Source organism: Polymorphospora sp. NPDC050346, assembly GCF_040655695.1.
GTDB lineage: Bacteria > Actinomycetota > Actinomycetes > Mycobacteriales > Micromonosporaceae > Polymorphospora > Polymorphospora lycopeni.
In genome coordinates, this window is record NZ_JBFAKM010000030.1 from 1 (window position 1) to 56,567 (window position 56,567).

Sequence of the window (56,567 nt, forward strand, 5' to 3'; positions counted from 1 at the left end):
GGGCGCGATAAACCGCGCCGTGTGTTGCGGTCGATGATGTGCGGGGTGGGTGGAAAACCGCTGGTCAGGTGTGGTTTGAGTCTCGACACCGACCCGAGAAGGAGGTATATTAGTAGTTGTTCGGGAGGGGAAGGCAAGCCCCGACCGACACCAGTCACCACCAACCAAGGGAGAACAGTGATAACCCTGGACCCGAAAATCGTCGACTACGTCGACCAGGCGTGCGACGCACATCAACGCGGGGACCACGACGCCATCCGCACCATCCTCGCCCGCATGCACGACGACGGCCTCGGCCCCGCCGCTCACGCCATCATCGCAGGACTCAACGAGATGTCCATTCTCACGATCCTCGCCGCCGAGGCCGCCGGCGCGCAGCTCGCCGTTTCCCTCGTCACCCTCACCTCCGACAGCGCCCCGTTCAACCTCGACACCGACGAACCCCCCTTCTGACAGGCGACCGGGCCGGGGGTGACACCCCGGCCCGGCCCCCTCACAGCCAGGCCAGGCCAGGCCGGCGGGCACCCCGCCGTGACCACCCCATCGGCCATCCGTCGACCGACCGAGGACTCCACGTTGTTCGCTGAAGACGAAGACAAGGCGATCTTGATCGCGCCCTGCATCCGCTGCGGGATCACGTTCGCCAGCAACCCCCACACCGTCCCATCCTTCTGGGTCAACCAGTCGACCCGATGCCCTCTGCGACCCGACTGGACCCCGATCGAACCCGGCGAGCCCGGCACCGACCGCGAACCACTGTGCAAGACCTGCACGCCGATCATCCGCGCCGCCACCGACAAGTCCGTGCCCCTCACCGACCTGTTCCCCCGCGCCCGCCTCGACAGGTTCGACCCCACCGGCACCTGACACCCACCCGCGCCCGGCCCCGGTATCGCCCACGTGCCCCAAGCAGCGATACCGGGCCGAGGCCCACGGCCACACCCATGCGCACACCACACCCACCCCAGCGCGCCAGCTCCGGTCCCCACCGCAACCCCACACCCCTCACCGGACCGCGCCCGCAGCCAACCCCAACCCACCCGAACGGAAACCACCATGCCCGAAAACGGCCACCCGGAACCCGCCGACCCCACCAATACCGGTCGATGGGTCGAGTACCACGGCAGCGACCGTGCCTGGCACGGCCACGCCCTCCAGATCACCCACCGCGCCCACACCCGAGCCGGCATCCGCTACATGCTCGCCAACCACGCCGGAGAACCCGTCCTATCCGGAGTCCGCCCCGGCTCCGTCAGCCCCATCCGCACCACCCCGACCCCCGTATGGGCCGAAGAGATCAAGGCGATCACCGACCACGCCACCGCCACCGGCATCAACCCCACCCTCATCGAACGCCACCTCACCACCATCCGCCGGCAACTCGACCGATACCGGTACGTCGCCGCCCAACGCCACCTGACCAACATGGCCGCCGCGATCCACCTCATCACCGAGCAAGAGCGGCAAGACCGCCTCGCCGAACTCGACCAGGCCCACGGCCCCGACCCCGCATCCCAACACCGACACCTCAGCACCCACAACCGGCGCCTGCTCGCCGACCTTCTCACCAACCCCTACGTCTTCCCCGAGGACCGACCCGACCCCCACGCCACAATCGACCCCACCCACTACAGCGCCACCGAAACCCGGCGACTGAACACCCCGTAAGCGTCGACCTCGGAAGCCCCGGCACACCGCCGGGGCTTCCGCGTTTCCGTCACCGTGTGTAAACGCCACCGACGGCGGGCCGGCAGCCCGCAGCGCACCAGGACAAGGGCCACCCGCCGCCGCAGCCAGCCCCGCCACCACCGCCCCAACCGGCGCCGTCGAGCCGCCACCCGCTCGGGGTTTCTCGGCGAAGATCTTCAAAGCGCCACCACGACGAGCCAGCACACCCCCGACCACCTGATCGGGCATTTCGGACACTGCCCCGGCGCTTCGCGCCGGAACCGGAATGGCCCCGACAGGGAGCAAGATATGCGGTTACTAAGTAACCCGCTTGGCCTGCGCGCGAGCTGCTGTCATGCTCGGCGCAGAGATCCAGAAGGCCCCGACCGGGCGCGGTCGGGGCAGCAGTTTCACGGGGGTGGCTGCGAAATGACACGCGACCAGAACACGCACGAGGGCATACCGGCCCAGCGCCGGCCGGTCCGCCACCGCCGGCACCGACCGAACTCGCAGGGACGAGCACGCGACGCCGGCGGCAAGACGATCTCGCTCAGTTACGACAGCAAGGAGTTCGCCGCCGTCGAGGCTGCCGCGTTCCAGGCCGGCCTGACACCCACCAGCTTCGTCGCCGCGGCTGCGCTCGCCGTGGCGAGGCAATCCGTGGCCCGCACCGACTCGGCGCTCCGTGACCAGCTCGCCGAACTCAACACCGCCCGAACCCTCGTTGGCCGATTCGGCGTCAACGTCAACCAGGCCGTCGCCGCCCTACACTCCACCGGCGCCGTGCCGGCCGAACTAGTACGGGCGACAGAACTGTGCGCCCGAGCCGTGGAGCGCCTCGACGACATCGTCATCCGACTACGCAGGCGACTGCCGTGATCGGCCGGGTCCTGCCCCGAGGACAGCGGGTCGCCGGCCTCGTCCGCTACCTCTACGGACCGGGCAAGGCCGAGGAACACCACGACCCGCGGATCGTCGCTTCATGGACAGGCGAAACCAGCGAACTCGAGCCCGCAGTCACCGAGGCCGGCCACCGCGACTTCCGCCGTCTCGTGGCGCTGCTCGAAGCACCCGTGGCGGCCGAGGCCGAGGCCGCACGCAGCCCTCAGCCCGTCTACCACCTCGCCGTGCGCGCCGCCGCCGAGGACCGGCTCCTGACCGATAACGAATGGGCCGAGCTGGCCACCGAGATGATGCACCACATCGGCCTGTCCAGCCCCGCCGCCGCCGAGGACGGCGTGCGCTGGATCGCCGTCCGGCACGCCGACGACCACATCCACATCGTCGCCACCCTCGCCCGCCAAGACGGCAGACCGGCCCGCCTGAGCAACGACTTCCATCGCGTCCGAGAGACCTGCCGGCTGTTCGAACAGCGCTACCGGCTCCGGTCGACCGCCCCCGCAGACGTCACCGCCGCCCGCCGCCCGCACCGCGCCGAGATAGAGAAGGCCCGCCGCAGCGGACACCACCTCACCGCCCGGGACAGGCTGCGGCGCGAGGTACGTCTGGCCGCCGCGACCGCCGTTGACGAGCAGGACTTCTTCGCCCGGCTCGAATCCGCCGGGGTGATGGTGAAGCTGCGGCACAGCGACATCAACCTCGAGCAGGTCACCGGGTACGCCGTCAGCCTGCCCGGCGTCCGCGCCGGCGACGGCACGCCGGTCTGGTACGGCGGTGGGAAACTCGCCGCCGACCTGACGCTGCCCCGCCTACGCCAGCGATGGGCACCCCCCGCCGGCCACCGGCGCCCGGACGCGGCCGGCACTTCGCGCGGCCCGCAGTCCACCGAGCACCGCCGCCACACGCTCGACCAGGCGGCCCGCGACGTCGACGACGCCACCAGACGCCTGCGCGGCGTCGACCGTGACGACATCGACGCCGCGGCCGCCACGATGTACGCCGCGGCGGACACCGTCACCGTTGCCGCCCGCGTCCTCGAGGGCCGCCGCGGCGGCCCGCTGACCCGCGTCGCCGACCGATTCGACCACGCCGCCCGCGAACGGTACGGGCGCGTACCGCCCTGGACCGAGCGCGTCGAGCACCTGCGCGCGTCCGCGCGGCTGCTGGCGGCCGTACGCCGGATCCATCCCGACGACGAAGCGTTGCAGGCCGCAGAACTACTCGCCCGACTGGCGGCGCTGGCCGACACTGTGGCGATGGTGCGCCGGCTCCAGCGGCGCACTGCCCAGGCCACCGCCGCGCGGACGGCGGCAGCGGAGCTGCGCGCCCACGTCGCCACGTACACCCGGGCCACACCCGCACCCGCGCCGAAAACCACCCGAGGCTTCACTCCCGCTCCCCCGCCGAGCCGGCGCCCACCGGCGCGCCCGGCGGGCCGGGGCGCCCACCCACGGTACGGAGGACGGACATGACCGAGCCGATCGAGCAGCAGCATCCAGATCCCATTGGCGAAGGTCTGCGCCGGCAACTGAACAACCTGACCGTCGTTGCCTCGTTCGCCGAGGCCGTCGCCCGGTGGCGGTACACACAGGCGCAGCAGCGCGCCGAACGCGATGCGCATGCCGCTGAAGCCGCCGCGCGGGCCGCCCAGCAACAAGCCCGCGATGCCAAGATCATCAAACGGTTCAATGCGGCGCAGCACCGCGCCGCCGCCGCCGTCTACCGCCGGGCGGAGAACACCGACTTCCTGCTGAACGCCGACCTGAAGACGCTGGGTGAGACGTGGGCCGCCGCGGCCGCCTACCACGACACCGACCCGCAGGCCGCGGCGGCGATGGAACGAGTCGAGATCCGGCTGCGGGTCGTGGCTCCCGAAGCAATGGCCTACTACGACCAGATGCGAGCCGACGGCGTCGCGCCCGTCGACGCCATGAGCAAAGCCGTCTGGCACATGGACCCAGGCCCGACCCAGTCCGGCCCCACCGCCCGAGAGGGATACGGCAAGGCCGGCGCGGTCCGGGCCGGGCCGGCCACCGGAGGCGACCTGGTCCCCGTCGGCGGGCCCGGCGACATCCCCCGCCCACCGACGACCACCGAGCGCCTCGAACACCTACGTCACCTGGACACCTACCTGGCCGGCATCGCTCCACACTCGCCCGACCCGGCAGCCGTCGACCGTATCCGCGACCAGATGCGCCAAGACATCACGCACATCGAGGCAGGCCTGCGCGGCGGGCGCGGCGCCGGGCGATGGCACGAAACCCCGGCCCTGGACCAAGCCATGGCCAGATGGGTCAAGACGGCAACCCCCGCCGAGGGGGTCACACCACAGGAAAACGACAGTCAGGCGTTCCGGCTCAACCGGCTCCAGCGCCGCGCGGCCACCACCGACTACAGCCGGGCATTCGAGCCCCAGTGGCTGGACCGGGCCGACACGGTGCAACTTGGGCAGGCATGGGCCGCCGCCGCGGCGTACCCCGGCGACCGGCGTGCCGAGGTGGCGTTGGAACGCATCGACGACCGGCTGCGAGTGGTACAGCCCACCGCGATGCAGCTGTACGACCAGCAGATCGCCGCCGGCGCCAGCCGGCACGAGGCGATGCTGCGCGCGGTACCGCTGATGGAGCGCGAACTGCCCAGCGGCCGACTCGCCGGCACCGAACCACCACCAGGCCGGTTCACCGGCGACGGCGTCAACGTGGTCTCGCCGACCCCGGAGCCGCTGCCCGAGGGACGGGCAGGCCGCGACGAGGTCCTGCGACGGCTGCGTACGCTCGACGGCCACCTGCGAGGCATGGAGGCCACGGCCGGCGGCGGGCCGCAGTGGCGTACCGAGCTCGGCGAGGTGCGCGCCGCGATCGGCGCCGAGATCGGGAAGGTCGACACGGCCCTGCGCGGCGACATCGTTTCGCCACGCAGAGAGCCGTCGGTGTACCGGCTGGCAGGTGACGAGCAACTGGCCGTCCAACGCGCAGGCGATCTGCGGGCCGGCGCAGCGGCGGACCAGGCGACGCGGGACATCCCGGCTACCGTGGTGGACGAGCAACAGGTCGCCGCCGCGGCCGGCCGCGTCAAGGCCGCCGGCGCAGACCGCAACGAGGCCCTGGCCCGCGACACACGTAGCGCGGCCAGCCTGGCCGGCGAAGGCTTCCCCCAAGGAGCCGGCGAAGAGGTCGCGCAGGCGCGCAAGGACCGCGCCGACCGCCGCGCGACGCCAGCCACCGGCCAGACCCGCCCGGCCGCCCGGACCCCGGACCAGCCACGACCCCCACGACCAACACCCGGCAGGTGAACAGATGGCGCTGCAGATCGACCGCCAGGAAGGCCCACAGATCCCCGAAGGGACCGTCACCTGCGACCTGGAGGCGTCCGACGACTGCCACACGATGATGGACCTCGGCCGCCACCCCACGTTCACCGACGAGCAGTTCCACGAGCTGGTGAAGCAGCAGAGTTGGGTGTACGAGCAGCGACACCAGCAGTGGGCGTGCCCCCCGTGTAGTGAGCACGAACTCCAGCGCCGCCGGCCGGTGGCGCTGGCCGGGGAGGGCTTCCCCACCCCGTTCGGCACCGCACCGCGACGTGGCCGCGACGGGACGTCGGCAGGCCCCGGGTGATGCCGCCATGGGGGCACTGACACCGTCACCGCCGCAGGCCGCCGCCTTGACCTGCCGCCCCGGCAACATCGGCCGGGAACGGATCGTCGCCGCGCACCGCTGCGCCGTGGCCCGCTACCGCGCGCACCTGGTGGGCAGTCGAGCCCAGCAGTACCTGCGGCGGCGGCTCGGTAACACCATGCCCAAGGGATGGCCGGTCGGGTACGCGCCCACTCCGGGGACCGTCATGGTGAACCAACTGCGACGGCGAGGCTTCACCGACCAGGAGATCGTTGCCGCCGGGCTGGGGCGGCAACTCAGAGACGGCCGGATCATCGACCGATTCCGTGACCGCGTCATGTTCCCGGTCTTCGACATCGACGGCGATCCGGTCGGGTTCCTGGGCCGGACGTGCCCGGGCGGCCGTGGGCCGAAGTACCTGAACTCGCCGGCCAGTCCCGCCTACGCCAAGGGCTGCCTGCTGTTCGGCCTGTTCGAGCAGTGGCGGTCCTGGGTCGCCGGCGCCCGGCCGGTTCTGGTCGAGGGGCCGGTCGACGTGCTGGCGGTGGCGGCGGCCGATGCCGGCCGGTGCGAGTTCGCGGCCGTAGCGGCGTGTGGCACCGCCCTGACCGGCGACCAGCTCAACCTGCTCGACAGGGTCTGCGACCTGTCGTCGGGAATGGTGTCGGCGCTGGACGCCGACAGCGCGGGACGACGCGCGACCCGGAAGGTGTGGGACCTGCTGCAGCGGTATCCGGGTGCGGCCGGGGCAGCGCTGGCTGCGGGGCTGCCGACCGGAACCGACCCCGCGGACCTGCTCGAGCGGCAGGGCGCCGGAGCACTGCGCCAAGCGGTCACCGACGCGACCGTGCCGCTGGCCGACGTGTTGATCGAGGCGCTGCTGGTCGGCCGCGACGGCGGCGACGTCGCCGCCTCAGACCTGGAGCACCGGTTCGCGGTACTCAGACGCGCGGCGGTGGTGGCAGCCGGCACAGGCTGCGCGGAGCAGATCGTGCGCCTTGTGGTTTCCCTGGCCGCGCGCCTGAATCTGACCTACCCGACGGTGTCCGGGGCGATCGTGGACGCGATCAGCCCGACCACCGGCGTCGAAGAGCCGTGCACCGAGGCTGTGGACGACGGCGTGTTGTCCACAGGATCCCTCACCGATCTTGCTCTGCACGAGAAGAGGCGATGACATGCTCGATGTGGAAGACAACACCTTCGTACGACTGATCAACGACGCGCACAGCCGTCTCGTCGGCGATGTAGACCCCGACGGGCTTCACGCGCAGTGGGCCCTGCTGCTCGTCGAGCGAGCCGCTGCGGTGGCCAGTACCCCGGGCTGCCGGGGCGCCGACGACTGGGATTTCTTCGCGGTCGCGCTCGGGGACGCGGTCGCCGAGCTGCGAGCTGAGCTGCCCGACCCTGCGGCCGTGCCGAGCGAGGTCCGGCCGTCGAGCGACCAGCACCTTCGACCCGCGACACTTGGCCTGGTCAGGAAGCTCGCCCAGATCTACACCGACGGCGCGGCGAGCAATCAGGCGAGCCCGTGGCGGCGGTTGGTATGGATACGTGTCGCGGACCTGCTCGACGGCGCGGCAAGGCAACTGACATGAGCGCCGGAGAGCACCTTGACGCAGCCGCGGCCGGCATCGCCCAGGCGCACGCCCTGATCCGACAGTCAGGACCGGCCAGCGGTGCCGAACAGGCGAGCGCGGCGCTAGCCCGAATCCGACTGTACCGAGAGTTGGAGCGCCAGACGACGCTCCTGACCGGTGCCAGTCTGCCCAGCGACCTGGCCACGGCCACCGCCGCGAGCGACGCGGCGGCCTCGCCCGTCGTTGGGTTGCTGGCCGGGCTGCGCCGAACGAGCGAGTTGACCCAGGCCAAGATGCCGATCCAGTCACTGAGTGTCGAACGCGTCGGGGCGGTGGCGACGACAATGCTCCGGGCGGCGGATCGAATCGGCGCCGCGAACGACTTGATCGCCGGCAATCTCGGGGCCGCCCGGGCCCGGCCGCCCACGCCCGAAGGGCTGGCCTTGGCGCATGGTATCGGCCAGCACGACAACCTGGCACTGACGGGCCGCCTGGTGCGCGGCGTCGTCGACCTGGACGCCGCACTACACCGCGGAAGGTGGCTAACACCAGGTAGCGATGCTGGCGTCTGGCGGCCGCTGCTGATGCTCGCGGCGGCCGACTGCAAGCGGACCATCCACAGCAGTCTGCGCATCCATGCCGTGAACGTCCTGGATGGCCGCAGCGACGCCACGGCTTCGATCCGGGCAGTGAACGGTGTGTCGTCCGACGATCCGTCCGTGTGGGCGGCCATCGACTCGCACCGCGGTGCCGTTGCCGGCGTTGATGCCGCACGCTCCTGGCTCCTGGACAACAGCGACCAGGTGACGGCAGGACAGGTAGCGGCGGCGGCTCGGGCCGCGATGGCCATCACTCGCTATGCGGGGCACGTCCTGCGGGTGACCAATCCGAGTGAACCGGTCACGCTGGCCGCCACGCGGGCTGCGCACTGGTGGCGTGTCACGGCCGCCGAGGTGGGAAACCTACGGAGCCCGGTCATTCCCGCCAGCGACCATAGCGTCCTGACGGCGTCGATGACGGGTGTGGCCCGGTGGCTAGGCGAGCAGTTGCGGCCGGAAGGCCAGTGGGCGCCGAACCGTCAGTGGGCTCAAAGGCCACGGCAGCGAGAGGCTTGGCGCCGCACCAGCGGCGAGTTGATGGTGCGGCTGCCGCACCTGTCACAGCTGCTGTGGGAGGCAGTACGGCGGGTACAGCGGCAGGGCATGCTTCTGGGCCCTGAGACCAGAGGGGCGGCTCCCGGGAGTCCGAAGCCCGTGATGCGCTGGAAGCCTGTTTCCGAGAGGGATTCATGCTTCGCAGAGTTGCAGGTCGCGTTGTACAACGCCCGGCAATGCAGCAGTTGGCTGGCCAGGGTAGCGGGAATGCCTCTGCCACCGCGGATTCCGGCTCCCACCTCGACCCCGACGCACCTGGCTGGTCCGGCTCCCCACAGAGCAGGGCTGTCGCATACACCGGCCCGACCTGTCCGGGGCGTTGGCGCCAGCAGATGACCCGGCTGACGAGCGCAGCGCGATGTTGCCCGCGAGTAGCACTGAGCACGTGGCAGCCCTCCCAGAAGTTCGGCGGCTGCCACGTGCTCAGTGCTACTGCCGTCACGAAGCGCGCTGGACGTTCTCGTCGCGGAGCCGACGGGCAAACGGTCCCGCCAGCTCGGTCCACCGCTGCCGGGTGATGCCGTACAGGTCGGCGATGCTGTCGGCGATGTCGTCCCAGTCGAGCGTGCCGGGCGGTCCGGGCCGCCACCATGCCCCGTGCTGCTCCCAGGCCACCCTCGACCACCTCCTTCGAGGGCTGCCGCCGAGGATGATGTGGATGTCGCTGCGGGCAAGCGACGCGTGAACCTGCGCAAACATCGTCGTGGCAAGGGGGAAGTCCCGCCAGGCGGCGTTGAAGGCCAGCTCGAGTTCCAACGTCTTGGACGTGACCGCGACGATCCCAAGATCGTGGCAGCCGAGGGCGAGGCCGTCGCCGATGAGGGTGTACTGGGTAGCTTTGGACAACTTCTCGGGCATGCCGGCGAGGGTATGGCACCAGGGCGCCCGCAGCGGATCACCTCATTGCGCCACGCCGGTTTCGGGACCGTCGAAGAACTGTGGGAGGTCCCACCAGCCGTCGGGGGCCGGGGTGGTGGGCAGGTCCTTGCCGGGCCGGTGGTGCTCGTTAGTGCAACTGCTGAAGGGGCCGGCGCTGTGCATGAGCTGCGGCAGGTGGTGGTCGAGGTGCTCGCGCAGCCAGGTGTCCATCCCCAACGGTTCGACGCGCAGGATCTCCCACGACCGCCACAGCGCTTGCAACCGGGAGATCGCCTCGGCGTGGTCCCACCATTTCGCGCACCAGCGCCAGCCGCCGCCCGAGCGGACGTAGACCCGCGCGAAGTGGCCCACCACCCACGCCTGTAGCGACGGGTACAGCAGTGTGAGGTCGCCGCCGCGCGTCGTATCCTCGGCCGGGGAAGTGGCCGAGGATACGACGGGTTCCCGGCCGCTGAAGACGATGTCGAGTTCGTCCAGCGCCGTTTCGAGTTGGTGGAACCGGGCGTCGGTGTCGTCGCGCAGTTGCTGTAGTTGCACGACGAGTTCGGGATTGTCGTCGCTCACCGCAGGTCCGTCCGCTCGTGCAGCGCGGCCCGGCCGACCAGGGTCTTCTTCGCCGCCCTTTCGGCGTTGCTGATCGCGTCGGCCTGTGGGCCGGTGAACCACGGCTTCAGATCGATCATCGCCGCGGGGCAGCCAGTGGCCAGCAGCACGGCTGAGCCTTTGCGTAGGGCGCGGATCTTGTCGGGCTCGAGGATGCGTTGGCGGCGCAGCGCGACGGACTCGCTCAGGGCGGGGTCCCGGCCGCCGCGGCTGTAGGAGGCGACGTCGACATCGTGGTTCCCGATCAGCCGGGACAGGTCTTCGGCGAGTTGCGGGTCGTCGATGCCGGAGCTGGCAATTTTGAGGGTGCTGGCGCCCCACAGCGCACGCATTCCGGATCTGCCCCAGACCGTCTCGCCCTGGGCCCAGGATTGCAGGATCGTAATGGGGTAGACCCCTCTCGACCCGAGGTGTGAGTAGAGATTTGGCAGGTCAGCGATGCGGCAGATGTTGGCGGCCTCGTCAAGGACGACCGGCATGGGCGGGTCGAGCCGACCGCCCATGGATTCGCCGCGCCGGGTCGCCTCGCGGATCACCCGGTCGGTCAGCGCGGCGATTAGCGGGCCGGCGGACCCACCGCCGTCCTTGCTGTGCAGGAAGATCGTGTCGCGGGAGCGGACGAACTGACGAGGGTTGAAGCACGGCGACGCGTCGGTCGGAGGTGTCACCCATTCCATGATCTGCGGGTTTCGCAGGCAGCGGGCGGCGGTGCGGGCGGTCAGATAGAGGCCGGCCTTGGTCTCCCACGCGGTTTGCTGGATGCCGCGCAGCCCGTTGGCCTGCGCGGTGAACTGGGGATGGTCGGCGAGGATGTCAGACGGCTCCTGGCTTGCGTCGTCGGTGAGCCATCCGTAGACATGGTGCAGGTCGCCGCCGCTAATGCCGGCAGCGAGCAGGAGTGCGGCCAGCAGTTCGGTGGCGCCGGGACCCCAGATGTCCCGGCGGCCCGGGTCGTCGACGGTGAGGACGAAGTGCCCGGCGAGCCGTTCGGCCTCCTCCACGGTGGTGATGCCGTCCAGTGGGTTCCACCACCAGTCCCGGTCGGCGAACACGATTTGCTGTGGGTCAAAGACCCACACCCGCCGCCCGTCGGTAGTGCGCAGCGCCGCGGTGGCCGCCCACAGGTCGGACTTGTTGCTGGTGGCCAGGGCCGGGCCCGGCGCGGCCAGGACCGTGGGGATCGCCAGTGCGGTGGTCTTGCCCGAGCGCGGCGCCATGAGCGCGATCGCGACGTCCTCCCACGACCCGCGAAGGTCTGGGCCGCGTGGCTGCAACCTGCCCAGCGGCACGCCGGCGTCGTCAGCCGGTATCCGGTCGGCGGGGACACCGTTGAGGGAGGGACGCAATTGCTGAGCGCGGCGCCGGATGGTGGGCAGCGTCAGCGATTCCATGTCGGCCGGGGTCGCCAGGGAGTCCAGCGGGTCAGCCGGTCGCGACCGGAACCGGGAGAGCAGTCGCCATCCCGCGGCCGCGCCGGCTCCGGCGACGGTGAGCAGGACGCCGGTGTAGGTGGCCACCAGCCAGCCGGGAACGGCCGGCCACAGGTGTTGGGTCTGGCTGCGGACCAGGTGGCCGAGGAACTGTGGGCCGTAGTCGGGGCCGGTCGACCACGGCCGGCCGGTGCTGACCGCGGCGAGACGGCCAGCGAGCCAGACGAGGTAGCCGATTCCGTACCCGATCCAGACCAGGCCGAGGATGAGCCACGGGGTGCTGGAACCGATCGGTGTGCCGCGCGGCCGGAGCGCTTTCATGCCGGTTCTTTGAGCGTCGAGAGGCGCACGGCCGTGTCGGTGTCGTAGAGGTGCCGCTCCGCGCCGACGAGTGTCAGCTCGACGGGCATACCGGTCCGCTCTCCCGTCTTGACCATGTACTTGCCGCGTCCGGGATGGCTGATACCCGGCAGCCACGATTCCGGCGCCGCCCACGACTTGATCATGTCGATCTCGGGGGCGGTGAGCGGCGTGACCTCGCTGACCCGCCGCAGCTCTTTGAGCGGCAGCCCGGCCAGGATGGTGACCGCACACCGCTCGAGGAACCCCCTAGCCTTTGCCCTGTCCTCCTCGGTCGGCAGCGCGTCCAGGTCGGCCAGCGAATGCGTGATCATCAGGCTGGCCATCCCGCGTTGCCGGTTGAGGCGGGTCAACGCGTCGGCGTGCTCGACAAGCCCGGACGCGCCACGCAGGGCGCGCCACAGTTCGTCCATCACGGCGAGGTACTGCCGGCGCGGCGCCAGGTCGAGGTCGGCGAGCACGGCGGCGGCGTCGACCATGCCGTAGCCGTAGCTCCAGCAGCACAGCATCGCGGCGGCGACGAGAGTGTCGCCTGCCGCCGCGACCCGGGAGATGTCGACCGACACCGCCGGGGAGTCCAGGTCCAGAGGATGGCTGGTGGGGCCGTCGAACACGCCGGCGAGCGACCCGCTGCACAGCAGTTCGAGGCTGAACACGAGGTCGTCGACGCGGCGCACGTAGTCGGCGGCGTCGGCGCGGGCGGCGGCCTGGAGTTCGTCGGGGCCCTCGTCGATGATGCGTAGCACGTCGGGGACCGTCGGGTCGCGGTCGAGGCGGTCGGCGAGCAGGTCGATGGCCCGGCCGAGGACGACCTCTTCGGCGTTGGACAGTCGGGTGCCGCGGACCAGCGTGCACAGCGCGAGGAGCAGGGACAGCCGCCGGCCCCGGATCTCCAGCCGCAGTCGGGCGGCGTCGGCGCCGTCCATGCGTGCCAGGGCCTGACCCAGCGGCCCGGAGTCGAGCGGGTTGATGCGGTCCATGCCGCGCCCGACGCGGATGACCTGCCCGCCGAGGTGCTGCACCAGTGGGGTGTATTCGGCTTTGGTGTCGCCCAGGATCAGGGCGTGGGTGCCGCAGGCGACCATGCCGGTGATCAGCCGTTTGGAGATCGCGGACTTGCCGACGCCGGGCTGCCCCAGCAGGAACACTCCGGGGTTGGTGACGAGGCCGGCCCGTAGCCAGGCCAGCGGGTCAAGACAGACGACTTCGCCCCACAGCATGTGTCGGCCGATCGGGACGCCGACCGGGGGCGCGCCGGAGCCGGCGACGAACGGGTACAGGCCGCACAGCTGCACCGTCGTTCCCTGGTACTCCACGCCGGCGCCGACGTGAGAGGCGCGTCCGGCGGCCGGGCCCCGCCAGCCCCAGGCGGGCGGGACCGGGCCACGCCGTGCGACGAACGCCTCTGCGGTGTCGGCGGTGGGGATGCCGGCCGGTGGGGTCGTCGGGGCGGGCGGCCACGTGCTGCTGCGGTTGGCCACGGTGGCCTCCTTGCCGTGGTGTCGTCGTTAGTGAGGGAAGCGGCGGGAGAGCAACGGTGGGCAAACCCCGCAGGGCAGGGTCGCGGCGAACCCGGCTGCCTGTGACCGGTACATGGGGCGCAGCCGCAGCTTGGCCGTCTCGGCGCGGGCCTCGATGTCGGCTACCGCCGTGGGCAGGTCGTCGTCGTGCTCGACGGTCACGGTGGCGTACATGCTGACCAGGCAGACTCCAGCGCCCATCGCCTCCTCGCTGGCGGCCCGGCGGGCGCGGTCCTGGTCGGCCAGGTCGCGGGCGGTGGCGTCGCGGCCCTGACGACGGGCGACCTCGGCGCGGAACGCCGCCGCGTTGACCTCGTTCTCGAGCGTGCGCGCCGCCGCAGCGGCAGAGAACGGCCGGTAGATAAGAGTGACCCGCTTGCTGAACAGGCCGGGCGAGACCATGCGGGCGAGCACGTTGGAGTGCACCGCCTGACGCGGGGCCTCGTGCATGGCGAACGTGACGCTGACACCGGAGTCGTGCCGGTACCGGTCCCAGGACTCCTGCACGGCGACCGGGCCGGCGTTACCCCAGTCCAGCATCTGGTCGGTGTCCGCAGTGGCCAGCAGCCGGTCGACCTCGCCACGCACGTCGGGATCGAACGCCGTACGCACGATCCCCGCCAGTTCCGTCGCCGAGGCGCGGCCCAGGACGGTGACCCCACACGATCCCAGCGCGCTGCTCAGGCCGTGCAGGACGCGACCGAACTCGGCCGCCGCCGCGGCGACGCTCTTGGGCCTGCCGGGTGCGGCGGCGGGGTCGAACGTGATGCTGACCCGGGTGTCGACGTCAGCGGCGGCCGCCGGAGAGCGGCGGACGAGTTCGGCCATCAGCTCGCGGGCCGGTGCCGGCGACGTCGGCGAGAGCCGGGACTGGACGTGGTCGGCGAGGGTCGAGCCCGGATCGGGGGCGGTGTCCACGGTGACCGCGACCCATCGGATCGCCGGCAGGTGGCCCAGGCTGGCCAGCCAGGAGCCCCAGTTCGCGACCCAGGTGTCGGCGTCGGAGGTGTTCGCCAGCCACGTTGACGTCGACGCGCAGCGCAGGGTCGCGGTCAGGGTGCCGGTGCGGCGATCCCAGACCAGGCCGTAGGTGTCGCCGTTGCCGTCCTCGGCGCTGACCAGCTCGGTGCTGGCCAGCACGCCGGGCAACTGCCACGCCCGCGGGTGGTCGACGATGATCCCGCCATGCCAGGTGTGGTGGCCGCGCAGGCTGCCTGCCGCCCACCTGACGCGGGCCAGCAGCGCGTGCAGCACCGGTACGCCGCCGACGCGTACGGTGGCGGCTGCCAGCACGAGCGCGACCGGCACCGCGAGGATCAGGGCGGCGGCGAGGTCGAACGCGGCGGCGACGACCAGTGCCAGGACAGCGGCCAGGGCTATGGTCGACGCGACCGGCCCCAGCCCGAACAAGCCCATGCCCCGGGCCACGCGCCAGCCGCCGTAGGTGCGGATCTGGTCGGGTTCGGTCGTCACGTCACCCTCCGTCGGTTGCGTTGGATGCGGTGTTGGCCGCCGACTTGGCTCCGCTGGCAGCCGCCTGGACCCCTTGCGCCGCGGCCGCGACCCCGATACCGATCGGGCCAGCGGCAGCGGCCCCGCCCGCTGCCGCACCTCCCGCGGAGGCGCCACCCATGGTGGACGCGCCGCTGCTGGCTGGGACGGCGCCGCTGGTCGCTCGGGCGGCAGGCGCCGCCGTGTCACCTGCCTTGCCCATCGGGCCCGACCCGACCGGTCCCGGCCTGCCGGCTGTTCCCGCACCGGCGGGTGCCGCGCCGCCCGGCGGGGCCGGACTGGGCTGGGGACCGAGGGTCTGTTGCAGGTACCGGGCGTGGTCGGCGGCGCCGTCCCCGCCGCTGCCGGACCTGCTCCACGAAGCGGCGTGCAAGCCGCCGCCGGCAGCGGCCAGCGCGGCGGGTAGCGCGCCGCCGCCGTCGCCGGCCGCGCCGACGGCCCAGTTGAAGAACTTCAGCATCGCGGGAAGGGCGATGATCGACAGGCCAAGCACCGTGAAGCCCATGAACATCGTCCGAGGCCCGGAACCGTCACCGATCATGATGAAGCCGGTGGCGTACACCAGGGCCGCCGCAGGCTTGTAGAAGACCAGTGCGGCCATCCACGCGAGGATCCGCCGCAGCCAAGGCCGGGTCACCGGGTTGAACTGCCCGGCGGCGGCGAAGACGACCACACCGGTGAGGATGACGATCGCGCCCTCGCGGAACAGCATCATCACCGCCTGGAAGATAGCGGCGATCATCGCCAGGATGCCCAGCACGATGACCAGGCCGGGGCTGCCGATCTGAGTCGTCAGCGCCAGCGTCATCCGCTCACCGAACTGACCATCGGTGGAGGAGTTCAATACCCAGGTGGAGAAGGAGTCCGAGACGGACAGGGCGGTCGCGGTGATCGTGGTACCGGCCGCCGCCCACAGCGCGGTCTGGAACAGGCCCCGTCCGATGTCGATCAGCGGATCGCTCTTGCGGGTCAGTGCCATCCGGATCCCGGCGTAGATAAGCCCGGCGACGGCCACGAGGATCGCCAGCGGAAGCATGTATCCGCGCAGCCGGGACACGACGGTTTCCTCGCCGGCGACATCGATGGCGGGCACCATGACCCACCAGCCGACGGTGGCCTTGATCAACGTGGCGAGCCCGTCACTGATTGCGTCCGACAGAGCCTGCACTCCGGACTGGACCGCCTCCCCGCCGACGACACAGGCCAGCGGGCCGGTGATTACGCACATCTGTCACCTCCGAGGTGGCATTGGGATGTAGCCGTCGGGGGAGGCGACCTGTCCGGTGGCGCTGAGCCACTCCCCGCCAGGCGGCGCCACCAGGCGCCAGTCGTCGTCGACCCACCGCATCTCGACCCGGAAGTCGACGTAGACGGTGCCCTGGGCATTCAGGCCAGGACTGGAGATCAGCAACCGCAGGAACGCCGCCGTGTCGGTGTAGGAGTCGACGCGGTAGCCGGCGACTTGGGCGTGAGTGCGCGGCAGCACGTCGCCGGGGTTGACCCCCGCCGCCGACCTCCGCTGCTCGTAGTCGGACTCGACGGTGCCGAGCATCGCCTCCCGGTCAACGCCGGTCACCTGCGCGGCGATCGTCGGCCGGAACACCCCGGGCCCGACGATCGCGTCGGCACGCACGGTGATATGCGCCGCGGCGAGCACCGCCCCGGCCGCCGTCTGCCCGAAGCCGGTGGCGCGGCCGCCGGTCTGGTCCGCCGGCCCGTACCGGTCCGACACCGGCAGCGTCATGCCCTGCACGTCGGTCCAGGTGACCGGCCCCAGATCTCCAGGGGCGGCGGAAGGCGTTGTGGACGTGGGCTCGACGGGCATGGGCGCGGGGGCGGCCGAAGGCCCGGCAGGTGTCGGGTCTGCCGCCCGGTCATCAGGGTCGCCGCCAGCGAACCACAAGACGGCGACGGCGGCGGCGAGCAGGACGAAGGCCGCGGCGGCGAACAGCAGCCGGCGGCTGCGGCGACGGACCTGGGCCTCGATGTCGTACGTCATCAGGGGCTTCCTTGTTAGCTGGGCAGGACGGCGCCGACGATTCCGCCGGCCAGGGCCACGACCGACAGGCCACCGACGATCCAGGGCAGGCCGCTGGCGCCGTCGGCGGCCAGGCTGGACCGGTTGCGGCGGCCGACGACCATCATGATTCCGGCGATCATGAAGCCGGCGATGCCGGCGATGATGCCGCCCCACTTCATCCAGCCGAGGAACAGGTTCGTCTTCTCCTCCATCCCGGGTGGGGGCTGTGGAACAGGTTCCGGGGCTGCGAGGATCTCGATGGTCGGCCCGGCCGCGAGGTGCTGGGCGATGTCGAGTAATGCGACGGTGAACATGGTCTTCTCCTCCTTCAGGGGGCGTCGGCGGCGGTGAGGATCTGTTGCAGCGGCTGGCGCAGCCGTCGAGGCAGCCGCTGACTCAGCGGGTCGTCGAGGTATCGCCAGCGGGTGACGTATGGCAGCCGCACGATCGCGGGCACTCGGGAACTGAGCAGCCGTAGGCGCAGCGCGACGCCTTGCGGCTGCGGCAACGGTCCCTCCGCGACCACCACCAGCACGGCGGGCACCACCCCGGCCTCGCGCATGTGCGCCAACGCCAACGTCGCCCGCCGCGCCCCGTACAGGGTGCCCCTCGTCACCAGCACCAGCGGGCCGCTGGTCGCCGTGGGCCACAGCGTGCCGGCGTCGCTGGCCGGGGCGAGCAGCGACGCCACCGTGGTGGTGCCGGCGCCGCCGTGACAGCCGGCCACCGTCGGCCGCGCCGCGCCACCGGACGCGGCCGGTGCCACCTGCGGCAGCGGGTACTCCAGGTCAAGGCTGGTCATCTGTTTCCTCCCACCTCACGGTGTGATTCCGACGCCGCGCAGGAACGCGATCGGGTCGACGGCGCCAGCGTTCGACCGGTCGTCATTGAGATGGACCTCGAAGTGCAGGTGGGGACCCGACGAGTTGCCGGTCGACCCGACCTCACCGATGCGCTGACCACTGGCGACCTGCTGACCGGCCCGCACCGACGGCTGGCGGATCATGTGGCAGTAGCGGGTGATGATGCCGCCGGCGTGGCGGATGTCGACGTACCAGCCACAGCCCGAAACGTTGATTCCCCCGTCGGTGTGGCAGCCGATCGAGCTGTTGCAGCGCACGAGGATCACCTGCCCAGCCGCCGCCGCGAGGATCGGCACCTCTTTGCGAGCCATCAGATCCACCCCGGCGTGCAGCCGGCCGCCGCGCGGACCGAAACCGGATCCGACCGCGTACTGGCCGCGAGGCAGCGGGAACGTCCATCCGCCGGCCGCGACGACCGGCACGGCCGCATACCGGGCGACCTTCGAACGAACCTTGGCTGGGTACGCGCGTGCCTGGCCGGATGCCGGTACTCCCCCAGCCGCCTGCACGCACCCGCGTCCGCAGTTGTATGCGGCCAGGGCCACATCGAGCGGGTCACCGGACAGGGAACCGTCGCCCAGACCTGCGCGGGCCCATCGGGTCAGGTCGCACATCAGCGTCCCCATCGCCATGATCGCGTCCTCGGGATCGAACGGTGAGGCGTCGCCGTCACCGTCGAAGTCGCGTCCCCAGCTGTCCCAGGTGCCCTGCTGGAACTGGGCCAGGCCCATCGCGTCCCCGCCACGTTCCGGCGGGTTGTACGCCCGGGCCTGCGGATTCCAACTGCTCTCCGTCTCGATCTGCGCCGCCAGCAGCGCTGGCGTGATGTCCGTACACAAGGCGCCCGCCCGGTTCACCCACGACGCGAAGCCGGCCGGGATCGGGGCGTCCGGTCGCAGGGCGCCGCCGGTCACGCCGCCGGCGTAGTCGTCGACGCCGTCGTTGTTCGCGTCGACCGACACCATCCCGGCGATGATCACCAGGGGCAGCGCGATCAGCAGGGCGCCGGCCAGCGCCGCCGCGCGCAGTCCACCGGCCTGCATCACGCCTCCAGCGGTTCCAGCTCGTAGCCGGCGACCCGCATCGAGCCGTTGTCTTGTGCGGTCAGGTCGCAGTACACCGCGTACCGCAGCATCGGGCCCCGCCAGCCGTCACGGCCGGTCACCGTGACCGTGGCGAGGCTGACAGCTCGTGGCCGGCTGTCCGGCCCGCTCGCGTCCCCGGCGTACGGGCCGATGTCGACCGTGGTGTACGCCTGACGCGCGACCCAGTCCTGCCAGCCCACGTCAGCGCCGCCGACTGACGGTGCGGTCAGCAGTGGAGTGGAGACGTACGGGGCCGTCCGGCGGAACGCGTCGTCGGCAGAAATGTCGGTAGCGGTGTTGTGGGTCAGCAGCGCCACGGCGAACGCGTCGCACAGGCCCTGAGGATCGCTGTAGTCGAGCCGAGGGTCGACGGCTGCGGTCGTGGCAGGTTGGGCCGCCGCCGTCGGCGGTGTTGAGGGCGTTGAGGAGCTGGGTGTCGGAACCAGGCTGCATCCGGTGACGGTCAACGCACTGGCTGCCATCGTGGCCAGAGCGGCCCGGCGTCGGCGCAGCTCTTTGCCCCGGCGATGCGGTCTGTTGACGTACCTCACGATTCCACTCCCCCAGTGGTGTTGCGGCCAGCTTTCGCACTGCGGAGCTGCGGGCGGGACCGGCCGATGGTCGTGCCGCCCGCAGCTCGCCTGCGGGCTACCAGCGGTAGCTGGTGCCCTCGAGGATGTTCACCAACATGCCGGTGTGCGTATAGAAGTTCATGCCGGCGAACAGCAAGAAGAAGATGCCGCTCCCAGTCCACGCCCAGTACAGGACCCTCCAGGCACGGTCACTGGTTATCGCCTTCGGGAACAGCAGCGCACCGACAGCGGCGAGCCCGTACATCACCGCGAAGAAGGTGTTCTCGGCGATCGGGTAGTCGTTGAGCAGGCCGGTGATCGGCTCCTCGGGAGGCGCCGAAGAGACCACGTTGAACCGCAAGATCGCCAGGGTGCAGAAGGTCAGGATGATTCCCAGGCCGGCCACCCCCCATGACGTTGGTCTGAGTACGTGGCGGAGCCGGTCCTCCGTGAGGTCGTCTCCTCGGTTGCGTGCCAGGAACCAACTCGCCGCGAGGAGCAGCAGGCCGAGGTAGAAGGTGGGCTGGCCGAACATGGCGTTGATGTACGGCTTCGCCGTCAGCGGTTCGGTCAGGGTCATCGCGCCGCCGAGGACGGTTAGGCCGAGGCCGGGAACGGCCAGGCCGGCTGCCCAGCCGAAACCGTCTACCGGCCCGTCGCCCACCCATCTCAGCGGCATGGCCTGCTTACGGACGAGTGCCCACAGGCGCGGCACCAGGAGTAGTGCCACGCCGGCGAAAACGCCGATTAGCTTGTTGTACATGATCATGGTCATGGTTGTTCGGATCCCCCGTGTGATGTCGACATGAGACGGGTTGGCGCCCGGCGTCAGGTGTGAGCGCGTCCGGGCGTGGGGCGCACCGTCGACAGGTGCGTCCGCCGGTTGATGAGCTGCGGAGGTGTGCCGGTCTGCGGCCGTTTCCCCTACGGGGCTTCGTCGGCGGCGGGTGGCGGTGGCCACCCGTCACCGAGGGCCTCGTTCAGGGTCGCGGCCAGTCCCCGTACCTGGTTGTGCAGGTCGGTGAGCTGCTGGATGCGTGCCGCGGGCTCAGCGTTGACAGCCCGGCGCAGCGACCTGCCGAGCTGCGTTGCGGCGCGGCCGACCTGTCCGATGGTGGCCACGTACCGATCGCGCGGCATCGGTTCGACAGTGGTGGTGTGTGGCATTGTCACCCTCCCTCCGGACTTCCGTGTCCGTTCTGAGGGCCGGCACGGTTGTGGCCGGCGGGGTGTCGGATCTGGTTTCGCTTGGTGGCGGTGGTGGGACGGCGGGAGGGTGCCGTCCCACCACCGCGGGCCGCGGCATTCCAGGACCCCCCGACTAAAAGTCCTGGCGCGCGGCCGGCCGGCGGCTGCTCAGTCGGCAGGGGTTCTTGTCATCCCCGCCTCCCCCTCTTCGTGGTGGCCCGACAGTGCTGGCAGATCCTCAGGGTGGGTGAGGAGCTGCCGGTCCCCCGTACTGTCACGGCCCCCACGCTGACCAGGCGCCGGAGACCACTGCCGGGGCCCTCGGATGGGTTAGCGGCCGCGAGGGCCCCGGCATCTTCTGGAGCGGATGGTGCAAATTTGTGTCGGCAGTGGCCGTACACCCTGTGTTCACCGAGTGCGGTCGGGTAATCTGCCTTCGTCTCGGTTAGTGAACGATGACAGGGAGCATACGCATGGTCACCTGTCCCTTGTCAACTGACTGAGGCGCGCCGATTCATGCCAACCACGGTTGGTGAACAGGAGTGCTGGGGGTGATCATGGACGGGGCCAGGAGAGAGCCAGGGCTCGACACCTTCCAAGGACGGCTGGACCACCTGTTCCAGACAGTCCGTCCCGTCGGCAAGGACCGCTACACCGTCCGCCAAGTGTCCGAGAGCATCCGGAAAAATCAAGGTGTCGAGATATCGGCTGGCTACATCAGCATGCTGTGTACGGGCGAACGCGACAATCCCGGCCTGCAGCAAGTGGAGGCCCTAGCCAAGTTCTTCGGCGTACCCCCGGCCTTCTTGTCGGGACACGGCGACACGGACGCCGTCGCCCGCGACCTGCGTACGCTGCGAGACGCCATCGAGCTCAAGGAAAAGCTGCAGGCAGCGGACGAGGCGATGAACGATCCTGAGATCCGGACGGTCGCACTCAAGGCCCGCGGCCTGTCCGCCGACAACCTCAAGCTCGTCAATGCCCTTCTTGATCAGGCGCGCAAGCTCGAAGGACTCACCCAAACGGGTGACACCACCGCGCCAAATTAGGTGATTGAATTCACGATCGATCACTATCCGACGGGGCTCGGACGGGGCGATCCCCCTGCCCGCAGCCCCACGGCACTTACCGCTCGGGGGTGCAGGTGGGTGGACAAGAAACGAGTTCGCAACGCTGAGCAGTTGCTGCGCCAACTCCCGTTCACTATCCCGGTGCCGTTCGACGTTGGAAAGTTCGTGGACCTCGTCGCCGAGCACCGAGGTCGGCCGATCCACATCCTCAAACTCGACAGCACCGTCCTGCAGGTACTCAACCTCGACACCGACGAGACCGAGACGCCCTGCGGACTGTGGCTGTCCACCGCCGCTGCGGACTACATAGTCGTCGATGGCACGGCGCCCCCGGTACTGCGCGACCACAGCTTGCTACACGAACTGTCCCACATGCTGTGCGACCACACCGGCCTACTCCAACTCGACGCCAGCACCCTGCGCTTCGACACCCTCGACACAGCGGTCGTGCAACGAGTCCTGGGCCGCACCAGCCGCTACCCCAACGAAGAAGAACGCGACGCCGAGACGCTCGCCAGCGTCATCGGCGAGTTCGCCGCCCGCCGCTCCCCGGTACCTCGCCCCGGCACCACCGACGACGAGACCGCAGCAGTCCTCGATCGGTTCAGCGCCACCCTCGCCGCCGACCGGCGGTGGCTGTGAGCGACATAGCCCACCCCATCGCCGCAGCGATCGCCGCAGGCGCCTTGGTCCTCAAAGCAACGCAACTCTGGCGCGACCCCCGCAACCCCGCCCTACGTGCAGCGTGCGGCGTCCTCGCCGGCCTTGTCATAGGCATGCTCGCAGGATGGGACCCGCTCTACCACGCCTTCAACGCCGCCATCGGCGTACCCAACATCGCCCGCTACGTGCAGCATGCGGGAGCCCTCGTCGCCGCGGCCGCCGTCCAGTCCCTCTACCTGCACCTCGGAGATCCGGAGAAGGCTCCCCGACGAGCCCGATGGCGGTGGGCAATCCTCGCTGCCGTCCTGATCGTAATGGCCATCGCCTTCGAACGCGCCAGCCTGGACGTCGAGCGGGCCGACGACTTCGCGGAGAACTACGCCACCGCTCCACACTTCAGCACCTACATGCTGGTCTACCTGGCCTATCTGGCCCTAGCCATGATCGACATCTTCCGGATGTCAGTTCGATACGGCCGCCGGCTTCCGCCCTCCCTACTACGGCTCGGCATACGCCTGCTCGCCGTAGGCTCCGTCGTCGGCCTGCTCTACGTCGTGCACAAAGGGCTATTCGTCGGACTGACCCGCGCCGGAGTCGAACTTCCGTGGGCTGAGCAGCCGGTCTCTCGAGTGCTCATCGTTGCAGGGATCATCCTCGTTGCCAGCGGGCTGATCACACCATCCATCGGGACCGCCCTGACCAACCTGCGACACTGGTGGCCCCGGTACCGGCTCTATCGCAGGCTGCAACCGCTATGGGAGGCGATCTACCGCGTCAACAAGGAGATCAGCCTCCACCCGCTGCCGGCCCTTCCCACGCCAGGGCAGGTCAACACCGCGTTGTACCGTCGCGTCATCGAGATCCGCGATGGTCTCCGCGATCTCGGCCCCTATCTCGACCCGGCCATCGCCGATGCTGCCAGGCACACCGCTATGGCCCAGGGAATCGAGGAACAGCAAGCCTGCATCATCGCCGACGCGGCGACCATCGCCTCCATGATCGACTATGTCAGCACCACCCCACCCGAATCCCGCACACCAATCGAGAGCCCACACAATGTCGCAGACGCCGCAGGCGAAGACCCCGAATCCGAAGCCGAATGGCTCGCCACCGTCTCCGACGCCATCGCCCGTTCGCCCATCGTCCGCGCCCACCGAACTCGCGCCGGCGCGGACGCCATCGGAGAGAGTGGCTAAGGTTGTTACCGACGTCCTCTCTCCTGCCGTTCTAGTCGCAGGTGTCCTGCTTGCAGTCGCCTGGCACACCTCTCCCAGCCCCATCCAGGCACTCACCTGGGGAGGCATCGCCGCCGGGGCCGCGAGCATCCTCCCCATCACCTACATCATCCGAGGCGTACGGCGCGGCAGGTGGACAGATACCCACGTCTCTGTACGCGCACAACGCACCCTGCCGCTACTGGTCTGTCTGTTCTCAACAGCAGCCGGCACCGTATGCCTCTATCTCGTGGGCGCGCCCCGTCAACTGCTGGTGCTCATCGCCTGCATGGCCGCCGCACTGGCGGTAGCAGCCCCGATCACCTTGCTGGCGAAGTGGAAGATCTCCATCCATGCACTGGTGGCGGCCGGCACCGCAATCGCCCTCACGGTGCTTGTCAGCCCCTACTTCGCGGTTGCCTGGCCACTGGCCGCGCTCGTCGGATGGTCGCGAGTGCGGCTGCGGGACCACACCATCGCCCAAGTGTTCGCGGGGGCTGCGATCGGTGCGGCGGCGACAGGCGCCCTCCTCCCCGCTCTCCTGTGAGCGCTGGCCTCCCGCTTACTGTTCGTGTTGGAAGCGGCCGTCGTCTAGGCACACGTGAGAGCTGGTCGAACAGGCAGGGATGCCTGGCCGCAGGCCTGCACAAGGTCGTTGGTCCGTTGACACGCCGTCAGACACAGGAGGGGCAATACGATGCGATGAGCTGTGGCATGATCCGACCATGCCCCGTTCCCACCGTAGTGGCCCCCGTCCCGGGGTCGTCGGCTATGGGAACGCAGCCTCGTACGACTTAGCGAGCGGCGAGCCATACCGGACCACCCTGACCATCCTGTCCGGACAAGAGGACTGGCTGAGACAACTGGCCAAGGCTCCGCGCCGGCGGGTGCCCAAGGTGCTGATTGCGATCGTTGAAGCGATGCCGGTCGACTCCACCGGCCTGCCCCGATGGGCTTGCGGAATGGAGCCCGAGGAGCGCGTGCGGCTTGCCGTCGAGGCATTCACTCAAGACGCCGGCACGCCTGTCCGACGGACGGTCACCTTTCCTCCTGGCGCTGCCGTTCGCCTGGTGAAGGCCGGCCAGGTTCTGCAGACGTCGGTATCGGAGGTACTCAGAGGCGAAATCCGTCGCCTGCAGGCGGAAAGCTGGTCGCCAACGAAAGCTGTGTCAGAAGCGCCACCAGCCGGCACGTGTGCACCTCGTCGCCCAGTCCGGCCAGCTTCCGGCGCCACAAGCCGTGTACGTCGGCAGAACACGTACGTACACGAAGGACTGCTCTTCTGAAGAAGGTGAGCGACTGACCTAGAAAAGCGAGCGGCCCCGGCCTCTCACCGCCGGGGCACCGCCCAAGTGAATATCCAAACCGCTCCACCTCGACTCGCAGTGGCCGCTAACCGAACGAGTCTGAGGACGAGCCCCGCCATGCCTGGAAGGGCTACTGCTATGACGGTAGCACCTCTCGTGCCGGGCTGCACAGCCATGCCCACGCACTCGCGTGTGAGGCCAGCGACCCGCACCGGACCGTGCCCCCAGTTCGAATACCCGCATCCCAACACTTGCATCCTAGGATGCTCTAGAGGTTGTGAAGGAGTTCATCTCGGAATTCCCTCATGACACCCCCGTCTCGCGATACCGATCGACACCTCTTCGCGACGTTCCGCCGCCTCTCACCTCGTCGCCGCTACCGCACCGACCGAGAACGAACCCACACCTACCGCGACGAGCCCATCCCGACCTCACCTCCCCCACACCCCTGGGCCATCTACGTGGCTGCCAAGGGGCGATACCAGTGGGCCGTGTTCGACCTCGACATCACCGCCGGGCCCGACGTCGTGGCCGAGGACCTACAACGTCTTCGAGAACTGCTCGACGACGCCTCCATCACATACATCGTCAGCCGCTCCGGCCCCAGCGGCGGACACCACGTCTGGGCTCGGTTCCCCGCCGGCGTCGATCCCACAGCCATGCGCAAACTCGCGTACGCCCTGGCCACGCTCCTGCCGTCGCTGGACACAGGAACACTGACCAACCCCAGCCACGGGTGCGCCCGCCCGCCCGGATCTCCCCACCGCCACGGCGGTGCGGCGACACTCGTCGCCCCCGCCGACGTCGAGACGGCCGCGGCCATCCTGTCGGAGGGCAATCCCTCGGAACGGCTGCAGCTGCTCTTCGACGCACTGCCGACATCTGCCCGCGAGTCAGGCGACCGGGCCATCCACGGTCGCCAAACGACGCCTGCCCACCACCAGGTCGCCACACACGGCGATGCCCCACGGCTGACGGGAAAGCGCCGGGCACTCACGGCCGGCAGCGACAAGCTGATCTACGGCCCACCCGGGGCCGACGCCAGCGCCACCCTGTGGGCAATCCTGCTCCGGTGTGCCCACGCACGCTGGACACTGGCCGACGTGCGAGTCCTCGCCGACGATCCCGGCGCCCAGGGCCTGCAACACCTACAGTCCAAACGTGCCCCAGGTGGCCGACAGCCGCGGTCCACCGCCGAACGAGAGGCGCTGTTGGCGCGCCAGTGGGCTCGAGCGGTCGAGTACGCCGCACAGACGCCCCTCCCCCAACGGGAAAAGCGTCACGACGTGCCCGACCCCACCACGACGGCCATCGCGGCGATCGAGGACGCGGCACGAGCGCAGCCATGGCGGTGGGCAACGCCAGCGGGGCCAGCAGACCGCGAAGCCCTACGCGCGCTCTGCCTCATCGCGCTGGCCTGCCGCTCCACCACGGTCAGCCTCGACTGCCGCCGCTGGTCCGCCCTGACCGGGTTCGGCAAATCGACGATGGCCGCCGCCGCCCGCAGGCTCGCCTGCGACCACCCGATCGACGGGCCAGCCTGGATTACCTGCACCAAGGAGGCCGAGGGCCGCATGGCAGCCACGTGGACACTCCTACCACCCGTCCTTGCCGGCGACCCGATGGCTGAGGAATCGGTGACGAGGCCCGCATCAGAAAGTACGCCTGTGGAAGTAGCCCGGACACAAGGGCGTAAGCCCGCCCCCCGACAGACCGTGAGCGACACTCCACCCTCTAGCGGCGTCCTAGGACGCTCTCGCCAGGAGCTGACCGATCTGCTCACGACCGAACTCAAGACCGCGGCTCACGACATCTGGACCCCGCGCGGAGGCCTCGGACACGCCTGCCACCGGACGTACGCCGCCGCACGAGGCGCGGCGGCCGTAACCACGTCGATCCTGTCCGACGAGACCGGCTACAGCCGGGCGACCATACGCAGACATCTCCGTACGTTGTGCGCGCACGGCCTGCTGGCCGCGACGGAGCCAAACTCCTACGGTCCCGGCCCCCTCAGTCTCGACCAGGCGGCAGCCAAGCTGGGAGTCAACGGCACCGGTGCGCGCAGACTCCGCAACTACATCATCGACCGCGAGCTCTACGCGTGGTGGATCGACGAGCAGCAGTGGCGGACGAGCCCGGGTAAGCACGGGCGGCGCTGCCTTCCTCGCCAGCACCCTGGCGGCCAGGGGGCGATCCCGGTACGTCAGAGGCCGCGCGCCACCTACGGTGCGTTTCCCACCCGTCGATCCAGAACCGGCCCCGGGCGGGCCGACTACGCCGAGGCGGCGAGGCGAGTGCGACAGCACTTCCCAGCGCGGCCCGACGATACGGAGGTCCGGGCCGGCCTGCACGTACCTGCTCCCGAACGGGAGTGGGCGCTCGCCGTGCCGCCAACGGCCACGCCGGCGTAACCGTTGGCGGCTCCGCCGGTGGTGTTCTCCACTCCGGGCGACACCGTCACCCTAGAGCCGCCGGTCACGCCCTCGCGGCGGCGGTCAACGGCAAGACGCCGCCAGGCCGGCGGGTCGGCGGCCTGGCGGCGATAACCCTGGTGCCATACGGCGCCGCACAGCAAGGGATGCACGGCGACTCCCACCGCGTGGCGGCGACGCCGGCAGCAGCGGGCCCGTAACGGCCGATGACCGGCACTGTGCTCCCGCCATGACTGAATCGGCAGTTGCCCCGAGCCTCGTGGTGATCCCGGCGGTCTTGGCCAGCCGACGCAGCAGCCGCCACACCGCGCCCCGATCCATCCGGCCTCCGGAGGCGGTGGCGACCAGCGGCCGGCGCGGCCGCACCCTCGGCGTCCGGGTCGGGAGCCGGTCGCCGGCGAGGTCCGGCCGGCCGGCGAGGTAGGCGTCCAGGCGGCGGGTGACTGGGGCCGGCAGCGCCACCAGGTGCGGCTTGTCGCCCTTGATGGTGACGCGCAGGATCCGGTGGCCGCCCGGCCGGTGGGTTAGGCGAGCAGGGCGTCGCGGGCGGCGAGTATCTCGGTGAGCACGATCTCGTAGTGCTCGGCGTAGCCGGTGGCGATCGCGATGGCCTCGATGACGCGGCGGGCGTAGGCGTGCCCGCCCACGGTGACGTTGTCGGCCAGGTCGACCGGCTCACCACAGGCGAGGCTGACCGCCAGGGCCAGCAGCCGCTTGTCGCCGCTGGCGAGCCGGTTCGCCGCCGCAGAGGTGGGCAGGGCCTTCCAGTCGCGCACGAACGCCGCGGTGGTCCGCAGCCCGTCCGGGCCAGGTACAACTGGTCGAAGGGGCGGCGGGCGCTCTCGAATGCGGCGGCGAGCTGGCCGAGCAGGGGCCGTGCGGCGCCGAGCTCCGCCGCACTCTGCTCGGCGAGGTCCTGGGTGCTGGTGGTGCTGCTGCTGGTGGCCAGGTGCGGGTCAGCGGCCAGGGTCCGCATTCGCCCGGCGAGCTGATCGAGCAACTGGGGCAGGCGGGTGCTCGCCATGCGCAGCGCCCCGAGGACATCCGCCATGGTTTGCGGGTCCGGCACCGCCTCGTCGGGACGGTCGATGGTGGCGTGGTTGAGGTAGCGAATCAGCTCCGCGACCTCGGTGGCGGCGGCCACGGTGTGGTCGCCGGTCCACTCGCCGTACGGATGCAGCTCGTCGACGATCGCGTCGGCGGAGCGGGGCTCAGACACGGTCGGTCCCTTCGGGTTGGTTGGTGGGCTGTTCAGGATGGTCCTTGGGTTGCTCAGATACCGAGTCGGTCGTAGATGCGCACCGCCATGAGCCGGGCGAGCCGGCCCCACGGGTCGCGGGTGATGCCGTCGGGGTTGGTCAGCTCGTTCAGCCGGTCGAGCAGCTCGGCGACGACGTGCCTGGAAGGGGTTGGCAGCGTCGTATCCGGCCGCGTGGATGTAGCGACCCGGATGACCGTAGTCCAGCGCCGGCGCATCAACGTCGCCCTGTCCCGTTCGCGATACGGCCTGGTCATCGTCGGCGACGCCCCGTTCTGCGAATCGACGCAAGGCCCGTTGAGCAAGGTGCTGACCCACATCCGGCGCAACGGCGCCACCTGCAAGATCGGAGACGCGAGCAATGGCTGACACCACCGTCATTGCGGCGCGCCGCTACAGCGACCTGCACCCCGGCTACCGGCTCGCCTACGCCGGCGAAGCCGCCGTGCCGGTGTCGCTGCTCACCCTCGACGTGCTGGCGCAGAAACGCAAGAGACTTCCCCTGGTGGACGAGTTCGTGCTGCGGCTGGCCGACCACGGCATCCACAAAACTGCCAACATGGCGGCCGTGCTCGGCATCGACGAGCCGATCGTCTCCGAAGCGGTCGCGCGCCAGTTGTCGGCCGAAGCCGTCGAGTACCGCCCGGACAGCCTTGGCCACCGCAGGGTTCTGCTCACCTACGGCGGCCGACGCGCGGTGCAGGAGCTGTCCACGGTTACGCCGCTGCGAACCGAACATCAGCGGGCGTTCGACCGGCTGCTGTGGAAGCCGATCCCGCACGGCCGACGCGACCTGGTCACCCGAGCCGACGCCGAGGCGCAGGGCATGCTGCTCCTGCCGGCCGCCCGCACCGCGGACGTGGTCAGCGCTGACGTGACACCACGACGGCTCAACCTGCTGCTCGACCAAGCCCAGCAGGACAACGGCCAGCCGCCGATCGAAGTCCTCAGCGTCGAGGCGATCACCCGCCAGCCGCGGCTCTACCTGCCCGCCGTGTTGCTGGTCTTCACCTCCGACACCGTCGACGACCAGCGCTTCAACCTCATCGTCGACGACATGCTCAGCGAGCCCCACGACAGCGCGCTGCACCAGGCAGGAGGCCTCGAACGGACCAAGATCCAGATAGCGCCGGCCGTCGGTGAACCGGACCTACCGGCGCCGCTGCGTGACCAGCGCACGCCCTACGAGGTGGTCTGCGACCTACAACGCCGGGCCGTCGCCCCGCCGCCAGCCGGCGACGGCACCCCCGCCACGGCCCTGCCGGGCACCGCGGCGCATGAAAGCGTCACCGCCCGTGCCGAACTGGACGCGCTGACCGTCCGCTGCGTGCCGCCGTTCGAGCACCGGGAACTGCTGACGGCCGCACTCGAGACCGCCCGGACCAGGTTCCTGCTGGCCGCGCCGATCGTGCGCGACGCCGTGGTCACCGGCGACTTCCTTGCCAAGCTGGAGATCATGCTGCGCCGATCAGGCCTGACCGCCCACATCGGCTACGGCCTCGGCCACGACCTCGCGCACAGCGACACCATCGCCCTCACCCGGCTACACGAACTCGCCCGCCGACACCCGCAACTCACGGTGGCCCACGTACCCGACCCGCAGCCGAACATCCTGATCTTCGACAACACGTGGGTGAACAGCGGCTTCGACTGGCTATCGTTCCGCGACCAGCCCACACACACCTACCGACCAGAGGAAGGCACACTCGTACGCGACAAAACGCACGTCGACGGCCAGCACACCCACTACGCCGAGCTGATTACCCGAGCCGACGCTGCCACCAGCCCCAAGCCATCTCGGGCCGGGAGTCGACGGCGAAGGAGGAGCTGACGGAGCCTCTGGCCGAGAAAGTCAGGAGCGCGGCGCCTGGTGCGGGAAGGCGCGAAGCCGCACCTAATGTGGGTGCCGCATCCGCCGCCGACGGACCAGGCGGCCATATTCCCCAGCCTGCGTGCTTCGCCCGCCCGCGTCCGCCACTGAATCATCCCTAGGTAGAAGCGGCGGGCACCGCCGAAAGGACCGCACCCAGTCAGAGTACCCAAGGTGGTTGGGATGCGTGATGCTGGATCGCGATGAGTGCTGACCGATCCCGAGAACCGGTGCGCCGGGCCCGCGCGGTGAAACGCGCCGATCTGCCGACCGGCCCGGCCCGGGACCTGCGCGACCTGTTGTACCGGCTGTATCTCCAGGCCGACAGGCCCAGGCTGGACGACCTCGCCAAGCGGATCGTGGACGACGATGAGCTGCCAGGTTCACCGCGGAGGGATTTGATCAGCAAGATCATTAGCGGGAACGGGTTGGCTGGGCAGCAGGACACGATCAGTGTGGGACTGGCGCTAGCCTATGCGAGCGGGCGCGTTGACAGTGCTGCGCTGGCCGACGAGATCCGGCGGCTTTGGATCGCCGCGCAGACACAGACACCGCCGGTGCAGTTGCTGCTGCGAGATCCAGACCAACGGGCGATCGAAGTTCAACGGCGCGCGTCGCAACAGGTGTTCGACGCTGGCCTTGTTGACGGCGTACCGAAGCTGGCAGGCACAGACATTAATCGCCTGTCGCTGAGGAGCGCGGTGGTCGCGGAGCTGGACCAGCCGGTCAAACGCCGTGTCACCCTCTTTGGCGCTGCCGGGTTTGGTAAGACCGTACTTGCCATCGGGTTGTGCCGTGATCAGTGGGTCCAGCAGCGCTTCGACCGGATCTATTGGTTCCACGTTGGACGCCAGCCAAGGCTCGTTACGTTGCTCGACGCGATCCATCGCGCCATCCTCGGAGGCCCCCTGGACAGGTCGGACATCTCGGCTGCGGTACACACGCTGCGTCACTCGAATGCCGGAAGACGGTGCCTCGTGGTGCTGGACGACGTCTGGGACGAGGAAACGCTGACCCAGCTGACCGACGCGCTATGCGCTGCGACCTTAATTGTCACGACCCGCTTTGCGCGAATTGTGCAAGACTCGGCTTGTGTTGAGGTTGGCGAGGCGACGCCTGGTGAGGCGGCGTCAATGCTGACGCCGACCGGTACGGCGCTGGACCTCGCCCAGCGCGACCTTATCGCTACCTTCGCCGCAGAGCTTGGCAATTGGCCGCTGCTGCTCAGTTTGGCCAGCGGCCGACTTGCGAGAAAGATTCGCGGTGGCATCCCGCTCACGAAGGCTATCGAGCAACTGCGGGTCCGCTATCGTGACCTTGGCCCCGCCGGCCTCCAGCAACTGGCCGGCAGCGACCTACTCGCAACTGCTATTGACATCAATCTTGAGGATCTTCACGAACAATTTCGGCATCGATTCTTCGAGCTAGGCATCTTCCCCGTAGGCCGCCCGATCGCAGCCGCCTCCGCAAGCGAGCTTTGGGGAAGCGACCCATATGCCACCGAAGACCTTCTTCTTGAGCTCGCCGATCGCTCAGTGTTGCGGTTCGAACTGCAATCTGGCGATGTAGTTCTCCACGACGCCGTCCACGATGCCATCCGGCGGAGGCTCCAGGACGCCAAGCAGGTGCACGATCGGCTACTCGGCGCATGGGACCTCGAGCGGCTTCCGAATCCGATTGCATGGCGCGACGTCGGTTATCATCTGCGAGCGGCTGGACGTTTTGACCGACTTATCGAGCTGCTCCAATCGGGCCCATGGCTTGAAAGGAAGCTAGCGGCGACCTCATTACCGCTTCTGCTTGACGACCTAGACGCGGCCGCCGACGTGGCCCCAACGATCGACGCCGTACGCCGCGCTGTGCGTCGATGCCTAACAGGGCTTACACAGAACCCTATGGAGTTGCGAGGCCAGCTGCATCTTCGTCTTACGCGCGAGCACGTCGAACGATTGGCATTTGACGGAACGCCGCCATCGGACACAGGTGGGCACTGGCTGCGGGCAATCCGGCCCCAGTCGGAGGGATCAACCGCGTTGCTAGCCTGCGTCATGTCACCGACCCCGCGTGGCGGCAGCTCAGCGGCGATTACCCCGGATGGCAAGGTCATCGTCGCCTGTTTCAGCGGGCAGGCAGTTGCCTTCTCGGTCGAGCGACCAGAGACACAGCATGTGCTGCTGTACGGCGACGTCTCCTGCGCGCGCCCACTGCCTGAGAATACCGACTGTCTACTTGCCGGGACCAGCGAGCTGATACGCGTCAGGATCGGCGATGCACGTCGCGTGTGGAGCGTTCCCCTTCAGTCGGATCGGTATGACGGGCCACAAACCATACTGATCGACGCCGGGATTGGCGTCGCATTTGTCCTCTGGCTCGAAGGGCGGATCGCGGCGCACGCGCTTTCCGACGGCAGGCATCTCGCAGAACTCCAGAGCGACGGGTGTCTGTCAGCCGCGATCGATACGTCTTCGCGAACAATCGTCACATCAAACATCTTGACTGCTTGTCTTATTCGATACGAGGCAGGCGACCCGATGCGGCTGTGGCCCGACGGAACGGTCGGCGACGTGCGCGCTGTCGGCGGGCAAGGGCCGTTCTTGTTAGAGCGCGATGACGGGTTGCATATAGGTGCATTCAACGATTCCATGCTCGTCGAGACGCCGCACGACGGTCCAGCGCTGGCGACATCGCTTAACGGAGGGCTGCTAGTTGCTGGTGGCACTGACGGCATTCTCCGGGGCTGGGATGTGGTGTCACATGATCGACTCTTCGCGATCCGTGCCCAATCCTGCGAGACCCAGTCGGTAGATATCGACGAGGCTGGAGAGACGATCGTAACCGCGGATATGGCAGGTATTGTGAGGGTCTGGAGCGCATCGCAGCTTCGAAGCGAGCACATGGACGAATCTGACTCGGCCGGTTTTGCGATGTTGGCGGGCGTTGATGATGGCACGATCATCGGTCGCCAAGGAGGCGCGCTAGTGAAACTCGATCCAGTGACTTGGGTCGCACAGCCGCTCTTCTCCGGCTGGCATCAAGCGCTCTTCTCCGGCTGGCATCAAGTGACTGCACCCATGCCCGACGGCTCGTTGTACGCGCTTCGGCGGAACGAAAAGTCACGGCACGATGCGCAGATCGTGCACATCGACGCGGCTGCGACAGTCGCGGACGTTGCAGGCGTGCCCGGCGCCGGCAAGGGAGTCGGACTGCTTGTCGGGTGCGGTGACATTGCCGTTGTTGATACCGGCGATGCCCGGGAAGCGCACGTCGTCGCCATTCGCGACGGTGTGGTCTATTCGCAACTCCGGGTGACGCCGTTCCTGGGTCTGCTGGACTCGACTCGCTATTCTCCGGATGCAATTCTCGTGCTCCAGCGAAAGGCAGTTCTTGTATGTGACAAGCAGGATCTTACACGTGGCCTGGTAATTAGGCACGAGGAAGTGGTTGTGTCGGCGACTCTCATTGAGACGCTCGGGCTTGTTGCTGTCGGTGACCACACCGGAATCACTCTGTACGACATGGTCACAGGCGAACGCTCCGCCCGTACAGACCCAACACAGCAGAGGGATGTAGAGGCGCTCCTTTGGTGCTCGGCAATCGAGACACTCGTAGTGGGGGACCGAGGCGGTGTAGTTTCGACATGGAGCGCTACCCCCAGCTCACTGACGTGGACGTCATCGCTGACGCTGGACGGCCAAATCACCAAAATCGAATCGTTGGGTGGCGCCAGGATCGCAGTCGCCGGCTGGTTTCCAAACGTGCTTGTGCTGGACGTGGAACGCTGCTAACGCCGGATTGTTCGTCTCGGCATTGAGGTGTCGGACGAGTAGCCCTCCCTGTCACGCTGATGTGAGACAGCTGGACAGTGGCCCTGTACTGCGCTAACACGCTGCCACGGGTTGCCGATCGGGTCCACAGCAATCGGCAACCCAACAGGCCAGGCCAAACTGGGATAGAAGCAGGAAACGCCAATTCCGGTACGGTCCCCGGCCATGGAGTCTCACAGGTACGGCAAGGTCATCCGGCTTTCTCCCGCCGACTTGGTCACATGTCGCCCGCACGGCCACACCCGTTCAGTCGAAGACCTCGCGAGCGAACCGGCGATCGTCGAGATCGACGGCTGGCGGCACTGGAGGTGGCCGTGTGGAGAAGACGGCGAGTTCATCAGGCCGATCTTCGAGACGACCACGCGGGGAGAAGCCACCCACCAGTTCGACTAACGGGCGGACGACGGCGGCCCGGCCGGGTGCGATCTGTCAGCAGCGCAGCGCGTCTGTCAGCGCGACGGCCTGGTCGTCGACGAGGACCAGGCCGTCGCCGCGGCCACTCCAGCCCGGGGTCAGACCGCCGTCGTCTTCGTCCAGTCGGTCAGGTCGCCTGGTAGCGGCCCTGCGGTGTGCTGCCCGGTCAGGTCGTCGCGGTGCCGCTCCTTGGCGCAGATCGCCCGGCGCAGGTGGTGTCGTGTGTGGATTGAGGTTGCCGGCGCGGTCTAGGCTTTGACTCTCGGCATTCCTGTCGGCACGGTTTGTGATCTTGGGGGTGGGGTTGTCCAGTCGTGGGATTGCGTGGGGTGCCGGTGTCGGGGTGGTGTTGGCGGCCGGGAACAGTGCGGTGATCAACCAGTTCGATGCCGGTTGGCCGTGGTGGGTCACTGCCGCGGTGCTCACGGTGGCGGGTGCGGTGCTGGCGGGATGGATCGCCGGGCGGTCCGCCGAATCGGGTGGTGTGCCGCAGCGGGTCGATCGTGGTGCGGTTGTCGCCGGCGGAAGCATCGGCGGCACGGTCACCACCGACGGTTCGGCGGCGGCCGGGACTGCCGTGCCGCCTGGGCGGGGGTCCTGGGCTGGTCCGGGTGCGGTGGTGGCGGGGCGGGACATCACGCACACGGCGGACATCGACACCACCGGCAACCGGGGTGGCGCCGGCCCGGCGGGTCCGTAGCCGATGCCCCGATGGGTAGGGCCCGGCGCGGTGACCACCGGCGGGGACATCAGCGGCACGGTGAACACCGGGCCGACGTACGTGCAGGTGGTCGCGGGCCGGTTCGACCGGGTTCATGACGCGGTCTTCGACCCGGCGCCGTTGGCCGAGCAGCTCGACCTGGCCCGCTTCCAGGGCCGGGCGGATCTGATCGCCCGTATCGATGAGCGGATCGCCGTCCAAGATCGCGGGTACGTCGTCGTGCGTGGTGAGGCGGGGGTTGGCAAGAGTGCCCTGGCGGCGCATCTGGTGTGGACCAGGCCGTGCGTGCACCACTTCACCAGGCTCGGGGGCGGAGCACGAAATCCGGTCGAGGCGCGCAGGAGCCTGGCGGCGCAACTGATCGGCGGCTGGGGGCTGGCGGACCGGTTCACGCCCGGCGACGTGTTCCCGGCCGCCGCGGAGCGGCCGGAGTGGCTGGCCAAGGTCATCCGAGCCGCTGCGGCCGCCCGTGACGCACAGAACCCGAACGGCCCGCGCCTGCCGCTGGTGCTGGTCGTCGACGGCCTCGACGAAGCCGAACCAGACCCACCCGACATGGGCACCGGAATCCCGCTCGGCCTGCCCACCCCGGACGACCTGCCGGCGGGGGTCTACGTCGTGGCGACCAGCCAATACGGCCTTCCACTGGCCGCCCTGCAGGATCGGCTGCGGGTCGGCTGGTCACAGATCGACGTCGAAGGCAGCGACAACCTGGCCGACATGGCCGCATACCTGCGCGCCGCCATCACCGGCCCGCACCCGGACGCCGCACTGACCCGGGCGCTCGCCGACCACCATGTTCCCGCCGGGGCGTTCACCGCGACGTTGATGGACCGCTGCCGTGGGGTCTGGATCTACCTGCGGTACGTCCTCGACGAGATCCGCGCCGGACTGCGGGCACCGGACGACGTCGCCTGCCTGCCCGACCGGTTGCGCGGCTACTACGAACTCCAGATCCAGCAGCGGTGGGCGACACACCCAGACTGGGAGTCCCTCCACCTACCCACACTCGCCATCCTCGCCGCGCTCGGTCGGCCAGCGACCAGCGCTGACCTAGCTACCATCCTCGACAGGCCAACCAGCGTCGACCGGATCGCGGACTGGCTCGACGGCCCTGCCCGTGCCTTCCTCGACGCCACCCCCACGGGGCCGGGCCGGATCCGCCACTACCAGGTCCGACACCAGAGCCTTCGAGACCTGTTCACCACCCCGCCGAGCACCGACGACGGTGGGGAGCCGATCGGCGGGGCTGGCCTCGCCCACCGGCTGCGTACGGCATGGACCACCGCCCACCAGCAGATCACCGCCTGGCTTACCCCACCTGCCAGCGGAGGCGGGGACTGGACCAGCATCGACGACTACACCCGCCTGCAGTTGCCCGCCCACGCCGCCGCTGGCGGCGTCCTCGACCCGCTCATGATCGATCCCGGCTTCCTGATGACCTGCCTACCCTGGCAAGTCCTGCGGTACCGCCACATCCTCACCGCCCCCGGCGCCCGCAGGGCCGCCGCCACCCTGGAGGGCGCGGCGACCACTGACTGGAACATCTGGACCAACACCGAACGCGCCTGGTGGCTACACATCTGGGCCCGCAAAACACGAACCAACGACCTCGCCAACACGCTCATCACCGCCTACCCCGACTGGCCCTGGCATGTCCACACCGCCATCTGGAACGGCAACACCCACCGCACGCTCATCGGCCACACACCCGTGACCGCGTTGGCGGTGCTGCCCCGACCCGTCGGACACCACTACATCATCACCGGCAGCCGCGACGACCTGACCGTGCAGATCTGGGACCCAGACACCGGCATCCAACTCGCCGAACTCGCCGGCCACGTAAACGCGGTGGCGGTGCTGCCCCGACCCGACGGGCGCCACCACATCATCACCGACCACTGGGACAAGACCGTGCGGGTGTGGGATCCATACACCGGCCTCCAACGCGCCGAACTCGCCGGCCACACCGGCCTCGTGACCGCGGTGGCGGTACTGCCCCGACCAGACAGGCGCCACCACATCGTTACAGGCAGCAATGACGGGACGGTACGGGTGTGGGACCCGGACACCGGCCTCCAACGCGCCGAACTCGCCGGCCACGTAAACGCGGTGGCGGTGCTGCCCCGACCCGACGGGCGCCACCACATCATCACCGGCGGCTGGGACGGAACGGTACGGGTGTGGGACCCAAACACCGGCACCCAACTCGCCGAACTCACCGGCCATGCCAACCGCGTAAACGCGGTGGCGGTGCTGCCCCGACCCGACGGGCGCCACTACATCATCACCGGCGGCTCGGACGGGACGGTACGGATCTGGGACCCGGACACCGGCCTCCAACTCGCCAAGCTCGCCGGCCACACCGGCCTCGTGACCGCGGTGGCGGTACTGCCCCGACCAGACAGGCGCCACCACATCGTTACAGGCAGCAATGACGGGACGGTACGGGTGTGGGACCCGGACACCGGCACCCAACGCGCCGAACTCACTGGTCACCTCAGCGGGGTGACCGGGGTGGCGGTGCTGCCCCGCCCGGACCGTCACCACCACATCATCACCGGCAGCGCCGACGAGACCGTGCGAATCTGGGACCCAGACGCTGACACCCAACTCAGCGAACTCGCCGGCCACACCGACCCCGTGTCAGCGGTGGCGGTGCTGCCTCGCCCCGACGGGCGCCACCACATCATCACCGGCGGCTGGGACGGGACGGTACGGGTGTGGGACCCGGACACCGGCCTCCAACTCGCCAAGCTCGCCGGCCACACCGGCCTCGTGACCGCGGTGGCGGTACTGCCCCGACCAGACAGGCGCCACCACATCGTTACAGGCAGCAATGACGGGACGGTACGGGTGTGGGACCCGGACACCGGCACCCAACGCGCCGAACTCGCCGGCCACACCGGCCTCGTGACCGCGGTGGCGGTACTGCCCCGACCAGACAGGCGCCACCACATCGTTACAGGCAGCATTGACGGGACGGTACGGGTGTGGGACCCGGACACCGGCACCCAACGCGCCGAACTCACTGGTCACCTCAGCGGGGTGACCGGGGTGGCGGTGCTGCCTCGCCCGGACCGTCACCACCACATCATCACCGGCAGCGCCGACGGGACCGTGCGAATCTGGGACCCAGACGCTGACACCCAACTCAGCGAACTCGCCGGCCACACCGCCCGCGTGACCGCGGTGGCGGTGCTGCCCCGACCAGACAGGCGCCACCACATCGTTACAGGCAGCAATGACGGGACGGTACGGGTGTGGGACCCGGACACCGGCACCCAACGCGCCGAACTCGCCGGCCACACCGACCCAGTGACCGCGGTGGCGGTACTGCCCCGACCAGACAGGCGCCACCACATCATCACCGGCAGCAATGACGGAACGGCACGGATCTGGGACCCAGACGCCGGCACCCAACTCGCCGAACTCACCGGCCACCTCAGCGGGGTGACCGGGGTGGCGGTGCTGCCCCGACCAGACGGACGCCACCACATCATCACCGGCAGCGCCGACCAAACGACACTGGTGTGGATGCCAGCATTGGAGAGTGCTGCTCCATAGGGGTGGGTCGACCATCCAAGCGCGAACCCCCAACACAGGTTCCTCGTACCCCATGCCCCTATGCCGTCCAAGTGCCCCGCTACTCGCGGTCGCCGGTGATGTACTTCGCGATGCCCAGCATGAGGGGCAGCGCGATGGCGAAGCTGGTCCCGCTGGCGCCGGCAACCTCGATCGGGGCGGCGCCCAGCACCACGGCGCCGAGTCCAGCCATGAGGGCAATGAAGAGAGCGGCAAGGAGCATGATCGCTACCCACTGCGGGCGGTTGGAGACGGGCCGGTCCGGTGTGGTCATGGTGGTGTGCTCCGGAGTCGTTGGACGGTTGGCGTTGGCGGGGTTCATCGGTCTTCGCCGAGCGTGGCGAGCAACTGGTCGTAGCGGGTGTCCGCAGTGTCGGCACGGGCCTGGGCGGCGGCGGTGGCGGCGTACGCCTTGGCGAGTTCGCGCTCGAGGCGGCTGAGCGCTTCGCGGTCGGTTTCTGCGGCCTCAACGGCTCTCGTTCGCTCGTCGGCGAGCTGCTTGGCCCGTTCGCGTGCGTCGGTGAGCTGAGCGATCAGGGTGGCGACGGTGGCGTCTGCCCGGTCGGCGCGGTCGTTGGCCGCCGCAGCGGTGGCCGTCAGGTGCTGGCGTTCCGTGTGGGCGGCCTGAAGTTCGGCGCGCGCCCGGTCGAGGTGCTGGCGAAGTTCGGCGAGTTCGTGCCTGGCTTCGGCGAGGTGAACGTCGATGGAGGCCCTGCGGGCTTCGGCGTCGTTGAGTCGGTGTACCGCGGCCTCGCGTTCGGCGTGGGCATTCTCGGCGCGGGCGATGGCGGCGCCGTGCTCGCGTTCGATGACGGCGAGCCGGTCAACGGCGTCGCGGACCCGGGCGTCGGCGTCGGTGCGCACCCGGGCTGCTTCCCGCTCGGCGGCCTTGACCGCAGCCCGGGCCTCGGCGACGTGCTCATCGGCGATCATCTGAGCGCGGCCGGAGATGGCCGCGCGGTGGTTGGCGGCCTCGGCCTCGGCGATCGCGTCGGCCATCCTCCGTTCGGCATCGCTGATGCGGGCCAGCGCGCCCTCGCGGACGGCGTCGAGGGTCCGGAACAGTTCGCTCAGTTGGTCGGCCAGCGGGCGTGTCGCCGCGATCACCAGGTCCGCGGTGGCCGCGTACTCAGCCAGTGGGGCGTCCATTCCGGCCGCGCGCACGCCGTCGCGCTCGGCCGCCGCCATCTGCTTGCAGGTCTTGCCCTCGGGCCAGCGCCGGTCGTTGCAGTACTCCGGCGGGCGGCCGTGCCCGATGTAGACGAGCGGCCGGCGGCACTTGCTGTATCCGCACTGCCGGGTGCCGCCCGGGTTCCTGTTGTCTGCTGCCGGCGGTCCGGCCTGTTCGACGGGCTGCTCTGCCATGCGAAGGACTATAAGGCATCGTTTCATCAAAACTCTGATTGGTTTTGGCGTTTTGAAAAGTCGAAACTCTGGACGATGAGCGCCATAGGATAATTACTGTTATCCTATGGCGGTGACCGTGCCGCCGCCCCTCCCGCCCATCCCGCTCGCCGCCATGACCGATCCCGGGGCGGACTGGCTCCTGGCCCAGCTGCGCGACGTGCTCGACCTCACCGGTCGGGCCACGCTGCGCCGCCTCGACCCGGCCTTCTGGCAGCCGCGGCCCGGCTCGGTGTTCGCCGCTGAGCTGGCCAACACCGAGGTCGACGTGCACGGGGCACCCTGGGGGCCGCAGGAGCCGACGATGGTCTTCGAGATGGCCCAGCTCAGCCTGGTCGCGGTAGAGGACTTCCTGACCGCCATCCGCAAACTCCTGGAGCCGCCGTTCCCGCCGTACGTGCCCAAGTACGGGGCGGCGGCGCTGTGCCGCTCCGTCCTGGAGAGCGCCGCCAACGCCTTCTGGCTGACCGACCCGCAGCTCACCGTCCGCCAGCGCGTCGCCCGCACCTACCTGGTGCTGTGGGACGAACACAACACCGCCGTCAAGAACGCCACCAAGGCCCTCGCCGCCAAAGCCCTCACCGCGCAGGAGGTGGCCACCGCGCGGGCCGACCGCGACGCGCTGCTGACCCGCATCGACGACCTGGGCCTGGGCTATACCAAGAAGCCGCGCACCGTCGGCGGTGAGGCCCTGCCGACCAAGACCGAGAAGGTGACGGCGCTGCTGGCCGGCGAGGTCCGGGCCGTCCACGACGTCGTCTACTCGCTGTACTCCGGTTTCGCGCACGGCGACATGACCAGCATCCTGGCCAGCCGCCTCGGCACCGGCTGGACCATCACCCCGCGCCAACTGACCCAGGACGTCGAGATGGCAGTCGCGGCCGTCGGCATCCTGCAGGAGCGGCTCTGCCTCGGCGGCATGGGCAGCAGCCCCCGGGAGGCCGCCAACTGGTTCTGGCAACACAACGCCGGCCGCCGGCTGCGGGCCGTCCGTGACCGGCTGGCCTGACGCCCCGCTGCATACCCACACTCGACCACCCACCTTGTCCGATCGACCCAAGAGGAGGCACGACGGTGTCAGGTGACCGCGCCCGGAAGGTACGCCAGTTCGCCCGCGCGCTGGAGCAGCAGTTCGGTGGCCAGGTCGACGCCGACTACGACACCGGCCCGAAGTGGCGGCTCGACTGGGTAAACGGTCCCAGCGAACCGGCCGTCCGCACGCTGGCCGACGCCGCGGATCTGGCCGGGGCCGACCTGCGCTTCTACCGGCGGTATTCGAGCAAGGCGATCGCGGTCACGGCGATCCGGATGAAGACCGCGGGAAAGCTGGACCGCTACGACGGCGGGCGCTACCCGCAGGAGATCGTCGAGTGGGAGGCCCGCGATCTCGACCACCCCGACCGGGGTGCTGACGCCCTGCAGGACACCATGGCCGAGCTGCTCATCGCCGCGGCCACGGCGAAGGCCCAGACGGCCCGGGCCGAGTGGGCGGCGGCGCGGCCGCAACGGTGGACGCCCGGCGACGGCAGGCCGATGCCGCTGGACGCGACGGAAACTGCAGTCGACCTGGTCCGCACCCGGGGCGTCGGCTGGCTCGTCGAGCAGGCCATCACCGACGGGGCGACGGTGGCGCCGTTGGTGCTGCTGTCCGCCCGATACGCCATCACCACCGGGGCCGACCACGCGGTGGCGTGGCGCGATCGCGGCGAGCCCATGCCGTTGCACGCCGCCGTGGCCGCTGCCCTCGCCGACCCCGAGCTGACCGAGCCGGCAGCGGTGGCGCTACTCGCGGTGCTGCCCGACCTGCGCGCCGAGTGGGCCCGCACCGAAGCCGCCATCACCGCGGCCGCGCGTCGGGCCGGGCTGCCCGAGCCGGCCCCGCGCTGAGCGAAGGAGGGACACCGTGGGGTACGTCATCATCCGGCCGGCGGCCGACGCCGACGAGTACGTCATCTGGTGCACGAGCTCCGAGCGGCCGGTCGCGGTCGGCGACCGCGTCGAGATCGCTGCCGACGCCGTGGCGATCGAGGGAGACCACGACATCGACGCGCGGCTCGACCACGTCGACCTGCACGGCTCGTCGATGATCCCTTACCCCTTCGGCTGGTGGGACCACGGCGGCTTCATCTTCCAGCAGCGCGGCACGCTGCCACGCAGCCGGCTCGCCGAGGCGGCCCACCTACTCGACGCCGGGCGCGACTCGGAGGTGTGGAGCCTGCTGGAACCGCTTGACGACCAGCCGGATTCCGCGACCTGACGCCAACCACCAACCGGGACCCACGAGCCGGGCGCCCGAGCGCCGCAAACGACACTCCCGACCACAACCAGGAGAGGCAAGCACGATGACCAACCCGAACAGCGCCGACGCCCCGACGCCCCTGCCGCTGAACCTGAGTCTGCGCCGCACGCTGGACGCCCGACTGACCGAGCTCGACGAGCACGTCGCCGACGGCGACGTCGACCTCGCGGCCCGGAGCCTGGAGATGCTCGCCACGACCGCCGCGCGCATCGCCCGGCAGATCCGCGGCGACGCCGCACCCGCCCCGGCCCAGCAGCCCACCGACCACGGCCCGGACGCGGATGTCGTCACCATCGACGAGGTCCGCACCCTGGCCCAGGGCCTGCTCGACATCGCCGAACTCGCGATGCCCGACACCTACTTCACCAGCGACTCGCGGTGCCAGCTCGCCCGGGCGGTCCTCGCCCGCGCCGTCCCGGCCGCGCAGCAGGGGTGACGATGGCCCCGCCTCCGACGGGCGGTCCGCTGCCAGGGCTCAGCCCCGGCTGGGCGACCGCCACAGGGCTGGCCGACCTGGGGGAGCTCACCGCCCGCTGGCTCACCGGCGAGTACGCGGAGACGCCGCTGCACGGCGGGCCGCCCGACCCGGAGACCGCACTACTGATCCCGGTGCTGGCCGCCGCGAACCGGGCCGGCTACGTCACCGACTTCTCCCAGCCCGGCGAGGACCTGGGCGACGGCGACCGGCAGCGGGCCGCGGTCGGCGGCTACTGCGACGATGCCACCTGTGATCGGCTCGCCGGCGTCGTCGCCGGCACCGACCTGGTGCTGCTGCACGAACAGGGCGACAGCGGCATCCGTGTGCCGGTCACGCTCGACAGCGGTACCGCCTGCACCTGGATCGGCGGCGTACCCGCCCCCGAGGACATCTGGTACACCGTCACCCTGACGACCGCCGCCCTGGACGCCCTGCGCGACAGCTGGTACGTCACCATCGTCGACCCAGCCTGGGGCCGCAACGACCGACTGTGGCCGCTCCTGGCCAACGCACTCGGCCTCACCGTTCCGGGAGGAGCCGGCGGTGGCCGGCGCTGACCGGGCCCAGCGCGTGTGCGCCGGCATACCGGTCGCCCTCGCGGTCGGCGCGGCCCAAGCCGACCAGCACACTTTTACCCAACCGGCCGACACGGTCGGTGCCCGGCTCCGCACATGGATCCGCACCCGAATCCCGACCAGAAAGAACCCGAACCGATGACCGACCTGAACATCGAGGCTCCCGACCTCACCCCGACCGAAGGCAAACTCGCCCAGGCGTACGTCGAGACGATGGACTTCGTCTCCCGCTGCGCCCAGGCCCTCGAAGACGGCGACTGGGACTACCTGGCGGACAAGGCCTGCCAGCTGCGCAACGCGGCGAACGCCCTGGAGGCGGCCGCCGACGTCGCCAAGGCCGCCACCCCCACCCCGCGCACGGCCGCGGTGCTCTCCGCCGTCACCAACCGTGGCAGCACGTACCGCGCCGTCGAGGTGCTGCACCCCGGCCCGTTCCGCACCGCCCGATGAAAGGGGAGCACGTGAGCACGACATCCGACCTGCGCACCGAGCCACCGGGCTTGCCCGCCGACGTCGCGGCACGGGTCCGCACGCTGGCCGACCAGCTGCACGACGCGGTGCGCGACGAGATGCTGCGCAAGGACCCGACACCCGAGGTACTGGCGCTGTGGCAGGCCGCCAAGATGATCAACGCTGCTGCCGGTGGTCTGGACGACCACGTCGAGCCGGAGACGAGCGTGCACACCTCGCGCTGGGTGGAGGTGGCCTTCAACGCCTCGGACATCGCCGACACCGCCCTGCGGATCGCTGGTTCCCGCATGAGCCTCCCCGACGCTGCCGCGCACGTCGAACGTGCGGACGTCGATGCGCTGGACGTGCCGTTCAACGCGGCGACCGCGTTCTCCGCCACGGTCGAGCTGACCCCGGCCCACGACGGCGAGGAGTACGCCCCGCCGGTGACCGTGGCGGTCGCCGGGGACCCCGAGCGCACGCTCACCGTGGCCGACGGCGCCAGCCCGCGCCCGTACACGGCGGGGCAGTTGTTGCGGGTCGCGCACCACCTGGACCGTCTCGGCGCCGCCCTCGGCGACGTCGTCATCGCCTCGATCGACAAGCCCGCCACCTGACCTCGTGGGGTCGGGACCACTGGTATCGGCCCCGACCTCGCTTGATCATTCCACGTGGAGGAACCGCACGATGACCGACAACGAGGGCACGACCGATCCCGGGCCGGTGCCCGATCTATCGACCTACCCGGTGAGCCTGCGTGCCGGCGACGCCGCCGGGCTGGACGGTGCGATGAGTCGCGGCGATTCCGAGCCCGGCGGCCGGCACGGGCCGGCAGACCCGTCCCTGGTGCACCTGGTCGCCGGTCTGCTCGGGGCGGGTCGGCGGGTACGCGCGGCCTGCTCCTGCGGGCACACGACGACTGCCCGCGCCGACGACGCCCGGGCGATCGCCGCGTTGCGGGCCGAGCACGAGCTCACCGCGCCGGTCTGCGTCCTGTGCGGACACGACTACACCGGCCAGTCCTGGCAGCAGCTGCGCGACGTCGTCCTGCGAATCTTTACCACCCCGACCACCGGCGAGCAGTTCCTCGCCTGTCGGGACATGCCGCAGTCCTGCCGCGACGGCGCCGCCCAGCGGCAGATGCACCTCGATCGTGCCGCTCTGGAGGGCCTCAGGCTGCCCGTGCCCGCCCCGCAACTGCGGGTCATACCCGGCGGTGGGCAGTGACCGAGGTCCTGCCCACTGACCACGGCTCGGGGCCCGGTGACGGCCTCGGCGCCGACGCCGGGGAGATCGCCGCCTGGGTGGCGAGTCTGCCTGGCCTGCCACCCGACGACGGGGACCGCTACGGCATCCGACGACTCACCGCCGCATGGGCGCTCGAGGCGCGACGGGGGTCCGTGCACACGGCTGTCGGGTACGGCCGCGACCTCTCCACCTACCTCCGCTGGTGTCAGCAGGAACGACTGGATCCGCTCACCGCCCGGCCTACCGATGTGGGCCAGTACCGGGTGTGGCGGGAGCTCGGCTACGCCGGACGCCCTGCCAAGCCCGCCACGGTCGCGCGTGCCCTGGCCGCTGTGTCCAGCTGGTACACCTACCTCGTCGTCAACACCGACGGCGCCGTGGTCCGCAACCCCGTCGCCGGCACGAAACGGCCCAAGGCCCCCCGCAAGTCTCCGACCGCCGGGCTGACCCTGGACGAGGTGGACCTACTTCTCGCCCAGGCCGATGCCGAGGTCGCCGCCCGCGCCGAAGCCGCCACGACCCAGCCCACCCCGTACTACCGGACCCGGCACCTGGCGGCACTGCGTGACAGGGCACTGCTGCGGATGCTCGCCGACCTCGGAATCCGTATCAACGAGGCGCTCGCCCGCAACATCAGCGACCTGAGCCACAACGCGGCGCACCGCACGCTACGAATCGTGGTCAAGGGCGGCGACGTGCAGGAACGTGCTCTGCCCAGGCACACCCTCGACGCGCTCCGCGACTACCTCTCCGCCCGCGCCGCGGCAACCGGCATCGACCCCGGCAAACTCACCGGGCCGATCTTTGCCACCACCGGCATGAGCGGCGAGGGCCGACTCGCCGAGGCCAACGTCTTCACCCTGATCCGCCGACTTGCCAACGCGGCCGGCATCCCCTCGGCCGCCCGGCTGTCTGCCCACTCTCTGCGCCACGCCTTCGCCACCGATTCCCGTGCAGTCGGGGTGCCGCTGGAAGACGTGCAAGACGCTATGCACCACGCCGACCCGCGCACCACCCGCCGCTACGACCGCGACCGGCACAGCCTTGACCGCGATCCCGCCTACGTGCTCGCCGCCCTCCGGGCATCCCAGCGGCCGGGGCAACACCGGATCCGACCGCAGGGCGGCGAACCCGCCTACGTGCTCGCCGCCCTCCGGGCATCCCAGCGATCGGGGCCAACCCCGGCGGACGAAGCAGGCGGCCAACGCCGGACCGGACCGTCTCCTGCGTCGTACCGTGACGGTCATGAATGAGATGTCTGAGGAGCAGGGCCAGGTCCGGGACCTGCGGCTGCTGCGCGAGCATGCTGGTGCCCGGATCCGCAGCGTCGACGACCACATGTTCACCGTCGAGCGCTCCTCGTTTCGGCTGCAGCTGTTCACCGGTCCGGGGCTGCGGCCGGTCGCGGTGGCCACCCAGACCGATCGGGAAGGCGCCGGGCTGGCGAAACGGGCGGAGCGGTTCATCGAGGCCGTCTGGGCACGCCTCTGCCCGGCCGAGGAGCAGCCGCCGATCTTCATCGCGCATCAGCTGATGTTCGACAAAGACCTCGGGCTCTCCCACTACGGGTTCACGCGGTCGGTGGCGAGGTCGACGCGACCCGTGGTGACGGCTACGTCGAGCCGGAGCCACCCGACGAGCCGCAGATGCGGTACGTGGTCGCCGCGGTCGGGCTTCCACGGCCGGACCTGGAGGGCGAGCCGCCGTGCGTGCCGGCCGGCACGCCGTGGTGGCGGCGCCTGGCCCGCCAGGTGGTGCCGCGCCGCGCCGGCCGGGACTGCTGCTGGTACCACCGCGTGGACTGGGCTTCGGCATCCGCGCGGCGATCACCGCGCTCGAGCAGGCCGAGGCCGAAACCGGCGCGTACGACCCCGACGCCGATCCGCAGCTCGAGCGGATGACGGCCGCAGTGCGGGCGCTGCGTGCCGCAGGCCTGGGCGACGCGACGTTCCGAGCGGCCAAGTCGCTGTTCCAGGACCCGATCCAGCCGGAGACCTCCGGAGTGCCCAGGGTCGTCCTGTAACCCGGCGAGGTAGTTGGACAACGTCTTGCGAGTCCGTAACTGCTCTGCCCTGTCGGTGGTCCGCAGTACAGCGAGTCGGGCGTCAACGTAGGACGCGACCGCGCCAGCGGGCGTGCTGGCCAGGCCGCGGAAAGTCGGGCGTCAACGTAGGACGCGACCGCGCCAGCGGGCGTGCTGGCCAGGCCGCGGAAGTCGCCGCGCACGTGGATGCCTTGCTCTGGTGCCCTCGATAAGGGGCAGCACTAGGTGAAATAGCACTTCGAGCGCTTCACGCCTCAAACGACATCCAAACGGGCGATATCGGCCGCGAGGTGGGTACGTTCCCCTCTGCACATCTGAGGGGAGGGCACTCATGCGCGATGTACGCGGTGAGCACGACTGGGGCTGAGCAGGACATACCCTGCCAGCGAATATCCGAATACCGCTCATGGTCACGGTATCCTGACGCAACGCAGCCACCCGAGAGGTGGCTCGCGGTGTGGGGGTGACGGTGACTGACCACAGGGCCGATCGGTGGCTGATGCCGCTGGTCGGCCTCGTGGTGTCGGCCGCTGCGGTGGTGGTGGCCTGGGCGCTGGTGCGGGCCCCCTGGTCTCCGGGCTCGGCGCTGCTGCACGTTGCGTTCGCGGGGGCGATGATCGCGGTCGCGGCGGGGTGCACGGTGACCGTGGCCCGCAGGCAGCAGCAGGTATCCGCGACCTCGGCCGCCGTGGTCTTGGCGGTGGCGGTGCTGCCCGCGCCGTGGGTGGTCCTGACCACCGCTGTCGGAATCTCGGCGGCGAAGTCTCTGCGGCAGCGCGACCTGCGCAAAATCTTGTTTAACGTCGGCAAGGACACCGTTGCGGCTGCGGCCGGCGCCGGGATGGCGTGGTGGCTGGGCTGGCGCCCCGGACTGGACACGATGGAGGTGGACCCGGGGGCGTGGCCCCGACTACTGCTGGCACTGGTCGCCGCGGCCGCCGCCTACGCCGTGGTGGAGGAAGCGCTGGTCGCGCCCGTCGTGGCGCTGGCCACCGGCCGCCGCTGGTGGCAGGTCACCGCAGCCGACGCCGACCTGCGGACCGGGCTGCGGCTGGTCGACCTGGTGCTCGGCGTCGGCGCGGTCATCCTGGTCGACCTCGACGGCCGGCTGCTGGCCGCGCTGCCGCCGACCGTGCTGGCCGTCCACAGTGGGTACGCCTGGCGGATCCGGGCCCGCGAGGATCGGCTGGCCTGGCGGCGGTTGTCCGACGCCGTCGCGGAGCTGGCCGGCGGCGACGCCGCCCGGGTCGCCACGGTCGGCGCCGTACGCGGCGCCGAACTGTTCGGCGCCGCCGCGGCCGAAGTGGACTATCCGACGCCCGCCGGCGCCCGGCGGATCCGCGCCACCGGTGGGCAGATCTCCTACCAGGGGCCCGCGACCGGGCCGGCGCTGGATGGGGTGGAATTGCGCCTGTCCGGCGGGCTCACACCGGCCTGGCTGCGCCTGCGCTGCCGGGCAACGGCGACCCTGACCGGCCGGGACCGGGACCTGCTCGCCGCCTACGGTCGCGCGCTGGGCTGTGCACTGGTCGCCGCCGGCCGCGTCGACCAGCTCGGCCGGCTCGCCTACACCGACGCGCTGACCGGGCTGGCGAACCGGCGGCGGCTCGTCGACGTCCTCGCCGAGCTGGTCGCCGACGACGCCCGCCGGCGGCGGGTCGTGGTCGGCCTGGTCGACCTTGATGGGTTCAAGCAGGTCAACGACACCCACGGCCACGACGTCGGCGACCAGGTCATCACCGCCTGCGCGGGCCGACTACTGGCGGCCGTGCCCGAAGCTGTGGTGGTCGCCCGGCTCGGCGGCGACGAGTTCGCCGTGGTCTTGGTCGACGTCGACGACGGGCTCGACACGGTGGCCCGCGCGGTGCTTGCCGCGCTGGCCGCGCCACTGGCCGTGGCCGGCGTCTCGGTCACGATCGGCGCAAGTCTGGGCTGGGCGGCAGGAGTCGACCACTGCACGCTCGACGAGCTGATGCGCGCCGCCGACGCCGCGATGTACCGCGCGAAGGGCACAGGTGGCGGCGCTGCCTATACCTTGGACCTCACCAGCCGTCGCAGCGGGCCAACGGACTAGATCCGGGCGCGAAGAAGTGCTGGAACACGGCGAGGCAGGGCTGTGCGAATCGCGGCCGGGCATGCGACGCAACGGGACCTGGCGAGGCGGGTCGGCCAACCTGGAACAGGTGTTTCTGGCTGGCGATGCCGGGTTCGAGCGCATCCCGATCGCGGTCATCGTCACGGCCGACGTGGGACGGGACGGGCAAGCCAACCGCGACCACCCGACCGCCTGGATCCAGTCGAGCCGCCACGGTGCGTAGATGCCCCGGGCACTGCAGCCCGGACCTCGACGGGGCGAGCGGCCTGTACTCTGCCCGCCTACCAGTGCCTCGGCCTGACCGGGGCGGGGCTGGCTGCGCCGCGCCGCGTCGCCGAGCATCGGTGCATGTCCTGGCACCCCCTTGGCCAGCACACGCCCGGCGGCTCGACTGTTCTGGTCAGCCGTCAGGGCCGGGTGACCGCGACTACCAGCCCGCGACCTCTGCCGCACGTCACCGCTCGTACGCGTCCTTATCCCTCAACCTGCTTTCAACTGACGCATGCCTCGGAGTGGAACGTGGGTAAAACTGGGCAATAGGCGGAGGCCGGCAGGGGTGGCTTCGACCTTGGCGTCAGGGTAGACCCGTAGGACATCTGCAAGGTTGGCTTTGAACAGTTCGCGGAACTTCGCCCTGCCCCTGGCATCGCTGGCGCTGTTGGTGCCGAACTGGACCATCAGCATCTCCCATGGCACGACAGTCGGCCGCCGGAGCCACGAATACCGCCACGTCAACCAGGCGTAGATGTCGACGCGCATAGGCGAGCCTCCCTTAGCACGCAGTGCGGCCAGCGCGCGCATGTTCAGAGGTACTGGGTGTTCGACAACCTGGTTGAAGAAATCAGTCGAGAGTTGGATGGTCGACGGGAACAGCGGATCCTGACCGTTACCGTTTGAGTCCTCCCAGAAGAGGTTCCAGGCAAGGGCGACAGTCATCTGTCCACCCCGGTCACGGTGTGCTCCGTCAGAGATCTCAACACTGAGTCGCGATTTGAGGAGCCGTTCCATCTGGTCGCGCATCCGTGTGATGGTGCCGGTCCTGCCACCGGTCACCTGGAGACCGAGGTCGCGCATGAAGGTGCTCAGCGATGAGCCGAGTACGAGCTGAGGAGAGCGCGTCTTTACTGCCTGGCTGGACATCCAGATCAGCAGTAACCGCGGCAACAGGCCAAACGGGTAGATCGGTTGGTACGTGCCCGGCGCGACCAGTCGCTTGCCGGGGTCGACGTGCAGGGTGACGTTTCCGTTGTGCCGGGTCCAGACGGGGATGGCGCCGGGATCCTTGTACGGAAGGTTGGTCTGGGTTAGGAGATGGGTGAGGAACCCGATCTCCTGCTCCTCTTCGGTCGCAGCTTCCGCCACCAATGCGGCGAGCTTGTGAGGGTCCGCTTTGGCTCTGGGCATGCCGGCATCCTGCACTGGCCCGTGAGGCTTAACCAGCTACAGCCTCGGCGTGTCGCGTCGTATGCGGACTGAGCTGGGAAAACGTTACGCATATCTTGGGGGGTCGCTCTGGCGCACCAACACCGAGGCAGCACCCCGTACGCATATCTTGGGGAGGCAAGTCGGACGTGGTGAACGCCCTTGCCAGCTCGCTGACGGGCATGGGCTCGGCGATGCGGCCTGGCGAGCGTGTCCTTCCTGGACCGCTTACGTCGCGCTCGGGAGGGAGAGGCCGTCGCGCATATCTTGGGGTACGCCTCGCCATACGTTGTAGTCGAATCTCACTGAGGCGTGGGGGGAGTGGGACACCTGGTCATGTTGGGAGAGCCGCGACCCCGCTTCTGTAACGCATATCTAGGAGATGCTGTGGACAACGAAGCGCCGTCCACGCATATCTAGGGGGCAGGAAGATCGACGCCGCGCGGCCCGCATATCTTGGGGATGATTCCTCGCCTGATTCGCCCTGGTTAGTCCTATAAGTCCGCTTCGACGCGAACGCTGTGGGCTTCAGTGGTAGGGGCCGGTGTTTGCCGGAGCTGTTACGCAGCCCCCGTCGGACAGCTCGCGACAGGGGAGCAGCACGCATAAGTGAGGGATCGTGCCCACTGCTGTGGAGCAGGACTCGGTTTTCCACGCATATCTTGGTGACGTCGGCATGTTCCGCACCCAAGAACCTGTGGACAAGCGAAGCGTCCACGCATATCTTGGCGGCCGAGTTGTCCAGGTAGCGAGCTTGGGGTTCCGCATATCTTGGGGGAGAGCACGCATATCTTGTCACGACGATCTTGCATCGTCGCAGGTCAGCCAGCACTTTTCGCCTGTGCCTTTAGCTCTTGCCTTTAGCTGTTTTTCTTCCTTTAGTCGCCGTCTCCTCCTTGTGGATAAGGCAGCTGGTTGGCCGCTTCTGGGCCCACTGTCCACCGGACGACGGTGGCCGCCGTGCCGTTCCTGGCAGAGCTCGCCCGGCACGCCCCGCAGATCCGGGACGACTTCACCTGGATGCTCGGCATGCTCGCCGATCCACGCCACGCCTACGGCGAGGAGTTCCCGGCGGTACAGGCGGCCGTGGCCGCCCAGGTGGACCTGTTGCTGCCGCTGCTGAACGACGCCGACCAGCGGGTACGTGAAGCGGCCGCGTACGCCGCCGCGCGCGCGGGTGCGGCCGCCGGGCCGCTGTGGCGACGGTGGAAGGTCGAGAGCGATCCGGCGGTTTCGGCGTCGCTCGCGCTCGCCCTCGGTCACGTCGATGGCCCGGCCGCCAGCCCGGTGCTGGCCGACGCCGCCGTCAACGGCCCGCCCGCGGTCCGGGTCGCCGCCACGGTCGCGCTGCTACGTGCCGGGCTCGCCTGGCCCAACGGCACCGTCACCGCCGTGGTCGACGCGATCGACGACGGCGCCACCGTCATTCACGGCTGGGCCGGGCCGGAGGCTGCTACGACGAACTCGTCGTAGCCCCAGACAACGAGGTGGCCGCGGACGTACTCGGACACATGCTGCGGGCCCGGGACCCCGGTACGCGGCGCGCCGGCATCTGGGCGATGGGGCGACGGTGCGAGACCCGACGCTCCGCACCCGCGCTGTTCGTGCCGCTGTTCGTGCCGGCGATCGACGACCCGGACCCCGACGTACGCGGAGAGGCCATCGGCGCGCTCCGCCGGGCGGGCGCGGTCACCGGCCGGTTCGCGGACATGCTCGCCGCCGTCGCGGCCCGCTATCCGCAGGTGGCCGGCGAGCAGGGCTTCACCGACGAGTACCGGGCAGTCGAAACCCCGCTGCTGCTCGCCGACCCGCGCTGGATCGAGCCGGTGTGCGCCGCGGCCGCCGCCGGGCACCAACCAGACCTGTCCACCGAGGCCCGGTTCAGTCCCACGGTGCTGGCGGAGATCCGCAGCAGACTGGCCGCCGACCCGACCCGGGCAGACGTCCTCGCCAGCGTCGTAGCGCAGTGGGGTACCGACGCCGCGGCCGCCGTACCGGACCTGATCGCCGCGATCCCGCACACCGGGCCGCAGGTCGCCCGGGCACTACTGGAACTCGGCCACGACGAGCCCACCGCCGTGCCGTACCTGCGGGCAGAGACGGCGCGGACAGGTGACCCGCCGGCGGCGCTCGCCGTCTGGCGGATTACCGGCGATGCGCAGCCACTCCTCGACACACTGCGATCCACCCTGTCGTGGAGGCGGCAGGCCCCGCCCTGGGAGATGTCCGGTCTCGGCGACGTCGGCGACGGCCTACTCACCGGCACCGCCGCCCGAACCCACCCCGAACGCCAGGTCCAGCTCCTCGCCGCCCGCATCGTGGCCGCCGTCGACGGACCGGCGGCGGTACTGCCGACCGTGTCCGCCGTCCTCGCTGGCGGAGACACATCGGCGCACCTGGCGGCGACCCTGATAGCCGAACTCGCGCAAGCCAACCCGGCGGCGGTGGCCACCCTCGAACCACAACTACGTCAGCAGCTCGACGACCGCTGGAACCGGATCGCGGCGGCCCGGGCACTGGCTCGCCTCGGCGTACAGACGGCCGAACTGGCCCGGCCACTGGTCGACGGCATCGCCGACTACCGCGGCCGGTACGCCGTCACGGCCATCATCGAACTACGCGCAGTCGAGACCAACCCGGCACTGGAGGAACTCGTCGCCGACGACCGACGCTTCAACACCATCAGCTTCGGCGCGCGAGTCGTATCACGCGGACACTCCGGAGCTGCCCGAGCTGTGGCATCTGTTGGCTGCATTGCCCAACCGCTTGCGATACAGAACGTGACTGTCCGCCTTGGCGGCGCCGTCGCATGCTGCCGCACTACCTGCGGGTTCACTGCTTGCCCCGCTCCAGGCTGGCGCTCTGCGTAGTCAAGAGAGCAGCGGTCCATGCCTTTACCTACCGGGTGTACACGATATCGTTGACATGTGACTACATGGCGGCAAGAGGACGGTGGTCTCCCGATCGCTGACTCGCGTAAGCAGCGAAGAAGTACCGCGTACGAGGCGGCGGACGCCATTGCTGAGCGACGGTACCGACACGCTGACCCTGCTGATCTAGCCCGTTTTGGCGAAGGCTTGTTGGGCATCGTCAGTCACGTTGCCAACTATCGCCGCCTTCCTGCATCCGTTGTTCAGGCTGATGTTCGTGACGCGATCCGAATCATCGACCACCTCCAGGAGGTCTTCGACTCGGCCACGCTAGGGGTGATCGAAGCTGGCCGAGAGGCGGGGATGACGTGGGAACAAATCGCTGCCGCCCGGGGGTCGACGAACCGCCAAGCGGGACTGAACTGGTACCGACGCTTACAGAACGCCGTACGTGGGACGGGCACGAAGGACGACACCAAGCTGTACGCGGAACAGCGATGGCGCAAGGCGCAGAAGAGTTGGTGTGACACCAACAGCCGTAGGGTCGCCGCAATCCTCGTACGCCTGCACAAGCAAGTCCGCTCCTTCGACGTGGATACTCGTGATGCGCTCGCCGAACTCGTCATGAGACTCCCGCTGCCCGGTGAGTCGGTCTCGCCAGCGTTCGTGGCGGAGCTTGCAGGGGTGCTTCGGGATGCGGCCTTTGATGGAGCGCGCAGCCACCCCGAGACGCTGGAGACTCTGGAAGAGGCGCGGGGGCTACTTGCAACGCAACCTTCCTATACCGCTGACTGAACCCGGGGGATCCTTGGCCGCGCTAACGACCTGTGCCTAGTAGCGCGGGCTGAGCACCGACTCGGGTGGCCGTTCTTCACCAGGTGATCATGCGGTCGGAGACAAGTTCGGGGACCGCGCTCATGGTCTCGGGTAGAAGCTCGCGAAATCCGGTGAAGCGCTGCAGCTGGCGCCACCACTTCAGTTCGGCGAATAGCGTGTTCGACCGGAATCCGTGCGACGCTGCGTCCGTGGCCTGCTGCGCAACCCGCGCAACGGCTTCGTCGGCGATCTGGAGCTGTGGGATCGAGACGGCGAGTTGATCGCATCGCGGCTCAGTCGATAACTATCCTTATCCATTAGTCTGGCAGCGTCTCAACAAATAACATCGGCGCGGCCGGTGCCGTATTCCGCCGGAGACTCAGCGGATGAGAAGGAGACGCCTGTAAGCGACGCTTCGTCCAACGGCCCTGGCACCGCCACCACGGCGCCACTGACCACCTGCGGTGCCGTCGGCAAAACCACCACCAGTGTCCGCCTGCCCGTGATCTTTTTGGATACGGATTCGGACCCGGCCGGACAGTTCAAAGCCGTCGCGATCGATCCTGAGGCAGTGCGCCGCGCCGTCGAGCGCGCCAGCAGCGAGTACGACGCGGTCATCGTCGACGTGCCCCGACCTCTACGGCCCCGACATTGGCCGGGATGACGGATAGGACGACGTCGAACCGCTGAACCTCACCGACACACCCGGCACCCGGACAAACTGACCCTCTACTGGCCCCACCCCAAACCCCGGCTATCAGCCGCGCTCAACGAGGCGCGGCTGCCCCATATCCGGCACCGACTCCAAGATCAAACCTTTGGGTGCTAGGACAACCGACGACGTGTTCATCGTCCCCGCCCCGATCATCGCTGCCCTCGACGAACAGGACGCGTTCGAGGCCCGGCTCCCGTACCCCGGCGACGCTCGCGCCGTCCCGGCCGGCGTCACGTGGCGGGTCGTCGAGCGAATCATCGCCACCGCCCTCGAGGCTCAGTCCGCCGACCTCGCCGCGGCCGAACACGGACCGGCGATGGTCGTGTACGTCCTCGCCGCCGAGGTCGGCCCGCCCGTCGCGAGGGCCTGGTGCCCGCCAACCACCTGCCCTCGCCCTCGGGTGGCGGAGGCGGCGTCACCTCCCTCCGTCGCCGGGCTCTCCGGCGCCGCCGATGGTGTCGCGTCGCTCGACCCCGGCGCCCGGGTGCCGGTCCAGTAGCGGCCCGCCGGCTCCTCGGAGGGCGTCATCGCCACCGGGGAACCACGGCTGCACTCCAACCACGATCGGTGCCGCCCCGCCGACCACCTGCACCCGTATTTCCACACCGACCTGGGCGGCCGGCCGGGCAGTGTTGCAGGTCTCGATGAACCCGTCGGCCGGCGCCGCCGCGGATGCGCGACCCTCGATACACGGCCCGGAAAACTCTGGCCGGGCACTGACGTCCGGCGCCTCGCCCGGTTTCCGTCGGAAACTCTGGCCGGGCACTGACGTCCGGCGCCTCGCCCGGTTTCCGTCGGAAACTCTGGCCGGGCACTGACGTCCGGCGCCTCGCCCGGTTTCCGTC

Annotated in this window: 53 protein-coding genes; 35 read left to right on the plus strand and 18 right to left on the minus strand. The window is 69.8% G+C overall.

The window, feature by feature from the left end:
* Positions 1–177: 177 nt before the first annotated feature.
* From AB0I42_RS26270 to AB0I42_RS26315, 10 genes are all read left to right on the plus strand, one after another.
* Positions 178–453 carry a hypothetical protein gene (locus AB0I42_RS26270; protein WP_357541079.1) on the plus strand — a complete coding sequence of 92 codons (276 nt, stop codon included), beginning with the start codon at positions 178–180 and terminating at the stop codon, positions 451–453.
* A gap of 123 nt (positions 454–576) precedes the next feature.
* Positions 577–867, plus strand: a complete 291-nt coding sequence (locus AB0I42_RS26275; RefSeq protein WP_357541081.1) for a hypothetical protein — start codon at positions 577–579, stop codon at positions 865–867.
* Positions 868–1,056: 189 nt separating this feature from the next.
* Positions 1,057–1,668 carry a hypothetical protein gene (locus AB0I42_RS26280; protein ID WP_357541083.1) on the plus strand — a complete coding sequence of 204 codons (612 nt, stop codon included), beginning with the start codon at positions 1,057–1,059 and terminating at the stop codon, positions 1,666–1,668.
* A gap of 429 nt (positions 1,669–2,097) precedes the next feature.
* A complete protein-coding gene (locus AB0I42_RS26285) occupies positions 2,098–2,547 on the plus strand; it encodes a hypothetical protein (RefSeq protein WP_357541085.1) in 450 nt (149 codons plus the stop codon).
* On the plus strand, positions 2,544–4,040 hold the full coding sequence (locus AB0I42_RS26290; protein ID WP_357541087.1) for a relaxase/mobilization nuclease domain-containing protein: 1,497 nt from the start codon (positions 2,544–2,546) through the stop codon (positions 4,038–4,040). Before AB0I42_RS26285 ends, AB0I42_RS26290 begins: the two co-directional genes overlap by 4 nt.
* The gene (locus AB0I42_RS26295) at positions 4,037–5,860 is read left to right on the plus strand and encodes a hypothetical protein (RefSeq protein WP_357541089.1); all 1,824 of its coding nucleotides are present in this window, start codon (positions 4,037–4,039) and stop codon (positions 5,858–5,860) included. The genes AB0I42_RS26290 and AB0I42_RS26295 overlap by 4 nt, the downstream gene beginning before the upstream one ends.
* A gap of 4 nt (positions 5,861–5,864) precedes the next feature.
* On the plus strand, positions 5,865–6,185 hold the full coding sequence (locus AB0I42_RS26300; RefSeq protein WP_357541091.1) for a hypothetical protein: 321 nt from the start codon (positions 5,865–5,867) through the stop codon (positions 6,183–6,185).
* A 7-nt stretch (positions 6,186–6,192) separates the two neighbouring features.
* Entirely contained in the window at positions 6,193–7,359 is a 1,167-nt protein-coding gene (locus tag AB0I42_RS26305; RefSeq protein WP_357541093.1) for a toprim domain-containing protein, read from the plus strand.
* A 1-nt stretch (position 7,360) separates the two neighbouring features.
* On the plus strand, positions 7,361–7,780 hold the full coding sequence (locus tag AB0I42_RS26310) for a hypothetical protein (protein WP_357541095.1): 420 nt from the start codon (positions 7,361–7,363) through the stop codon (positions 7,778–7,780).
* Entirely contained in the window at positions 7,777–9,252 is a 1,476-nt protein-coding gene (locus AB0I42_RS26315; protein ID WP_357541097.1) for a hypothetical protein, read from the plus strand. Before AB0I42_RS26310 ends, AB0I42_RS26315 begins: the two co-directional genes overlap by 4 nt.
* Before the next feature lie 102 nt (positions 9,253–9,354).
* Here AB0I42_RS26315 and AB0I42_RS26320 read toward each other — a convergent pair whose 3' ends face one another.
* The 13 genes from AB0I42_RS26320 to AB0I42_RS26380 all read right to left on the minus strand — a co-directional run bounded on the left by AB0I42_RS26320 (position 9,355) and on the right by AB0I42_RS26380 (position 20,900).
* Positions 9,355–9,774, minus strand: coding sequence for a hypothetical protein (locus tag AB0I42_RS26320; protein WP_357541099.1), 420 nt, complete (start codon positions 9,772–9,774; stop codon positions 9,355–9,357).
* A gap of 42 nt (positions 9,775–9,816) precedes the next feature.
* Complete coding sequence (locus tag AB0I42_RS26325) at positions 9,817–10,359, minus strand: DUF4913 domain-containing protein (protein WP_357541101.1); 543 nt, start codon at positions 10,357–10,359, stop codon at positions 9,817–9,819.
* Complete coding sequence (locus tag AB0I42_RS26330; protein ID WP_357541103.1) at positions 10,356–12,149, minus strand: TraM recognition domain-containing protein; 1,794 nt, start codon at positions 12,147–12,149, stop codon at positions 10,356–10,358. Before AB0I42_RS26330 ends, AB0I42_RS26325 begins: the two co-directional genes overlap by 4 nt.
* Positions 12,146–13,669, minus strand: a complete 1,524-nt coding sequence (locus AB0I42_RS26335) for a hypothetical protein (protein WP_357541105.1) — start codon at positions 13,667–13,669, stop codon at positions 12,146–12,148. Before AB0I42_RS26335 ends, AB0I42_RS26330 begins: the two co-directional genes overlap by 4 nt.
* Before the next feature lie 27 nt (positions 13,670–13,696).
* Positions 13,697–15,181 (minus strand): SCO6880 family protein, encoded by a 1,485-nt coding sequence (locus AB0I42_RS26340; protein WP_357541107.1) that lies wholly within the window; start codon positions 15,179–15,181, stop codon positions 13,697–13,699.
* Between the two features lies 1 nt (position 15,182).
* Complete coding sequence (locus AB0I42_RS26345; protein WP_357541109.1) at positions 15,183–16,199, minus strand: hypothetical protein; 1,017 nt, start codon at positions 16,197–16,199, stop codon at positions 15,183–15,185.
* 252 nt (positions 16,200–16,451) lie between these two features.
* Positions 16,452–17,219 (minus strand): hypothetical protein, encoded by a 768-nt coding sequence (locus tag AB0I42_RS26350; RefSeq protein WP_357541111.1) that lies wholly within the window; start codon positions 17,217–17,219, stop codon positions 16,452–16,454.
* Between the two features lie 14 nt (positions 17,220–17,233).
* Positions 17,234–17,554, minus strand: a complete 321-nt coding sequence (locus AB0I42_RS26355) for a hypothetical protein (RefSeq protein ID WP_357541113.1) — start codon at positions 17,552–17,554, stop codon at positions 17,234–17,236.
* Between the two features lie 14 nt (positions 17,555–17,568).
* Positions 17,569–18,042 (minus strand): hypothetical protein, encoded by a 474-nt coding sequence (locus AB0I42_RS26360; RefSeq protein ID WP_357541115.1) that lies wholly within the window; start codon positions 18,040–18,042, stop codon positions 17,569–17,571.
* 15 nt (positions 18,043–18,057) lie between these two features.
* Positions 18,058–19,146 (minus strand): peptidoglycan DD-metalloendopeptidase family protein, encoded by a 1,089-nt coding sequence (locus AB0I42_RS26365; RefSeq protein WP_357541117.1) that lies wholly within the window; start codon positions 19,144–19,146, stop codon positions 18,058–18,060.
* The gene (locus tag AB0I42_RS26370; protein WP_357541119.1) at positions 19,146–19,505 is read right to left on the minus strand and encodes a hypothetical protein; all 360 of its coding nucleotides are present in this window, start codon (positions 19,503–19,505) and stop codon (positions 19,146–19,148) included. Before AB0I42_RS26370 ends, AB0I42_RS26365 begins: the two co-directional genes overlap by 1 nt.
* Before the next feature lie 331 nt (positions 19,506–19,836).
* Positions 19,837–20,535, minus strand: coding sequence for a DUF981 family protein (locus AB0I42_RS26375; protein ID WP_357541121.1), 699 nt, complete (start codon positions 20,533–20,535; stop codon positions 19,837–19,839).
* Between the two features lie 149 nt (positions 20,536–20,684).
* A complete protein-coding gene (locus AB0I42_RS26380; protein ID WP_357541123.1) occupies positions 20,685–20,900 on the minus strand; it encodes a hypothetical protein in 216 nt (71 codons plus the stop codon).
* Positions 20,901–21,490: 590 nt separating this feature from the next.
* Between AB0I42_RS26380 and AB0I42_RS26385 the strand changes: the two genes are divergently transcribed.
* The 5 genes from AB0I42_RS26385 to AB0I42_RS26405 all read left to right on the plus strand — a co-directional run bounded on the left by AB0I42_RS26385 (position 21,491) and on the right by AB0I42_RS26405 (position 27,613).
* Positions 21,491–21,997 (plus strand): helix-turn-helix transcriptional regulator, encoded by a 507-nt coding sequence (locus tag AB0I42_RS26385; RefSeq protein WP_357541125.1) that lies wholly within the window; start codon positions 21,491–21,493, stop codon positions 21,995–21,997.
* 99 nt (positions 21,998–22,096) lie between these two features.
* On the plus strand, positions 22,097–22,660 hold the full coding sequence (locus tag AB0I42_RS26390; RefSeq protein ID WP_357541127.1) for a hypothetical protein: 564 nt from the start codon (positions 22,097–22,099) through the stop codon (positions 22,658–22,660).
* Entirely contained in the window at positions 22,657–23,877 is a 1,221-nt protein-coding gene (locus AB0I42_RS26395) for an MAB_1171c family putative transporter (RefSeq protein WP_357541129.1), read from the plus strand. Before AB0I42_RS26390 ends, AB0I42_RS26395 begins: the two co-directional genes overlap by 4 nt.
* A gap of 268 nt (positions 23,878–24,145) precedes the next feature.
* Positions 24,146–24,442, plus strand: coding sequence for a phosphatase PAP2 family protein (locus tag AB0I42_RS26400; protein WP_357541131.1), 297 nt, complete (start codon positions 24,146–24,148; stop codon positions 24,440–24,442).
* Between the two features lie 1,251 nt (positions 24,443–25,693).
* Positions 25,694–27,613, plus strand: coding sequence for a hypothetical protein (locus tag AB0I42_RS26405; RefSeq protein WP_357541133.1), 1,920 nt, complete (start codon positions 25,694–25,696; stop codon positions 27,611–27,613).
* A 545-nt stretch (positions 27,614–28,158) separates the two neighbouring features.
* On the opposite strand, the gene AB0I42_RS26410 is transcribed toward AB0I42_RS26405, so the two are convergent.
* Complete coding sequence (locus tag AB0I42_RS26410; protein WP_357541135.1) at positions 28,159–28,410, minus strand: hypothetical protein; 252 nt, start codon at positions 28,408–28,410, stop codon at positions 28,159–28,161.
* Positions 28,411–28,906: 496 nt separating this feature from the next.
* A complete protein-coding gene (locus AB0I42_RS26415) occupies positions 28,907–29,230 on the minus strand; it encodes a hypothetical protein (RefSeq protein WP_357541137.1) in 324 nt (107 codons plus the stop codon).
* A gap of 23 nt (positions 29,231–29,253) precedes the next feature.
* Here AB0I42_RS26415 and AB0I42_RS26420 point away from each other — a divergent pair, with 23 nt between their 5' ends.
* The 3 genes from AB0I42_RS26420 (at position 29,254) to AB0I42_RS26430 (ending at position 39,288) form a co-directional block, all read left to right on the plus strand.
* Positions 29,254–30,723, plus strand: a complete 1,470-nt coding sequence (locus tag AB0I42_RS26420) for a hypothetical protein (RefSeq protein WP_357541139.1) — start codon at positions 29,254–29,256, stop codon at positions 30,721–30,723.
* A gap of 242 nt (positions 30,724–30,965) precedes the next feature.
* Entirely contained in the window at positions 30,966–34,547 is a 3,582-nt protein-coding gene (locus tag AB0I42_RS26425) for an NB-ARC domain-containing protein (RefSeq protein WP_357541141.1), read from the plus strand.
* Between the two features lie 1,156 nt (positions 34,548–35,703).
* On the plus strand, positions 35,704–39,288 hold the full coding sequence (locus tag AB0I42_RS26430) for a hypothetical protein (protein ID WP_357541143.1): 3,585 nt from the start codon (positions 35,704–35,706) through the stop codon (positions 39,286–39,288).
* Between the two features lie 79 nt (positions 39,289–39,367).
* On the opposite strand, the gene AB0I42_RS26435 is transcribed toward AB0I42_RS26430, so the two are convergent.
* Both AB0I42_RS26435 and AB0I42_RS26440 read right to left on the minus strand, forming a co-directional pair.
* On the minus strand, positions 39,368–39,580 hold the full coding sequence (locus tag AB0I42_RS26435; RefSeq protein WP_357541145.1) for a hypothetical protein: 213 nt from the start codon (positions 39,578–39,580) through the stop codon (positions 39,368–39,370).
* A 44-nt stretch (positions 39,581–39,624) separates the two neighbouring features.
* The gene (locus AB0I42_RS26440) at positions 39,625–40,671 is read right to left on the minus strand and encodes a hypothetical protein (protein ID WP_357541146.1); all 1,047 of its coding nucleotides are present in this window, start codon (positions 40,669–40,671) and stop codon (positions 39,625–39,627) included.
* A gap of 112 nt (positions 40,672–40,783) precedes the next feature.
* Here AB0I42_RS26440 and AB0I42_RS26445 point away from each other — a divergent pair, with 112 nt between their 5' ends.
* The 12 genes from AB0I42_RS26445 (at position 40,784) to AB0I42_RS26500 (ending at position 50,122) form a co-directional block, all read left to right on the plus strand.
* Complete coding sequence (locus tag AB0I42_RS26445) at positions 40,784–41,719, plus strand: hypothetical protein (protein ID WP_357541148.1); 936 nt, start codon at positions 40,784–40,786, stop codon at positions 41,717–41,719.
* 65 nt (positions 41,720–41,784) lie between these two features.
* Entirely contained in the window at positions 41,785–42,597 is an 813-nt protein-coding gene (locus tag AB0I42_RS26450) for a hypothetical protein (protein WP_357541150.1), read from the plus strand.
* Between the two features lie 16 nt (positions 42,598–42,613).
* Positions 42,614–42,967, plus strand: a complete 354-nt coding sequence (locus tag AB0I42_RS26455) for a hypothetical protein (protein WP_357541152.1) — start codon at positions 42,614–42,616, stop codon at positions 42,965–42,967.
* Positions 42,968–43,052: 85 nt separating this feature from the next.
* A complete protein-coding gene (locus tag AB0I42_RS26460) occupies positions 43,053–43,445 on the plus strand; it encodes a hypothetical protein (RefSeq protein ID WP_357541154.1) in 393 nt (130 codons plus the stop codon).
* A 2-nt stretch (positions 43,446–43,447) separates the two neighbouring features.
* A complete protein-coding gene (locus tag AB0I42_RS26465) occupies positions 43,448–44,044 on the plus strand; it encodes a hypothetical protein (RefSeq protein WP_357541156.1) in 597 nt (198 codons plus the stop codon).
* 156 nt (positions 44,045–44,200) lie between these two features.
* On the plus strand, positions 44,201–44,512 hold the full coding sequence (locus AB0I42_RS26470) for a hypothetical protein (RefSeq protein WP_357541158.1): 312 nt from the start codon (positions 44,201–44,203) through the stop codon (positions 44,510–44,512).
* An 11-nt stretch (positions 44,513–44,523) separates the two neighbouring features.
* Positions 44,524–45,129, plus strand: coding sequence for a hypothetical protein (locus tag AB0I42_RS26475; RefSeq protein ID WP_357541160.1), 606 nt, complete (start codon positions 44,524–44,526; stop codon positions 45,127–45,129).
* 70 nt (positions 45,130–45,199) lie between these two features.
* Positions 45,200–45,739 carry a hypothetical protein gene (locus AB0I42_RS26480; RefSeq protein WP_357541162.1) on the plus strand — a complete coding sequence of 180 codons (540 nt, stop codon included), beginning with the start codon at positions 45,200–45,202 and terminating at the stop codon, positions 45,737–45,739.
* Positions 45,736–47,013, plus strand: a complete 1,278-nt coding sequence (locus AB0I42_RS26485) for a tyrosine-type recombinase/integrase (RefSeq protein ID WP_357541164.1) — start codon at positions 45,736–45,738, stop codon at positions 47,011–47,013. The genes AB0I42_RS26480 and AB0I42_RS26485 overlap by 4 nt, the downstream gene beginning before the upstream one ends.
* 452 nt (positions 47,014–47,465) lie before the next feature.
* The gene (locus AB0I42_RS26490) at positions 47,466–47,783 is read left to right on the plus strand and encodes a hypothetical protein (RefSeq protein WP_357541166.1); all 318 of its coding nucleotides are present in this window, start codon (positions 47,466–47,468) and stop codon (positions 47,781–47,783) included.
* A gap of 490 nt (positions 47,784–48,273) precedes the next feature.
* Entirely contained in the window at positions 48,274–49,878 is a 1,605-nt protein-coding gene (locus AB0I42_RS26495; RefSeq protein WP_357541168.1) for a GGDEF domain-containing protein, read from the plus strand.
* A gap of 16 nt (positions 49,879–49,894) precedes the next feature.
* Positions 49,895–50,122 (plus strand): hypothetical protein, encoded by a 228-nt coding sequence (locus AB0I42_RS26500; RefSeq protein ID WP_357541170.1) that lies wholly within the window; start codon positions 49,895–49,897, stop codon positions 50,120–50,122.
* Positions 50,123–50,379: 257 nt separating this feature from the next.
* Here AB0I42_RS26500 and AB0I42_RS26505 read toward each other — a convergent pair whose 3' ends face one another.
* Positions 50,380–51,303, minus strand: a complete 924-nt coding sequence (locus AB0I42_RS26505) for a replication protein RepA (protein WP_357541172.1) — start codon at positions 51,301–51,303, stop codon at positions 50,380–50,382.
* A 978-nt stretch (positions 51,304–52,281) separates the two neighbouring features.
* On the opposite strand from AB0I42_RS26505, the gene AB0I42_RS26510 reads away from it, so the two are divergent.
* From AB0I42_RS26510 to AB0I42_RS26530, 5 genes are all read left to right on the plus strand, one after another.
* Complete coding sequence (locus AB0I42_RS26510) at positions 52,282–52,794, plus strand: HEAT repeat domain-containing protein (RefSeq protein WP_357541174.1); 513 nt, start codon at positions 52,282–52,284, stop codon at positions 52,792–52,794.
* Between the two features lie 14 nt (positions 52,795–52,808).
* A complete protein-coding gene (locus AB0I42_RS26515) occupies positions 52,809–54,191 on the plus strand; it encodes a hypothetical protein (protein ID WP_357541176.1) in 1,383 nt (460 codons plus the stop codon).
* Positions 54,192–54,398: 207 nt separating this feature from the next.
* Positions 54,399–54,986, plus strand: coding sequence for a hypothetical protein (locus AB0I42_RS26520; RefSeq protein ID WP_357541178.1), 588 nt, complete (start codon positions 54,399–54,401; stop codon positions 54,984–54,986).
* Positions 54,987–55,365: 379 nt separating this feature from the next.
* Positions 55,366–55,671 (plus strand): hypothetical protein, encoded by a 306-nt coding sequence (locus AB0I42_RS26525; RefSeq protein WP_357541180.1) that lies wholly within the window; start codon positions 55,366–55,368, stop codon positions 55,669–55,671.
* Between the two features lie 154 nt (positions 55,672–55,825).
* Positions 55,826–56,221 carry a hypothetical protein gene (locus tag AB0I42_RS26530; RefSeq protein WP_357541182.1) on the plus strand — a complete coding sequence of 132 codons (396 nt, stop codon included), beginning with the start codon at positions 55,826–55,828 and terminating at the stop codon, positions 56,219–56,221.
* Positions 56,222–56,567 lie beyond the last annotated feature (346 nt).

Bases quoted from the DNA above. Each gene is read 5' to 3' on its own strand.
- AB0I42_RS26280 (WP_357541083.1), top strand. From the start codon at position 1,057: ATGCCCGAAAACGGCCACCCGGAACCCGCCGACCCCACCAATACCGGT.
- AB0I42_RS26285 (WP_357541085.1), top strand. From the start codon at position 2,098: ATGACACGCGACCAGAACACGCACGAGGGCATACCGGCCCAGCGCCGG.
- AB0I42_RS26435 (WP_357541145.1), bottom strand. From the start codon at position 39,580: ATGACCACACCGGACCGGCCCGTCTCCAACCGCCCGCAGTGGGTAGCG.
- AB0I42_RS26430 (WP_357541143.1), top strand. From the start codon at position 35,704: ATGCCCCGATGGGTAGGGCCCGGCGCGGTGACCACCGGCGGGGACATC.
- AB0I42_RS26425 (WP_357541141.1), top strand. From the start codon at position 30,966: ATGAGTGCTGACCGATCCCGAGAACCGGTGCGCCGGGCCCGCGCGGTG.
- AB0I42_RS26345 (WP_357541109.1), bottom strand. From the start codon at position 16,199: ATGGCACTGACCCGCAAGAGCGATCCGCTGATCGACATCGGACGGGGC.
- AB0I42_RS26480 (WP_357541162.1), top strand. From the start codon at position 45,200: ATGACCGACAACGAGGGCACGACCGATCCCGGGCCGGTGCCCGATCTA.
- AB0I42_RS26505 (WP_357541172.1), bottom strand. From the start codon at position 51,303: ATGCCCAGAGCCAAAGCGGACCCTCACAAGCTCGCCGCATTGGTGGCG.
- AB0I42_RS26295 (WP_357541089.1), top strand. From the start codon at position 4,037: ATGACCGAGCCGATCGAGCAGCAGCATCCAGATCCCATTGGCGAAGGT.
- AB0I42_RS26320 (WP_357541099.1), bottom strand. From the start codon at position 9,774: ATGCCCGAGAAGTTGTCCAAAGCTACCCAGTACACCCTCATCGGCGAC.
- AB0I42_RS26305 (WP_357541093.1), top strand. From the start codon at position 6,193: ATGGGGGCACTGACACCGTCACCGCCGCAGGCCGCCGCCTTGACCTGC.
- AB0I42_RS26465 (WP_357541156.1), top strand. From the start codon at position 43,448: ATGGCCCCGCCTCCGACGGGCGGTCCGCTGCCAGGGCTCAGCCCCGGC.
- AB0I42_RS26460 (WP_357541154.1), top strand. From the start codon at position 43,053: ATGACCAACCCGAACAGCGCCGACGCCCCGACGCCCCTGCCGCTGAAC.
- AB0I42_RS26310 (WP_357541095.1), top strand. From the start codon at position 7,361: ATGCTCGATGTGGAAGACAACACCTTCGTACGACTGATCAACGACGCG.
- AB0I42_RS26470 (WP_357541158.1), top strand. From the start codon at position 44,201: ATGACCGACCTGAACATCGAGGCTCCCGACCTCACCCCGACCGAAGGC.
- AB0I42_RS26375 (WP_357541121.1), bottom strand. From the start codon at position 20,535: ATGACCATGATCATGTACAACAAGCTAATCGGCGTTTTCGCCGGCGTG.
- AB0I42_RS26440 (WP_357541146.1), bottom strand. From the start codon at position 40,671: ATGGCAGAGCAGCCCGTCGAACAGGCCGGACCGCCGGCAGCAGACAAC.
- AB0I42_RS26380 (WP_357541123.1), bottom strand. From the start codon at position 20,900: ATGCCGCGCGATCGGTACGTGGCCACCATCGGACAGGTCGGCCGCGCC.
- AB0I42_RS26350 (WP_357541111.1), bottom strand. From the start codon at position 17,219: ATGACGTACGACATCGAGGCCCAGGTCCGTCGCCGCAGCCGCCGGCTG.
- AB0I42_RS26330 (WP_357541103.1), bottom strand. From the start codon at position 12,149: ATGAAAGCGCTCCGGCCGCGCGGCACACCGATCGGTTCCAGCACCCCG.
- AB0I42_RS26420 (WP_357541139.1), top strand. From the start codon at position 29,254: ATGGCTGACACCACCGTCATTGCGGCGCGCCGCTACAGCGACCTGCAC.
- AB0I42_RS26300 (WP_357541091.1), top strand. From the start codon at position 5,865: ATGGCGCTGCAGATCGACCGCCAGGAAGGCCCACAGATCCCCGAAGGG.
- AB0I42_RS26355 (WP_357541113.1), bottom strand. From the start codon at position 17,554: ATGTTCACCGTCGCATTACTCGACATCGCCCAGCACCTCGCGGCCGGG.
- AB0I42_RS26315 (WP_357541097.1), top strand. From the start codon at position 7,777: ATGAGCGCCGGAGAGCACCTTGACGCAGCCGCGGCCGGCATCGCCCAG.
- AB0I42_RS26360 (WP_357541115.1), bottom strand. From the start codon at position 18,042: ATGACCAGCCTTGACCTGGAGTACCCGCTGCCGCAGGTGGCACCGGCC.
- AB0I42_RS26365 (WP_357541117.1), bottom strand. From the start codon at position 19,146: ATGCAGGCCGGTGGACTGCGCGCGGCGGCGCTGGCCGGCGCCCTGCTG.